This is a genomic window from Aliiglaciecola sp. NS0011-25, from assembly GCF_040370605.1.
Lineage (GTDB): Bacteria > Pseudomonadota > Gammaproteobacteria > Enterobacterales > Alteromonadaceae > Aliiglaciecola > Aliiglaciecola lipolytica_A.
Genome location: NZ_BAABWR010000007.1, coordinates 115,343 through 173,013, shown reverse-complemented (window position 1 = coordinate 173,013; position 57,671 = coordinate 115,343). Strand labels below are relative to the sequence as shown.

Below are 57,671 nucleotides of genomic sequence, written 5' to 3'. Positions count from 1 at the left end.
TTGACTTAGCGAATTTTGTACTCTTGCCAAACGCAAATTAGCGACGCTTTTAATTGCTTCATCATCGGCGTTATTTGCCACATATTTCAGATGACTCGCGGCTTTTTCTAAATCGCCCTCTTCAACTGACAATTTAGCCAATTGTAATGCTGTTAGTATAGAGTAGCCGCCTTTGTTACCTGCAACAAATGCTTCCGCTTTTTGCGTGTTTTCAGATGTCAAAGTGGCACTTAACTGCTCATACGAACGCGAAGCTGCTTCTTTTTCAGCAATTTGCGTATCGTTGTAATATCTCCAACCGTACAAACCACCTACACCTAAAATAACGCCAACTGCAATTGCCAAGCCATTCTCACGCCAAAAACGTTTAATCGCTTCTACTTGTTGTTCTTCTGTTGCAAATTCTTCCATTTGATTTTCCTCGTACAACCGATAATACGTTATTGTACTTTATCTTATATTTTAAAATATTGAGCTAAAACTGTGCCCAGTTCATCACTGGAAATGGTTACCTGCGGAATGTCTTCACGGAGGTATTTAACCACAACTTTATTTTCATTCATTTCGTTTTCACCAATCACAATAACGATTGGTGCAGCGCTTTTATCTGCGCGTTTCATCTGCTTTTTTAAGTTTCCGCCGCCACAATGTAACTGAACTCGAAGCTGTGGAGAAGAATCTCTCAATTGCTCAGACAATTTCATGGCGTAAAGTTCCGTAGAATCTCCAAGGGCAGTCACATAAATATCAACGGGGTCAGGTACATCTGAAGTTAATCCTAAAGTTTGTAACATCAGAACGAGTCGTTCAATCCCCATTGCAAAGCCTACAGCTGTGCTAGGTTTACCACCCAATTGTTCTACCAAACCATCGTATCGGCCACCAGCACACACTGTGCCTTGCGAGCCAAGACTTTCAGTTACCCACTCAAAAACCGTACGATTATAATAATCTAAACCACGAACCAAGCGTGGATTAATCCGGTATTGAATGCCCATATCAGTTAATTTCGAACACAAAGATTCAAAATGGGTTTTGGATTCATCATCCAAATAATCTAACAAGGTTGGCGCATCTTTAATAGCTGCCTGCACATCTGGATTTTTACTGTCCAAAACTCGCAGTGGATTGGATTCCAACCGGCGTAAACTATCTTCATCCAGTTGTGATTTTCGTGCGCTTAAATATTCGACCAAGGCATCGCGATAGTTCGCTCGTACTTGGTTCGAGCCTAACGAATTTATTTCCAGGGTTACATGCTCACTGATACCGAACACTTTCCATAAACGCGCGCTGAGCATAATCACTTCAACATCGATATCGGGTCCATTTAGACCGAAGGTCTCTACACCAAATTGATGAAATTGCCGATAACGTCCTTTTTGTGGACGTTCATGGCGAAACATGGGACCCATGTACCAAATACGTTGCTGTTGATTATAAATAAGACCGTGTTGATTGCCTGCACGAACACAACTTGCAGTATTTTCAGGTCTAAGGGTTAAGCTATCACCATTGCGATCTTCAAAGGTGTACATCTCTTTTTCAACGATATCAGTCACTTCACCGATGGAGCGTTTAAATAAGTCAGTACTCTCTACAATAGGGGTACGCAATTCTTGGTAGCCGTAAGAGCCAACCACACTGCGGATCTTATCCTCTACCCATTGCCAAACACCTGAATCAGCGGGTAAGCAATCATTCATCCCGCGAACTGCTTGAATTTGTTTTGTCACTAAATACGTACTCTGAAATTCGTTTCTGTATTGGCTCTCAATTTGCCAATACCCTAATAAAAAAGCCCCGTATTATAGGGGCTTTGATAGTGGTGTTACAAGTGCTAAAAAATTTTATCCCACCTGCTTTACATCAATCTTTCGCTTCACGTCCAGTTGTGATGCTTTGGCTCTAATGCGTTTTTCGAGTTGATCAACTAAATCATCGTTCGACAAACGCTCTTTTTGACGCTTCCCATCTAAATAAAAACCACTCATATTGCGAGCACCGGTAAGTCCTAGGTCTGAAACTTCCGCTTCACCTGGCCCATTCACCACGCAGCCAATAATAGAGACGTCCATAGGCGTTAAAATATCTTCAACCCGTTGTTCTAGCGCATTTACCGTAGCAATCACATCGAATTCTTGACGAGAGCAGCTTGGACAAGCTATAAAGTTTATCCCTCTAGAACGTATCCGTAGCGACTTCAATATATCGAAACCAACTTTTATTTCTTCAATGGGATCAGCTGCCAGTGAAATCCGAATTGTGTCACCAATACCTTCTGCTAATAACATTCCCAAACCAACAGAACTCTTCACCGCACCTGAGCGGAAACCGCCAGCTTCAGTGATACCCAAATGCAAAGGTTGGTCAATTTTTTTAGCTAGTTCACGATAAGCACCAACCGCCAAAAATACATCAGATGCTTTAACACTGACTTTAAATTGGTCAAAATTCAACTTGTCTAAAATATCCACATGACGCATGGCTGATTCGACCAAAGCTTCAGGCGTAGGTTCGCCGTATTTTTCTTGTAGTTCTTTTTCCAAAGAACCACCGTTCACACCAATTCGAATTGGAATATTGTTATCTTTAGCGCAATCAACAACAGAACGTACACGATCCATACTACCGATATTCCCGGGATTGATTCGTAAACAATCAACGCCATATTCAGCTACTTTCAAAGCAATTCGGTAGTCAAAATGGATGTCGGCAATAAGTGGCACTTTCACTTGCTGACGAATGAGTTTAAATGCCTCAGCAGCATCCATTGTTGGGACAGATACCCTCACAATTTCACCACCCACAGCAACGATACGATTAATTTGTGCCACAGTGGCATCAACATCAGTAGTGTGAGTATTTGTCATTGATTGCACAGCAATGGGAGCGCCATCACCAATAGGAACATTTCCAACATTAATACGGGTTGATTTACGACGTTTAATAGGAGATTCAGAAAACATATAAGTACCTTTAACTATGAAGCAAATGGCAGTGAAAATTTAGCTGACTTCCCAGCTTCAAATCGAGACATGTCTACCCGCACGCCGTCATAACTAATCTGCACCACATCTGGAGCCCCTAACGTTACTTCGAAAGGAGCAACACCTGAAACCGTCATTACTCGGCCTTGTTTTTTCACTCCATAGGCGATTGCTTCGCCCGTTGCATCGACAAGGTTCATCCAACAATTGTCTGAAAATTCAAACACCAACTCAATGTTATCAATTGCATTTTGCTGCTGTTCAAAAGTGCTTGGGATCTCAGGCTGTTCAGCATTTAGCGCATTGATAGACTCGTCGACACCAGACTCATTTTGTTCAGGAAGATTGGCACTATCCTGCGCGATTTGCGCGCTAATGATTAAATCATCTGCTGTAGGCTGTTCCGAAATAGCATTATCTTCAGAATCAGTTTGCATATTTAAACTCGCTGTTGAGTCGCTCGCATTTTGCGTTTCGAGCGCTTCAATAACTTGGCTTGTATCTGAGCCAGTGCTGTCAGGAGAGTCTTGCTGTAACCACCAGATGACTACTAATGCTAAAAGTGCCACTACTATGCCGTAAGTTATTAACATTAATCGGTCATCACTGGCTTGTTTAGCCACTCGCTTTGAAAAGCTTTGTAATTTTGCGGGCTCTTTTTCCACTTCAGTTTGAGAAGCAAATGCTTCAAGAATGATATCTTCTTTTACATTAACTTGTTTGGCATATAACTTTAGATACCCTTTGGTGAATGTCATTGAGATTTTAGGATCGTATTCATCCGACTCTATCGCTTCAATAATATTCACTTTGAGATGTAATTTATTAGCAATATCCGCTGATTTTAGCCCAGCTTTTTCTCGCGCCTCTTTTAAAATCGCACCAGGTCCTTTGACGTTTACTGGTTGTTCTAGTTGTTCTTCTGTCATTTCTGTTCTACCGCTTGGGGATCAATCACTATCAACTTTTTTCCTACATGTATAGACGAGGCATCTGCAAGATCATTCCAATCTATCAGGCTCTGTATTTTGACATTATACTTCAACGAAATGCGATATAAATTTTCGCCTTTCTGTACAACATGATATTGCTGCACTGTCTCTTTTTTAGCTTGTGATGCTATTTCTTGTGCTGACTCTAAATCCTTGCCTTGTTGAAGGTTTTCTTGAGCTTGCATATCGTCAACTGGATAATCATCAGCAGTCGATTGTTTATTTAGCTTTTGTTGCTCTTTAGTTTTGCTTGATTGGTTTGTTTGCGCATTTACCACCGGAGTTACGGTTTTATTCACCAGCGCTTCGCTTTGTTTGTCATTATTTGGCTGCAGATTCTGGGGTTGACCATTGTCAGCATTAAGCGGATCTGAAACAGGCGTTTGCGGTACTTGATTTTCTATCTTGTTGGTATTTGGTTTGAGCTTTTTAGAGACTTTTTGAGTGCTTACTAAATTAGCTAGATTTTGTCTATTCTGAATATATTTTAATGTATTAGGATGAGACGGGTACATACCGATTAACATGTCTCCATAGCCTTTTGCTACATCATTATTATTTAAAGCTTGCTCAATGATAATTGACATCCACAAGGTGTCAGGCGTAACTCTGGAGTTTTTCTCCAAACGTCGCAAATTTAGTTTTGCCTCTTCCCACTGTTGCTGTTGCATTTGCAACTCAACGAGTAATTTTAAGGCTTTGGCTCTGGACGGCTGATGATTCAACGAGCTTTGTAGATAAGTCAAAGCGTCCTCTATCTGTCCCTGACTTTGGCTGCATAAGGCTAAATTTTCATAGGTTTCTGCGGTCGAAATATAATTTGCGCTATTAACGGCTTTAAGGAAATACTCTTTTGCTTCAACGTATTGGCCATTTTCACATAAAAAAGCACCATAAGAATTAGCAATGTCGGGGTTTTTCGGATCGAAAGCCAAGGCTTTTTGGTAGGCTTCATCAGCGAGCGCTATTTCATCTACTTGCTGATAGTAATAGGCCATACTAAAGTGCGCATCAGCAAGGCGGGGAGCAAATTTTAGGGCCTTATCTAAATTAAATTTAGCCTGACTAAAATTGCCATTTTTTAAATAAGTTAAGCCCAATGAAATTCTATTTTTAGCCGCTGCTATGGGATCGAAGTCATCACTCGCTTTAAAACCTTCAGGTAAAGGCTCGCTCACACAAGCGGAGAGAAATATCATTGCGATAATCAAAAAACTACGCATATAACTCACTTACGTTAGGGATTATTTAGATTGACCTATGCTAACTGCTTGTTGGGTACTAATCCAATTAGTTGGCAATTTTTACTGAAATTTGTTCGCCTTTCTGCTGTTTTTTCAGCATACGTTTAGTGCGATCCACCACGTCACCAACTAATTGCCCACACGCAGCATCAATATCATCACCGCGCGTTCTTCGCACCACTACTGTTATGCCGTAATCCATAAGCACTTTAGCAAAGCGATCAATTCGAGAATTACTTGAACACGTATAGGGTGATCCAGGATAAGGATTGAAAGGTATCAGGTTAATTTTACAAGGTGTCTCTTTAAGCACTTTAGCTAAAAGGTGCGCCTGATCAGTACTGTCGTTAATGCCGTTTAACATTACATACTCTACAGTTACTTTCCCCTGATTCGCATTAGACTTAGCCAAGTAGCGTCTAACACCAGCTAAAAACTCTTCAATCGGGTATTTTTTGTTAACCGGTACTATTTCATCTCGCAAATCATTGGTCGGAGCGTGCAAAGAAATTGCCAGCGCCACATCAATCATATCGCCAAGTTTATCCAGCGCTGGCACTACACCGGAGGTACTTAATGTCACTCTGCGTTTGGACAAACCAAAACCAAGATCATCCAGCATGATTTCCATCGCTGGCACCACATGTTTCAAATTCAACAATGGTTCGCCCATGCCCATCATAACAACATTGGTAATAGGTCGTTTCGCGGTGTCTTTTGATAAACCAATAGTGATTGCGACTCGCCATACCTGTCCAATAATCTCAGATACAGTCAAATTACGGTTGAAACCTTGTTGCGCGGTAGAGCAAAACGTACATTCTAATGCGCAGCCTACTTGCGAAGATACGCATAGGGTTGCGCGATCGCCATCTGGTATCCAAACAGTTTCTACTTCTTGCCCACCATCTAATTTCAACGCAAACTTGATAGTCCCATCAGTCGCATTTTGTTGATAAGCAATTTCTGGTGCACGAATTTCACAACGCTCAATTAATTTAGCGCGCAATGACTTATTGAAGTTAGTCATTTTTTCGAAGTCTGTTTCACCTTGCTGATAAATCCATTTCATCATTTGATCGGCACGAAATGGTTTTTCGCCCATAGACGCAAAGAACTCTCGCATCCCTTGGCGATTAAAATCTAACAAATTGGTTTTAGCCACTTGATGGACTACAGACATAAAACAAACAACCTCAATTAAAACTAAACGAATTGTACAATTTATAAGCTAACTTTACTACGACAAAAGGGGAGCAAAGCTCCCCTTTTGAATAAAGCTATTTGCTTATCGTGTGCGTGGGCAGATTTCTTCGTCAGAGAAGAAGTAAGCAATCTCACGAGCAGCAGATTCTGTAGCATCAGAACCGTGTACTGCGTTTTCATCAATAGAAGCAGCGTAATCAGCACGAAGAGTACCGGCTAATGCTTCTGCAGGGTTAGTAGCACCCATGATTTCACGATGACGTAAAACAGCGTTCTCGCCTTCTAAAACCTGAACCATAACTGGGCCAGATGTCATGAAAGAAACTAGAGCACCAAAGAAAGGACGCTCACTGTGTTCTGCGTAAAATCCTTCTGCTTGTTCTTTGCTTAAATGCAACATTTTAGAAGCAACGATGCGCAAACCCGCTGACTCGAAACGATTATAGATCGCACCGATAACATTTTTTGCTACGGCGTCTGGTTTGATGATTGAAAAAGTACGTTCTAAGGCCATTGACAGGTCTCCGATTACATAAAAAAGTATTAGATAAAATTTCCGCGCGGATTATATGCAACTTTGCCCTCAATGACTAATTTATCTGACAAATTGGCTAAATATTTTTATTTAAGCTGTAACAAAAGATCAACAGTGCTGAAAGAAACACCAATAATCCCACTCGAATTTGCCATTAAAAGTCAGCTAAACGATTAATCGTCACAATTACTTCATACAAGTGTAGCAAATATTTAATTTCCAACTCTTAATGTAACCGGCTGATTTCAATCACATATCGATAACGGAACAATAATGAAAGATCAGCTAAAAAAATTAAAATTAGGTCTAGTTGCCCTAGCAGTGGTAACTGCATTAGGTGGATGTACTCTTGATGGTGACGATGGTCAAGATGGCGCAACAGGTGCACAAGGTATCGCAGGGACAGATGGCACTGACGGTACAAATGGAGTTGATGGTCAGAGTTTACCTCGCGAGTTAGCGATTGAAGTGGTTGGCAGATTCTCTGCAGGTGGCGTCGAGATATACGGTAAAAGTGCCGCCGAAATTGTCCAGTTCCATGCAACATCACAATCTGCATTTGCGATTAATGCCGCTCTAAACCAAGTAGAGGTTATTTCCTTAAGCAGTATACCAACGGCTGCAGTAGGCAATCCAATAACAGATACTAGCTTGACTTCACAAGCATTCACTTTCCCTAGTAGCGTTAGCGTAAAAGATGCAGACGGCATAGACCAAACCGTGGCACTTGGTGTGGCTAATTCAATTGCTATAAACGGCGATTTGCTGGCCCTTGCTGTAGAGGGAGAAACGAAAACAGATAATGGCGCAGTATTGTTCTATTCATTAGATGCCTTAGGTCAAGGAACCTTCTTAAAAGCAGTTCTAACCGGTGCTCTACCCGACATGGTAACATTCAGTGAAGATGGCAGTTTGGCCCTGATTGCCAATGAAGGTGAGCCTGATAGCGATTACGATGTTGACCCAGAAGGTAGTATTTCCGTTGTATCGATAACAGACATGGTTCCGGCCGATTTAGCTCAAACCATAAACTTGACTACCGACATGGTGTTCTCCAACGATACTTTAGATGACGAAGATTATGATACAGATGAAGAGCGCAGAGCATTGCTCGCATCTACAGGTGTCAAATTTGCAGGACCAGATGGCACTAGCGTAGCGCAAGATTTAGAACCTGAGTATATTGCAATGAGTGCTGATGGTAAGAAAGCCTATGTTTCACTACAAGAAGCCAATGCCATTGGTATTATTGATTTGAATGATATGACTATTGAAGTTAAAGGCTTAGGTTTCAAAGATTGGGGAACGTATGAATTAGATTTCACTAATAAAGATGAAATCCCAAGCTTTAGCAATGTACCTGGCTTATTCGGAATGTATCAACCAGACACGATTGCCACATACCAATGGAATGGCGCGACTTTTATTTTATCGGCTAACGAAGGTGACTCCAAAGATTGGAACGCATATAGCGAAGAAGTTCGAGTCGAAGATATCATTGACCCAGATGAGCTGAATATGCAGCTTTCTGATGAGTTACAAGCAATCTACGACGCTAGTGGTGCTGATGATGGTTTAGGCCGCCTCAAAGTAACCACTGCGTTAGGTGATGCGGACCAAGACGGCGTTTATGAAGCACTTTATGCTTACGGTTCTCGCTCTTTCTCAATTTGGGATCAAAACATTAATCAAGTCTTTGACTCCGGTGATGACTTCGAAAAGATATCCGCTGCAATCTTAGGTAACGATTTCAACAGCGCGCACACCGAAAATAAAGGTGATAACCGTTCTGATGATAAAGGCGGCGAGCCTGAGGCTATTGCAGTTGGCGAAATTAATGGTCGTACCTACGCGTTTATTGGTTTAGAGCGTTCCGGTGATTTGTTCACCTATGACGTTACCAATCCTTTCAATGTCGCTTTTGTTGCACACAATAATAACCGCGACTTCAATACCGACTTTGAATTGGATGACGACCTGGATAACCCTTGTGATGAAGCAGAAGGCATGGATTGTTCCGAGGTGGCAGAGTCTGGTGATCTGGGTCCAGAAAGCATCAAGTTTGTATCAGCAGAACAAAGTCCAAATGGCAATGCATTGCTTATTATTGGTAATGAAGTCAGTGGTACAGTTACTGTGTATCAAGTTACTGAAAAGTAATTAGGTTAAATACACGCCTTATAAAAACTAAAAAACCCGGAATTTCCGGGTTTTTTTATCTAAATGAGCGAACGAAAATTAATGTCCTTCACTTACCTGATTGACTGTATATTTTGGAATTTCAACAACCAAATCTTCGTCTTGAACAACAGCCTGACAACCCAAGCGAGATTCAGGTTCAAGTCCCCAAGCCTTATCTAACATATCTTCTTCCAAATCATCTGCTTCGCCTAAGGACTCTAATCCTTCTCGGATCAGGACATGGCATGTGGTACATGCACATACTTTTTCGCACGCATGTTCAATTCCGATACCATTTTTTAAAGCAACATCCAATACAGAAGTGCCTTTATCGGCTTCCAAAACAGCGCCATCTGGACACAATTCTGCGTGGGGTAAAAATATAATTTGTGGCATTACTGCTCCTTAAATATCGTTAACTGAATGACCAGTCAGTGCTTGATTTATTGACTTGTCCATTCGTCTAGCGGCAAATTCTTGGCTAATGTTGTCGACTTTTTCGATCGCCTGTTTAATGGCATCTATATCTTCGCCTTGAGCCAGCTTTAACATGGTAGACATAGCATCATCAATAGCCGCTTTTTCTTCCGCGCTGAGCAGCTCATCACCGTCTTTTTGAAGTGCACTATTCAACGTCTCTGCTACTCGTGTGGCTTCCACTTGTTGCTCTTTAAGCATTCTAGCTTGCATATCCTCTTTAGCATATTGCATTGAGGCTTTGAGCATGTCGGCCACTTCTTCGTCTTTGAGACCATAAGAAGGTTTAACCTGAATCTCGGCTTTCACACCAGTGGACTTTTCCATAGCGGTGACATTTAGTAGACCATCCGCATCAACCTGAAAAGTGACACGAATATGTGCCGCCCCAGCCGTCATTGGTGGAATACCTGTTAAATTGAATTTAGCTAACGAGCGACAATCTTTAACCAGCTCTCGCTCCCCTTGCAGCACATGCACCATCATCGCGGTTTGACCGTCTTTGAAGGTGGTAAATTCTTGCGCCTTGGCCACAGGGATAGTGGTATTTCGCGCGACAATTTTTTCGGTCAACCCACCCATGGTTTCAATTCCCAAGGATAAGGGCAATACGTCCAGTAGCAACATTTCACTGTCAGGTTTGTTGCCGGCTAATATATCAGCTTGAATGGCCGCACCTATGGCAACCACTTTGTCTGGATCGATGGAGGTTAATGGCGTTTTACCAAAAAATTCTCCCACCTTATGTCGAACCGAAGGCACTCGAGTAGAGCCCCCCACCATCACGACTTGCAGTACTTCATCGATTCCAATTTCTGCATCTTTGACAGCTCGTCTACACGCCCGTAAAGATTTTTTAATTAGTGGTTCAATCAACGACTCGAAAGTCATACAGCTAATCACCACTTGATGTGTTTCGCCGTTGTCATCTTTGAACTCAATGTCCACCGCAGAATCGTTACTGAGTGCTTCTTTAGCTTGTTTAGCGTCATCAAGTAAACGACGTCTTAAACCTTTGGAGATTTTGCCCGTTAAATTTGCTTTTTCACAAATATGTTCAAATAACAACTGGTCAAAATCATCTCCACCTAGCGCGGTATCCCCGCCGGTAGCTAATACTTCAAATACACCTTTTGACAAACGCAAAATGGAAATATCGAAGGTGCCACCACCTAGATCATAAATAGCTATGACACCTTCTTGTCCAGAATCTAAACCGTAAGCTATTGCCGCTGCAGTGGGTTCATTCAACAGACGTAAAACGTGTAATCCGGCCAATTGCGCCGCATCCTTTGTGCCTTGGCGTTGAGCATCATCAAAATAGGCTGGTACAGTAACCACAGCCCCAGTGAGCTCATCTCCTAAGGAGTCTTCAGCACGGGCTTTTAGATTGCTCAAAATCTCAGCTGAAACTTGGATGGGGTTAACCACAGCACCTGGTACTTGAATGGAGATTTGCCCATCATTTGAGACAAATTCATAAGGTAAGTTCGGGTACTGACTCTGGATATCTTCCAGACTTCTTCCCATCAAACGTTTGATTGATACTATCGTGTTGGCCGGATCTAAATTTGCCGATTGTTTTGCCTGCTCACCGACAACAATTCCGTCGTTAGCATACTGAACAACTGAAGGTAAAATATGTTGACCAAGGTGGTCTGGCAATGTTTCGGGAGATCCACTTCGTACTGTGGCGACTAAAGAGTTGGTAGTACCTAGATCAATGCCAACGGCTAGTTTACGTTGATGTGGTGCAGCCGTCTGACCCGGCTCAGCAATTTGCAGTAATGCCATAATTGGTTCTAACTCGCTTTTTAATTTTAGTGAATCGCAGTCGCGCTAATCGTCAAACAATGCATCTTCTTTCAGTTCAATTTCTTTATGTAACTTATTCAAAAACTTCAATTTTCTGACTTCAGCTGCAGCTAGATTATTTGCTTCTTCGGTTTGTTTTTCGAGTAATTCTTGCAACGCTTCAAAGTGTTGTTTTGTATGTATCGCGACATCTTCATCCAGTGTTGTTAGAACCTGCTCAGGTTCCGCAGCACTCTCTATCTCGGATAACTGTTCTCGCCATTCCATTTGCTGCATTAAAAAGACCGGATCTTGCATTGTCTGCGTTTCATGTTGCAGCGAAATACCTCTTAGCTCCAACATATGTTCAGCGCGAGAAAGCGGATTTTTGAGAATTTGATAGCCGTCATTAATCTGTGCGTTTTTTTGCACAGCCATGAGTTTTTCTTGACCACCAGCGTTAGAAAATTTATCTGGATGGGTCACTTTAGCCAGCGATTGATAAACATTGGCCAATTTGGCGTTATCTATCTGATATCTCTCTGGAAGCCCAAAAAGCGCGAAGAAGTTCATAACTTTGTTTTTCTTTCAATCAAATGAATAGTACAACAGTTGCCAACAAAAGCTTTAAACATTAAAGCTTTCGCCGCAACCACACTCGCCGTTCGCATTCGGGTTATTGAATAAAAATCCTTCATTTAACCCTTCTTTAGCGAAGTCTAGTTCTGTACCGTCAAGATAAACCAAGCTTTTCGCGTCAATGATAATTTTTACACCATTGTCTTCAAATACTTCATCATCAGCGTTTAGTTCGTCGACAAACTCCAAAACATAAGCTAAACCGGAACAACCAGTAGTTTTCACGCCAAGGCGTAAACCTACTCCTTTTCCACGGCCTTCTAGAAATGTTCTAGCCCGCTTTGCAGCGGCGTCTGACACTTTAATTCCCAAAACTGGCTCCTATCACTTTCTTTATTAAGCTTTAGAATGCTTAGACTTGTAATCTTCCACAGCGGCTTTGATTGCATCTTCCGCTAAAATTGAACAGTGGATTTTTACAGGTGGCAATGCAAGCTCTTCAGCGATGTCTGTATTTTTAATTGTTACAGCTTCATCTAGCGTCTTACCCTTAACCCACTCTGTTACCAACGAACTTGATGCGATGGCAGATCCGCAACCATATGTTTTAAATTTGGCGTCTTCGATTAAACCGTTTTCACCAACTTTAAGTTGTAGTTTCATCACATCACCACAAGCAGGCGCTCCTACCATTCCAGTGGCGATAGTTGGGTCGTTTTTATCAAATCCACCAACGTTGCGTGGATTTTCGTAATGATCGATTACTTTTTCACTGTAAGCCATGTTACTTACCTCTTAAATTACGATTTCTCGCGTTAATTCCAATTTGATCGATTCACCTATTAGTGGTGAACCCATTCAACTTTAGTCAGATCTACACCGTCTTTAAACATATCCCAAAGCGGTGACATTTCACGTAGTTTGTCGATTGCATTTTGCACCACACTAACAACGTGATCGATTTCTTCTTCAGTGGTAAATCTACCAATACTGAATCGAATCGAGCTGTGAGCTAATTCATCATTTAGTCCTAAAGCTCTGAGCACATAAGACGGCTCCAAACTTGCTGAAGTACAAGCTGAACCTGAAGATACTGCCATGTCTTTGAGTGCCATAATTAATGACTCACCTTCAACATAGGCAAAACTCACATTTAAGTTACCTGTTATACGCTGATCAAGATCGCCATTTAGATAGACTTCTTCGATGTCTTTTAGGCCATTCCAGAGACGGTCGCGAAGTTTTAAAATTCGCGCATTTTCTTCAGCCATTTCTTCTTTAGCAATACGGAACGCTTCACCCATACCAACGATTTGGTGAGTTGCCAACGTGCCTGAACGCATGCCTCTTTCATGTCCGCCACCGTGCATTTGGGCTTCAATTCTTACCCGCGGCTTACGACGAACATACAGGGCACCTATGCCTTTTGGACCATATATTTTGTGCGCAGAGAAAGACATTAAATCGACTTTCAAGGCCTGTAAATCTATTTCAATTTTACCGGCACTTTGCGCCGCATCAACATGAAACAAGGTTTTGTTGTCTCTACAAATTTCACCAATTTGTTGAATATCCTGAATCACACCGATTTCATTATTTACGTGCATGATACTAACGAGCACAGTATCTGGACGTAAATTCGCTTTAAATTCTTCTAAATCCAATAAACCGTTTGGTTTTGGATCCATATAAGTTACTTCAAACCCTTCTCGCTCTAATTGACGACAAGTATCAAGTACCGCTTTATGTTCAGTTTTCAGGGTAATAATGTGCTTACCTTTCTTACTATAAAAGTGAGCAGCCCCCTTAATTGCTAAATTATTGGACTCTGTTGCACCCGAAGTAAACACGATTTCTCGTGGATCAGCATTTACCAAATCAGCAATTTGATTTCTGGCAAGGTCAATGGCTTCTTCAGCGATCCATCCAAATTTATGGGAACGAGAAGCCGGATTACCGAAATTGCCTTCTAGGGTTAAACATTCCATCATTTTTTGGGCTACACGGGGATCAACCGGAGTGGTTGCCGAATAATCCAAATAGATAGGTAAATTAATATTGCTCATTTTAGGCTCCACTTATAGTTGCAAGCTAATTTCAATTTCATTTGCAACAACAGTATTAAGTTGTTTAGTTCTGTCTTGTCTTCCTGCTACAGTTTTTACGTCTTGTTTGGCCATTAGTTCACCTAACGTAATATTGTTCAGGAATTGACTAATTCGTTCACTCAAATCATGCCAGAGGCTATGAGTAAGACATCTCTCTCCACCTTGGCAATCAGAATTGCCTTGGCATCGTGTTGCATCGACTGACTCGTCTACCGCACGTATAACTTCGCCTACTGCGATTTCTTCAGGTACACGGCCTAACTTATAACCGCCACCTGGACCACGAACACTCTGTACAAGATTTTCTTTTCTTAAACGTGAGAACAATTGTTCTAAATAAGACAATGAAATTTCCTGACGCTCCGAAATATCGGCTAACGAGACCGGCCCTCTACGGGAATGTAATGCAACGTCTAGCATTGCAGTTACAGCATATCGGCCTTTGGAAGTAAGTTTCATAGAAAATACCAGTTAACAAGATACCATGAATTCTCACATACCCGACTAATTTAGTCAAGTATTAGACCTAGTAAATTAGTCAAGTATTACCAAGGAGTTGTAATTGTCAGATTGATGGGTCAAACGCGTCTTTGGCTTTTTGATAATCATCAACAAGATCAGAGTCTTGGAAGTTATCCAAATTAATAGAAGGCAAAGAATCTCCGCACACTTTCCCGCCCATTTTATTAATTTCTTTACACATTTCTTCCACTTTAGTGTCAATCAAATGCACATGATCTAACATTACACCAATGGCGTTCGCTACCGGATCGGGATTATCTGGGGCTACTGCATAGGCATCAAAACCGTATTTGCGCGCGATTTTATCACGCCGCTGATGTTTATCCTGATCTTTTTGCTGTTTTTGAACGACTATTCTGCCCGGAATACCAATAACAGTGGCATTTTCGGGTACATCCTTAACCACGACAGAATTTGATCCAACTTTTGCACCTTTATGCATAGTGATAGGACCAAGCACTTTGGCTCCAGCGCCAACGACTACATTGTCTTCTAAAGTAGGATGACGCTTGCCACCGTTCCAACTTGTGCCGCCTAGAGTCACACCGTGATAAAGTGTCACATCGTTACCAATCTCAGCAGTTTCTCCAATCACTACACCCATGCCATGATCGATAAAAAAACGTCGACCTAGTGTTGCACCTGGGTGTATTTCAATACCGGTCATCCAACGTGAAAAGGTGGAAATGCTGCGGGCAAGCCAGAGCCAATTAGATTTCCAAAGTTTATGAGCAACACGATGTAACCAAATAGCATGCAAACCTGGATAATTAGTCAGTACCTCAAAAGTAGTACGAGCAGCAGGATCTCGATGAAATACACTTTGGATATCTTCTTTTATTCGCTCAAACATATTATTACTTTGGAAAATCCTAATCTTTGGCTTTAATCGACTTATCCACTGACGCCAAAATACCTCTTAATATATTCAGTTCTTGGGTTTCAGGACGGGCGCGATTGAATAGACGTCTTAATTTGGTCATCACCATACCGGGATGTTGCGGAATGATGAAATTCGTTTTTGATAGGGTTTGTTCCAAATGACTATAAAAACGCTCTAAATCATCGGCCAATGGGTATTCATTCGGCTCATCTCCGATACGTGATTTGTTTAAATAGGCCATCCTAATTTCGTAACACAAAGTTTGAACCGCGGCTGCTAAATTAAGTGAGCTGTACTCTGGATTCGCTGGTATACACACATGGAAATGACATTGCTGTAATTCTTCATTACTTAAACCATTGTTTTCACGTCCAAAGACCAAGGCTACTGGGTACTTTTCTACCTCACTAATCAATTTTTCTCCACACCCTCTTGGCTCAAGCATCGGCCATGACAATGTCCGTGAGCGGGCACTGGTTCCCACAACTAAACCGCAATCTTTCACCGCCTCTTCTAAGGTTGAGACAATTTTTGCATTTGCTAACACATCTCCCGCCCCCGCGGCGAGTGCGCTCGCTTTGCCATCCGGCTTATCGATAGGGTCTACTAATACTAATTGACTCAAGCCCATGGTTTTCATCGCTCTAGCAGTTGAACCAATGTTGCCTGTATGCGAGGTATTCACTAATACTACACGTACTTTTGCAAGCACAGAGCTGTCGAGATTAGAACCAGTATTTACAGAGTTAGACATAATTATTTTCTTTTGTTAATCACGATTTAATAAACGAACTGATTTAATAAACGCACTAAAGCAAGTTCTATACAGCCTATGATTTTAACACAATGCCAGATTACTTTTTTGATAAGACTAACTCTTCAATAAGGCGAGCAGACCATCTGCCGCGCAAAACCTAAGGGCAGCGTCAGCTTGTTGGCGAACAACGGGTTTAGCATGATAAGCCACTCCCAGTGCCGCTTGCTTCATCATAACCAAATCATTGGCTCCATCTCCTAGAGCAATGGTTTGAGACGCATCGATTTGATAACGCTCAGCCAATAAATTGAGGGTGTCGGCTTTACTTTGTGCACCGATAATGTCACCTAGAACTTTTCCAGTCAGTTTACCCTCTACAATCTCTAGTTGATTGGAAATGGCATAATCTAAGCCTAAGCGTTCAGCAAGATAATCTGCAAAGAAGGTAAAACCGCCTGACGCTATCGCTAATTTCCAGTTCGCTTTTTTTAACTTTGCTAATAAACGACTGATCCCAGGGTTGATCGGAATAGCATCACGAACTTGTTTCAGAATTAACTCATCAGCTCCTTTTAAACACGCCACTCGGCTATTAAGGCTCTGAGCAAAATCAAGCTTACCTTGCATGGCTAATTCGGTTACTTCTGAGACCTGAGTCCCCACACCAGCCAATTTTGCGATTTCATCGATACACTCAATACCAATCACAGTGCTGTCCATATCCATGACTAATAACCCTGGCTTTGCCAACGTAGGCCGCTGTTTTAGAAGACTAATATCTACTTGGAAGCTAACCGCTGTAGATTCAATAACAGCCGCTAAGTCTGATGAAGGTTTAACTTCAACTTCTGCTTCAAACGCGCAACCATTGCTTCCTTCATAACCAGGCTGAAATACCTGAATACTCAGCACATCTGCCAATGCCGTTTGAACCTGAAACAATTTTTCTAAATTCAAGCTTTCTGAAAATAGCACCAATTGCTGAGAACTTGCTTCACTGGTCTCAGCCAATTCAAATTGAAGCTCACCTGGTAATGTGAAATTCACATTTTTATGATGAAGATTGGTCAGATATTTGGAAGATAGCCATTCTTCTTTTGATAATTTGGTCGATAGCACAATTAACCCACCGGAATATTATTTAGGACAGGGATTCTACCGAAATCAATAAGTGACGCAATAAGATATCCCTATGACATAGAACAATTAACAAGGTGCACTTAAATTCGTAAATAAAACAACAACTCATATTGGCAAACGTGACAAATTGTCTTATTGTCTTGGGCATGGATATAACAAAATTCGGATTGGCTGAATCAGCCCAAAAAGTCCCCAGTAATTACTCAATTTTTAAGCGAGTGGCAAATCTCACCTTACTGGTGGTGGCCGCTGCTATTTGCGTGAATATTTGGTTATTAAATACTGATCAATCACAAAATTGGCACAACAATCAATCTACCCAGTTAGGTCGCAGTTTAGCCAAGTTCACAGCGGATTTAATTGCGCCTCATTTGCAACAAAAGCAAAATGAACAAATTCTAAGTTACATAAACCTGCTATCCAAAGACAAACATGTCGCCGGTGTTTCAGTTTATAACCGCAATGGTGAGGTAGTTGAAAGCAACGAGCAAAATGCATCCGTATTGGCGAGCTTTTTACTCGAAGATGAGTTTCCTCTGGTATTTGTCGAAGAAGTTGTTTTAGATGACAACGTGCTGGGTTACGTGCGTTTATTACTCGATAAACAGCAAGTGATGCTGTTTCACCGAGAATATCAAAACCAAATTTATAAACAGCTTTTAGTTTTGATGTTGCTTGCTGGTCTAGTTGGGCTGCTGATTACTAGGGCCTACTACAAATTACGCTTTCGCCATTATGAGAAAGTAGAGAAATCTAACCGAAAATAACAAAATGCTGTAACAGCAAACCCAAAGCTCTAATTCTTTTCGTCATTGAACGCAAAAAGTTCGCAGCTGTTAAGCGATGTTTGTTTGATGACCTGCTCTACCCCTACTCCTTTGATAGTGGCAATGTGCTGGGCTATTTCAGGCAAATACTCAGGACTATTACGTTTCCCCTGCCGGCCGCAAATGGGCATATCAGGGGCATCAGTTTCCAACAAAACAGCGCTTAGCGGAATTTTTTTCAGTACCTCTCTAGTCTTACTCGCCCGAGGATAGGTTATGACGCCGCCAAATCCCAATTTGAATCCCAAGTCCAAGTAGCTTTGAGCTTCCTGATAACTGCCAGAAAACGCATGTATTGCACCACCTTGTTGGAATTTTTGCTGTTTTAAAGTGCGGATGATCGCATTATGAGAACGGCGGTGATGGATAATAGCCGGTAGCTTAAAGTGATTGGCGATATTGAGTTGTTCAGTGAAGAAGCTTTGTTGTTTTGTTTGATTTTGTTGGTCAGAGTCATGAAAATCAAGACCAATTTCCCCGACGGCGCGCACTTCTGGATGCTGTTCGATGAAAAGGTTAAGAGAATCGATATCGGCTTGGGCGCTTTGCTCAATAAAATAAGGATGTACACCCAACGCATACTCTAGCATTGATGTGTTGTTGCATAATTCAATAAGTGACTGCCAACGACTCGCAAGCGTACCTGGGATAAGGATTTTATTTACACCAACTTGTAAACAACGGTTCAGAACCGCCATTCTGTCGACATCAAAGACTTCAAAGTCTAAATGGCAGTGGCTATCAATCATTACCGCCAAAGCTCCTTTAAGGCATTAAACGCTGGATCTGCCAATCTCGACTATCAGTCTCTGAAGTACTGTTAGAGTTGTCTAAGGTATAAACAAACCGATTATGTAAACGGTGTTCTCCGCCCTGCCAGAATTCGATTTCATGAGGAACAACTCGATAACCGCCCCAAAATTTAGGTACTGGAATTTCTCCAGCCGAAAATTTCTTTTTCACTTCATCAAATTTACTCATTAGCATTTGACGAGTAGAGATAGGTTGGCTTTGTTTTGATGCCCAGGCTGCAAGTTGACTTTCTTTTGGTCTAGAGAAAAAGTACTTTGCCACCTCAGCAGTGGAAAGAGGTTGTGCAACGCCGCAAATTTTGACTTGTCGCTCCATAAAATACCAAGGGAAATGCAGCGATATTTTTGAATTGTTGGCCAATTCAGTTGCTTTTCGACTCCCCAGGTTGGTATAAAAAACAAAACCTCTGTCATCCACATCTTTTAGCAACACAATACGTTGCGATGGCTGACCATCTGCGGAAACCGTTGCAACTGTCATTGCCGTTGGATCCGGAGTGCCGGAATCAATTACCAGCTTGAGCCAATGGTTAAACTGAGTTATAGGGTTTGAATCGAGATCTTCTTGACGTAACTCACCAAGATTATAATCTCTTCTGAGACCATGAATATCCGCCATCTCATTCACCTTTTAAAATTAGTTTACCAATCAAAAGACCGCAGTCTTTAGTAATTATTATCCCCGTAACCTAGACTTCTGAGCGCTCGCTCGTCATCCGCCCAGCCAGACTTAACTTTGACCCAAAGCTCTAAAAATACTTTGTTATCGAATAGGTTTTCCATATCTTTTCGCGCTTCAGCTCCAATGGTTTTCAGGCGTTGTCCGCCCTTACCTATCACCATACGCTTTTGCGTTTCACGTTCGACTAGAATCAATCCATTAATACGATAAACACCATTATCGGCCAGCAAAAACTGCTCTATTTCTACGGTCACAGAATAAGGTAATTCGTCACCAGTAAAGCGCATTAATTTTTCACGAACGATTTCTGCGGCCATAAATCGACTCGACCGGTCGGTAATGTAATCCTCAGGAAAATAAAATTCGCTTTCTGGTAAGGTTTCATGAACCATTTCTCGAAGCTCTTCTACATTGCGTCCTAGCTTAGCTGAAACTGGCATAATTTTTTCAAAGTTATGTTGTTCCTGAAGCCATTGCATATGTGTCATCAATTGGGTTTTATCTTTTACGTTGTCACTTTTATTTATTAACAACCAACAAGGTAATCCTGACTGTTTGACCTTACTCAATACCATTTGGTCATCTTCAGTCCACTTCGTACCTTCGACTAAAAACAAAACTAGACCAACTTCAGCCAATGAACTTGATGCTGCACGATTCATCAACCTGTTTATTGCGCGTTTTTCTTCGACATGCAAGCCTGGAGTATCAACAAAAATAGCTTGATGCTGAGCTTCAGTATCTATTCCCATAATGCGGTGGCGTGTTGTTTGCGGCTTACGAGAAGTAATACTGACTTTTTGTCCTAACAGCTTATTCAGCAGCGTAGACTTACCCACATTGGGACGGCCAACAATGGCAACCATGCCACAATATGTTTTTGCTTGTATCACTTTAATTTCTCCAAAACCTGTTTAGCTGCCTGTTGTTCCGCTTTCCTACGAGAACTGCCACGACCGGATACCTTTTCAGATAGACCTTCTACCGTACAGCTAACCACAAAAATTTGGTCATGATCTTTACCTAGTACTTCGGTTACTTCGTATTCCGGCAAGGGCAACTTCCGGCCTTGGAGAAACTCCTGAAGCTGTGTTTTATTGTCTTTGGGATGAGCACTTGGATCTAAATCATTAAAACGAGAGCTGAACCAATTCAAAATTAATCGTTTACAGCAATCTAATCCTGACTCCAAATAAATTGCACCAATGATTGCTTCGACTGCATCGGCGAGTATTGAACTGCGGCGATAACCACCACTTTTTAGCTCTCCAGAACCAAGCAGCAAAATATCTCCTAGCTCAAACTCTCTACCCACTTCAGCTAAAGTTTCACCTTTCACTAAAGTCGCTCTCATTCTGGTGAGTTTGCCCTCCGGTTGAAGAGGGAAACGTTTGAATAGTTCTTCGGCCACGACTAGACCTAACACCGCATCACCTAGGTATTCCAAACGTTCGTTGTGGACATTCTTGTAACTACGATGAGTTAACGCCAAGGTTAGGTTATCAGCATCTAAAAATTGGTAGCCGATACGATCATAGAGTTTTTGATATGAAGGGTTTAGCGACATTTATTCAATGCCACCCACACGCTCAAAACGCACACCGGTAGGAATCCATGTTGGTAAAAAGTCCTCTGGGGCACGTTCAAATTCAAAACTAATCCAAATGGCGACCGCTTTACCAACTAAATGGTCATCTGAAACGAATCCCCAAAAGCGGCCATCTTCGCTGTTGTCGCGGTTATCACCCATAACAAAATAATTTCCTTCAGGGACAACCCACTCACCTATTTTGGTGCCACGTTGCTCATAATATCGACTGATATCATCAAGCCTTCTTGGAAAAATTAAGATCTCATGATTAACATCACCTAGTTGCTCACTTAGCTTATTAATCTGATAACCTTGATAGTTGTACTGCCCTAAAAAGTCTCTTTCCACTTTGTACTCAGGCAAACAATTTTCACCTGTAGGACATGCAGGTTTGATATAAAGATCTTTTGAGGAATAACTGATGGTATCACCAGGTAATCCCACTACTCGCTTAATGTAATCCAATTTAGGGTTTTCTGGATATTTGAAAACAACCACATCACCGCGTTCAGGTTCCCCAGTTTCAATAAATTTAGTACGTGTAACAGGGTCTTTCAATCCGTAGGAAAACTTTTCCACTAAAATGAAATCCCCGACTAATAATGTTGGCATCATTGAACCAGAAGGGATCTGGAAAGGTTCATACAAGAATGAGCGTAAAATGAGTACAAAGGCAATTACCGGAAAAATTTGCTGAGCGGTATCTACGATATAAGGAATCGGTAGCTCAGCCCCTTCAGGCAATGGATTACCATCATTCGCTGCAACCACTTTTTGCCGACGTTTTGGTGCAAATACCTTTGCATCTATCAACCAAATTAAGCCTGATGCAACAGTTAAAAAAACTAGAAAGAGTGAAAAGTAATTTGCCATTTATTTTCCTACCTTGAGTACGGCTAAAAATGCATCCTGCGGTAACTCTACATTACCCACTTGCTTCATACGTTTTTTACCTTCTTTTTGCTTCTGTAAAAGCTTTTTCTTACGACTCACATCACCACCGTAACACTTGGCTATAACGTTTTTACGAAGTTGTTTTATTGTGCTGCGGGCAATCACGTGATTACCTATGGCCGCTTGAATCGCGATATCAAACATTTGTCTGGGGATCAGCTCTTGTAATTTTTCAACTAAATCACGACCTCGACCTTGAGCATTATCTTTATGGGTAATGACCGCTAAAGCGTCAACTCGCTCACCATTAATTAAAATATCTAAACGTACCATATCGGCAGCGCTAAACTTAACAAAGTTATAATCTAGCGATGCAAATCCACGGCTGGTTGATTTCAAACGGTCGAAGAAGTCCATAACGACTTCGGCCATGGGCAATTCGTAAATAACCGCTACCTGTTTGCCGTGGTACGTCATATTGGTTTGCACGCCACGCTTTTCGATACATAGGGTAATAACGTTGCCCAAATAATCTTGCGGCACCAAAATATGCGCTTCAACAATCGGTTCGCGAATTTGTGCAATGTCGTTAAGAGGTGGCAATTTAGAAGGATTATCTACCTTGAGTAACTCGCCTTTGGTGGTTTCAACTTCATACACCACCGTTGGCGCTGTGGTAATCAAGTCTAGATCGTATTCTCTTTCTAAACGTTCTTGAATAATCTCCATGTGCAGCATACCCAAGAATCCAATACGGAATCCAAAGCCCAGTGCAGATGAACTTTCAGGTTCATAAAACAATGACGCATCATTTAAGGTCAGTTTCGCCAAAGCATCGCGAAAATCTTCGTATTCATCTGAGCTAACCGGGAACAAACCAGCATATACTTGTGGTTTAATTTTTTGGAAACCAGGTAGTGCCTTCTCAGCAGGATTTTTAGCTAAGGTAATTGTATCGCCAACAGGTGCACCTTGAATATCTTTAATACCCGCAATGATGTAACCCACTTCACCGGTTTTAAGCTCGCCTGTCTTGGTTTGTTTAGGGGTGAATATGCCCACATTGTCAACTTGATGTACCGCACCATTTGACATGATTTGTATTTTGTCTTTAGCGGTTAGCTTGCCTTCCATTACCCGCACTAAAGACACAACACCTTGATAGTTATCAAACCAAGAATCGACAATAAGCGCTTTTAGTGGTGCGTCAGGGTCACCTTCAGGAGGAGGAACTTGACGAACAATCACCTCCAGAACATCTTCAATCCCAACCCCAGTTTTGGCAGAGCAGCGCACTGCATCGATAGCATCAATTCCTACGATATCTTCTATTTCTTCGGCAACGCGATCAGGCTCAGCTTGAGGAAGATCAATTTTATTTAGAATAGGAACCACTTCCATATCTAAATCGATGGCGGTATAACAGTTTGCTAATGTCTGCGCTTCAACACCTTGCCCCGCATCTACAACTAATAGCGCGCCTTCACATGCTGCTAGTGAACGAGATACTTCATAGGTAAAATCAACATGTCCTGGCGTATCGATGAAATTTAACTGGTAAGTTTCACCATCTTTAGCAGTGTAATTTAAGGTCACACTTTGGGCTTTTATCGTAATACCCCGTTCCCGCTCAATGTCCATAGAATCCAAGACTTGCTCAGACATCTCACGTTGGGTCAAACCGCCACAATGCTGAATAAGTCGATCCGAAAGGGTCGATTTACCATGGTCAATATGGGCTATTATGGAAAAGTTACGAATGTGCTTATGTTGCATAGTTTAAGACTGTTACCTACAGCTAGCGTTCCTACCTCTTAATAAATGAGTAGGAACTAGTAAAAAAATATTTGGCGGGGATTTTACAGTGTTCTGGTGCACATTGCGATAATGTTCTGACGAATACCCGAACAATTGATTTTAATGCATAGCGATAAAGGGATTTTTAGTAAAATATATAGGTCAAGAATGATTCGACGCTAACATCTTTTGCACTGCACATCGGTTTAATTAAGCCGCTCTTTTTTAACCCATTGGATCACTTTGGGTTAGTGATTGTTGGGGTGTCTTGAGCCGGTAAAATAGCCAATAATTTAGGTTGGAACCTATTCGTATTTGGCTGATTTGCATATTGTTTAAGATATTTAAAAGTGATAAATGTGGTAATAAAAGCAGCTCCTACAACCCAAAGCTCATGCTTTAAGTCAATTAATGGCAACAAATATTGAGCGCCAATTGCGGTAGCAATCATCACCACTAGAGGCAATAAATAAATTAATGCAGAAGCGGTCAAAAGTTGATTTTCCGCCACCCCAAGTTTTACTCTTTGCCCTACCTTCGCCGCTTGATGGCACCTGAGGATGAGTTGTTCTTTCTTCGGTGTAAAAACTTTGGCAACAACACCAGTACCGCAGTTATCTTGAGCCTGACAACCGCCACATGTTGACTTTACTTCAGTTTCAACCCAAATATGATCTTTATCTACTGCAGTAATAACGCCAATTTCTTCAATCACTTTATTGCACCTGTGTTACCGAAGTAGCAATAGAATTAGCTGTACTGGCTGGAATTTTGCCAATCACCGTAACCAAAACAGCTCCCTGTTTTCTTGAATAATAAATATCTGAACCAAAGCGTGCAACGATATCACTTTCCGCTGAAGAAGCCGTTGCTTGTTGCATATAAACTGAAATATCAACTAAGCCATCACTTAACATTAAATATTCTAGCAAACCTGAATTATCAGGAAGCTGACGAACAGTATGTTTTATTTGTTGCATACCAACGGGAATAAACTCAACTTGCCAATGTTGCTCTGTATCTTCGACTGGCGCCAGCTCGATTACAGCAGGCATAGTTGCTGTTTCTAATTTGGCGAAATAAGGATCTGGTTGTTCAGTAACGCTTAACGCTGTAACTTGAATTTGTTCAACTTTTTGACCATTCAAATCAACCACGTTGATTTTTAACGGTAAACCGGTTTGTTGATCTAACCAGAGATTATAGCCAAAACGGCTTTTATCTTTGCTTATCATACGAATTTGTTGCGCTGCTTTACCGGAAATTCGACTTTTTCCGATGATCACAAAGTCATAAGAACTTAATAAAGATTTCGGATCTGTTAACAGCACATTCGGCATAGGTCCAATGATATACCCTGAAGCTAAGCTATAAGGTGTGCGGTGAGACTCGAAATAACTGACCTTTTCACCAACCCGAACAACTTCGCGGCCCGGCCCATTCAACTGATCTAACTGCTCCATCTCAATGCCATCTTGGTTAACACCATGACGCCACAGATAAGGTTGCGGATCCGCACCAGGTTTAGACAAAACATAAGAAGCAGTGTAATTAAGATTTGCTTTAGCATCTGCCATTTTATCTAGCCACATTAAAACGTTTGGATCTTGAATTAATCCAACTTGTGCACTAGCCAGTTTGACACAACTAAAAAATAGAAAAGCAGCCCAAAGATAGTTGGGCTGCAGAAAGTATTTATTCAGGAAGTTTCTCACGTTCTTGGTTTACTTCTGGTTGATTAGCTTCAGTTTTAACTTCATCTACCAAAGCACTTTCGTCTTGCAGATAACGTTGGCTATCTTTGAGCAAGACTTGCTCCATGTGGTCGTTGATAAACGCGTTAATACGACGTTGGTGGTCACGAACACTTACCGCTGGTGTAACCTGCGTTTGTTCCAAGCTTACCGGAGATAATCCCCCTTGTATGCCAGGGTATGACGCTGGTGCAGGATTAAAAATCTGTTGATCTTCTTGATTAAGCTGCTGCACACCGACAACCACTGCAACGGCAACAGAAGCTGCTATTGCTAATTGCCCGCCGGAACGAACTAGTGGGACCACATTGCTGATAACCGGTAAATCACGCCAAGTACGTTTAGGCGCTAAAATAGCAGGTTCAGACTCCAACGCAGCGGCAATAGATGCGCTTATGTCAAAATCCGCGCTTATTGGCATTTCTTTACGCATAGATTGACGAATAATGTGATAACGCTGCCATTTGGCACCCATTTCATCATCATTGAGGATATTCGAGACAAAGTTATCATCTTGACTCTCACCGTCAATAAATGCCGACAAATTTTCATGCTTATGCGTCATAAAAGGTTCCTGAATTAACGCTTCATTCTTCAACATTTTTTTACAAATGTCATTTATTTATCTTTCTAAGAGCGGGTTTAAGACTTTATCTATCGCCTCTCGCGCTCTAAAAATTCTTGATCGAACTGTTCCAACTGGGCAGTCCATCACATTGGCTATGTCTTCATAGCTCAACCCTTCCAACTCACGTAATGTTATAGCCATGCGTAAATCTTCGGGCAATTTATCCAGTGTATCAAATAACACTTTTTCAAGTTCTTCTGACATCAGACTGCGTTCAGGGGAGTTTTGTTCCTTTAACGCATCACTTCCGTCGTAATAATCTGCTTCTTCTGCATCCACATCACTGGCAGGGGGTTTTCTTCCCTGCGAAACTAAATAATTCTTTGCACTGTTAACCGCAATTCTGTAAAGCCAAGTGTAAAATGCACTTTCGCCCCGAAAGTTAGGTAAAGCTCTATAAGCTTTAATAAACGCTTCTTGGGTCACATCAGCTACATCACCTGAATTTTTGACATAACGTGAAACCAAATGCGCGACTTTGTGTTGGTACTTAGTGACCAACAAACCAAACGCATTTTTATCTCCGCGCTGCACTTTTTCAACAATCTGTTGATCCGTTATCTGCTCGCTCATTCGAGCCATCACTCCTTATACAAATACTACCACGGCTCCTGCAAGCACAAATATAGACTGTGCGTTTTGCGAAAAGTTCGATTTAAATTAAATTATTACAAACTTTCTATTCAAAGGCTTATTTTCACAAGCTGTCAATTCTGATAGGGTCTGCAAATTAATTCCAATTGGCTATTGTACTATATGAGCTCTACTGTTGAACATCGTTGTGACGTTTTGATTATTGGAAGTGGCGCGGCAGGCCTTTCTTTAGCATTAAAGTTAGCTGACAAATATAATGTAATAGTACTAAGTAAAAGTACATTGTCAGAGGGCTCTACCCGGTATGCACAAGGCGGTATAGCCGCTGTATTTGATGAACAAGACTCTATCGAATCCCATGTAAAAGATACCCTTGAAGCGGGGGCTGGGCTGTGTGAAGAGGACGCTGTTCGCTTTACCGCTAAACAAGCTAAACAGTGTATGCAGTGGTTAATTAATTACGGTGTTCCCTTCGATCAGGAAAAAGATGAACAAGGAAACGCCCGTTATCATTTAACCAGAGAAGGCGGACATAGCCACCGTCGAATTTTACATGCAGCCGATGCAACAGGCTTCGCAGTGCAAACTTCATTGCAAGAAGCCGTTATGCAGCATCCCAACATTCATCTGTTTGAACGTTACAATGCTATCGATTTAGTCCGTCATGAAGGCGCTCCCAATCAATGTTTGGGCGCATATGTATGGAACCGTAAAAAAGAACATGTTGAATTTATCCGCAGTCGTTTTACCGCGCTAGCAACAGGCGGTGCCAGTAAGGTCTACCAATATACATCGAATCCTGATGTTTCCAGCGGTGACGGTATCGCAATGGCTTGGCGTGCAGGTTGTTCTGTGGCAAATATGGAATTCAATCAATTTCATCCAACCTGTTTGTTCCACCCTGAAGCCAAAAACTTCCTCATTACCGAAGCGCTAAGAGGAGAAGGTGCATTTTTATGTCATGCAGATGGCAGCAAATTTATGCATAAATTTGATCCCAGAGGCGATTTAGCACCTCGAGATATTGTCGCACGGGCGATAGATTTCGAAATGAAACGCCTAGGAAAGGACTGCATGTATTTAGACATCAGTCATAAATCCGCAGATTTCATTGTGAAACATTTTCCCAATATTTATCGAAAGTGTCGTTCTTTAGGTATAGACATTACGCGCCACCCTATTCCTGTCGTACCAGCAGCCCATTATAGTTGTGGTGGTGTAAAAACCGATTTTAATGCAAAGACAGATTTAGATAACTTATATGCCATAGGTGAAGTCGCCTACACGGGTTTGCATGGTGCGAACCGCATGGCCAGTAATTCGCTACTGGAATGCGTTGTCTTTGCGCATGCCGCCGCCAATGATATTTTATCCAAAGCAGATATGCCTGTTTTCGAACAATCGATTCCGGCATGGGATGAAAGTCAAGTGGGCAACTCAGATGAGGAAGTAGTGATTCAACATAACTGGCATGAGCTGCGTCTATTTATGTGGGATTACGTTGGTATAGTGCGCACCAATAAACGATTAGAACGAGCGCTTCGTAGAATAGAATTGTTGCAACAAGAAATTCATGATTATTATGCTAACTTCCGAGTGAGCAATAATTTACTGGAGTTGCGAAACCTAGTCACAGTGGCAGAACTCATCGTTCGCTGTGCCATGAGTCGTAAAGAAAGTCGCGGACTGCATTATAACCTTGATTACCCAGATACCTTGGAAAAGGCCGAAGTAACCGTTCTTGCAGGCCGAAGCAGCACACCATCTCGACGACTGGACTCTTAACCGGTCGTACTATTGATTAATAATAGGAAGGTTACTGGCCTATTATTAATCTCTTTGCATTTTCGCTAAAACGTCATTTGTCCTTGCAAATGACACACCTTAGCGTCATCACTGGTCAGCGAGAATTGAATAACAGCAGTGTCGTCGTCTGATTTCCACAAAGATACATCAGATGGCAAAAACAATGGCTTTATAAAGTTAACTGCAACGCTGAACTCATCGCCAATATGTTCTTGAAACTCTGAAATACTCCTCGCCTTGCTCCACATTCCGTGAGCAATGGCCGACTTAAAACCAAATAATTTGGCGCTGGTTTGACTCAAGTGTATTGGATTAAAATCGCCAGAAACTTTACCATACTTGCGGCCAACAGCAGAATCACAATGCCATTGATTAACAAGTAATGAGCCGCTTTGTAGCTGGTAAGGTCGAGAATGGGATTTTCCACTGAAGGATTTTTTATCAACCGCTAATAGCTCACTCTCTGAGTGCCATATTAGTTGCTGTTGCTGATAAAATTTAGATTCTATTTTGAAGCTAATGCCTTTTATATGTCGTTCAAAGCTAACTATGTTACTTTCAAGTTCCACATCCATTGAAAGATCTAGCGCAGTAAGAACGTCGATCTTATTGCTTAAGTGGACAATGCCCAAAAGCGCAAAAGGAAATCGGTCATCAAGCATTAACTGCATATGTTGTTTGAAGGCATACAAATGTAAAAAACAAGGATGTAATGGGGTTGATTGCGTTTCTTGCCAGTGCACGACTTTGTGGTAAGCCTGTATTTTCGATTCATCTACCCTACCGAGCTTCTGACGAACGCCCAGTTCTACATTCGGTAAAAGTGCAGAATCGAACACCAAAGGTTGGCTTCTTTTTAGCCCCGCTTTTAGGAAATCCAACATATTTAATTAATCACTCTTCAAACACATTAACTGTCCAATGATTGTTGCTGGCAGCGCAGAACAATGCGACATAGTCGTCTGAAATCATGCTCAGAAACTTGGTCTTTGGCTAGCCACATAAACATTGGCGGTTTATTAAGTATACTTTTTTGAAAGTGCAAGCAGATAAAAGCACCGCAAATTTTACTTTTTTGGCTGATTCGATAGCATCCTGAGGAAGCGCCTTGCAACCAATTCACTTCGCCAACAGAACTCAGACTCATGACGCTTATCGAAGCATCGCCTTGGGTTTTGAATATCCAGCGAATGCCGAATAACAATGTAACAAGCGTTGCGATAGTTTGTAGCATGATTTGCTCAGGAATCACCGAGGCTTTCCAGAACCAAAAGGTTAACATCAAAAAGCTTATCCAACTGATTTGCAGGCAAATCATTAGACGGCTCTTTGCAATGCTAATTCTATACTTTGACACGACTCAAGATATGTTCAACCATTTGCGCAAGTTCGGGATCTTCGCACTCTTGATGCCCCATGAACCATGCAAATAAATCAGGATCATCACTGGTCAATAAACGTTCAAACACCAATTGTTGAGATTCATCTAAATCGTCAAAGGCTTCCTCAACAAACGGCATAAAAAGGACGTCAAGTTCAAGCATGCCTCGTCGACATGCCCACTTCAATCTAGACACTCTTTTTTTATCAAACATCCTGGCTCCAGGTAATAACATTAAACAAAATGGGATAGCTATTTTACTCAACAGAGTCTTGCATAATTAGCTTACGGCAATTGTATTCTGATTATCGTAAAAAATCTCAGACAAATTAACGATAGACTTGCATCTGAGTCGCAAAACCCCATTATAGTGGACAAGATAGATAGATTAACAAGGTATTAGCAAATATGCAGTCTAGTTTTTCAACACCTGATAGTTTTTGTGGTGAACTAAGTCACTTGGGAATAATTTCCGTTGAAGGTGAAGAGGCAGTGAGTTATCTGCAAGGAAAAGTCACTAACGACATGGAATCGTTAACTGAAGATCAGAGCCAACTTGGTTGTCACTGTGATTTCAAAGGTAAAACGTGGAATATTTTTCATGCCCTAAAAACGACTAATGGAGTCGATTTACTGTGTCACCGCGAAAGTATCCCAGCGTCCTTGGCAGAACTCAAAAAATACGGCGTATTTTCAAAGGTAGAGTTTAGCGACTCATCGAACCAATGGCATTATTTCGGTTTATCAGGTGCCCAGTCAGAACAGGCAATCGAAGCCCACTTTGGGGTGATCCCTGACAAACATTTGCAAGTTGTGTCCACACAACAAGGCAAAGTGATTCGATTTGATACGCCACACACTAGATATTTGGTTCTAGCGCACGATAAACTCGCGCAACAATTGACGCAACAACTGACCACGTCAGAAATGGCAGAAAAGTATTGGGAAGCGGCAGATATACTCAGTGGTTTAGCAAATATTCAGGCTGCCACATCTGAACAATTCGTACCTCAAATGATGAATTTGCAAGCTCTCCAGGCAATTAGTTTTGACAAAGGCTGTTACATGGGCCAAGAAGTCGTTGCGCGAACAAAGTATTTGGGAAAAAACAAACGAGCAGCTTTTATCCTGAAGTCCGAGAATACCACTTCAGTACTTGCAGGCGACATTTTAGAGGCTAAAATGGGTGATAACTGGCGACGAAGTGGTACAGTATTACGCAGTGCTTCATTAGAACATGGAACTTGTGTCTTAGCTATTTTGCCAAATGATACAACTGCAGAGCAAATATTCAGGGCTAAAGACACCCCTGAGCAATTATTTACATTACAGCCTTTACCCTACAATCTTGATTAAATTATCGGGTTTTACCGATCTAACAATATAGAGAATAACGTTATATGCTAATTTCAGAAAACGCCATTGTTACAATGCACTTTACCGTAAAAACCCAAGATGGTACCCAAATTGATTCATCGCGAGACGGAGAACCAATGGTTTATATGCAAGGTAGCCAATATCTTATCAAAGGGTTAGAAGACGCGTTAGAAGGCCGCCAACCAGGCGATAAATTTGCTCTAGATGTTGCCCCAGAGCTAGCATATGGCGAGCGTCATGACGAGCTAGTACAATTAGTACCTAAAACCATGTTTGACGGCATGGAAGTAGAAGTGGGTATGACCTTTAGGGCAACGACTGACGATGGTGAACAGTCTGTGATGGTGATTGATGAGACCGATGACGAAGTTGTTATTGATGGTAATCACCCTCTTGCTGGCGTTTCCCTCAATTTCGATGTGGAAATTTTAGAAGTAAGAGAAGCAACAGATGACGAAATTGCCCATGGACATCCGCACACCGAAGGTGGCTGTGGACATCACCACTAGTCATTTTCTGCGAAGTTAAATTAAGTGAAAATCAACTTTGTGGTTGGTTTTCCTTATCATCTTATTTAAACCGCCTCTTCATTTTCTTCGCCGGTGCGGATGCGAATCGCTCGTTCGATGCTAGACACAAAAATTTTGCCATCTCCAATTTTTCCCGTTCGAGCCTTGTCCATGATGACTTCTATGGCGCGTTCAACCAATTCATCAGGTACTATCATTTCTATTTTATGCTTGGGCAAAAAACCAATGTGATATTCAGCCCCTCGATACAGTTCAGAATGCCCTTTTTGCCTACCAAACCCTTTAACTTCGGTCACTGTCATACCTGAAATCCCAATTCCAGAAAGTGCCTCTCGCACGTCTTCCATTTTAAAAGGTTTAATAATTGCTTCGATTTTTTTCATCAAATGTCCTTAGGATTCTGCAATAAGCAAACATGCTTGAAGGCAGGTGTATTGACAAGATTGCCAACACACCTAAATTTACATTTAATTTACATCAGGTTAATAAAATATGCCAACGGCATTTATGCAGGTCGAAATAAAACACTACCGTTTTTGAAAAACCAGTGCGGTTAAAGCTACACCGAGGAAACTAACATCTGGTGATTAATCATAAATAGTGGGAATAGGTACCCTTTTATGCTGGGTCTTAGTAAATATTTCTATTAGTTTTAGCTCCACATCTTCTGAAACCTCTTTGCCTTCTAAGAAGTCGTCAATTTGATCGTAAGTCATGCCTAAAGCCTGCTCATCTGCTTTTTGCGGTGCTAAGGTTTCAAGATCTGCAGTGGGTGCCTTATGTACAATCTTATCGGGTGCGCCTAGAAACGCAGCGATTTGTCTAACTTGGCGTTTGTTTAAACCAAATAGAGGAACTAAATCACAGGCTCCATCACCATACTTGGTGTAAAAACCAGTAATGTTTTCTGCAGAATGATCAGTGCCAAGCACTAGACCATCCATCATCCCAGCTATCTCATACTGCACGATCATGCGTGAACGCGCTTTAACATTTCCTTTTACAAAATCTTGTTTATGAGGATTATCAGGAAGCAGCCCAGCTTTGGCTAACGAACCACAGGTTTGTTCGTGAAGCGCATCTGCACCAGGTTGAATATTCACACTGACAGCATGGCTTGGCTGAATAAAATCAATACTGATTTGCGCATCTTCTTCGTCGGCTTGAACACTGTATGGGAGGCGCACTGCGACAAACTGATATCCACCATTAGATTGTTTATTCAATCCATCAACAGCTAATTGAGCTAAACGCCCTAACGTACAAGAATCAATCCCTCCACTAATCCCCAACACTAACGTTTTCATTCCAGAAAGCGTGAGTTGGTTCTGAATAAATGCGACTCGCTTCTCAATTTCTTTTTGAGGATCTATTTCAGGAAGTACGTGCATTTCTTCTAAAATGGCTTTTTTGTGCATCTCAGTTCTCGTTTTTAAGGTTATTAGGCTGGATATGACGTTCAATTAGCGAACGCTTAAACATAATGAGGCTATAGATTTTGAATCTAATTTTTAATGCCTTTTTACAAATTAATTTTCTCAGATACTTTGATGTGTAATTGTATACCTAAAATAAGTTTAAATAAGTTATTGTATTCTCCAATAACTAAATTTTTTAATTCAGTAAATAAGCAAATAACATTTGGAGTATCTTTGAAAAGCGCAAACATCTCGTTGATGTCCAATACTTTACAAAAAGGCGTCACGCTTGTCGAATTAATGATAGGTTTGGCCATCGTTGCCATTGTTTTAACTATTGCCGTTCCTGCCGCCCAAGGCATCATTATCAAAAGCCGTATAGTATCAGAAGTCAATGAAATCAGCGGTGTTATTCAATTTGCGCGAGCTAACGCTGTGGATGAACAACTTGCCACTATTATATGCCCCACCTCTGACTTTTCAACCTGCTCAAATAATTGGAATCAGGTAAAAATGGTGTTTGGTGATGAAGATGGCAATGGCTCAAGAGGTGATGACGAAGATATCTTGGTGGCGACTTCGCTGATATCAAACAACAATTATGTAACCGGCCCTGCTCAAGCGATTCTATTCAATCCTAATGGATCCGCGAACGCCTTAGCAACTGTTCTTATTTGTCACAATAGTAAGGAGGCTACCTATGCCAGACAGCTTACAGTTACTCCTCAAGGCAGAGTGAAAATGAGTCAAGATGCAGATAAAAATGGCGTGCATGAAAGCATTAGCGGCGGAGCATTAAGTTGTAGCTAATGATAGTTAGCCAACATAATTAAAACTCAACTCACTATTCGATTTTGCTGATGGCTTTCAGTTTTTTTTCAAATTGCTCTAAATGTTCGGCTTTCTCATAATCAAAGTGATATTGGTTATGAAAACCGAAACGCAAACTGACCAATGCGTCCTCCAGATAAACCGTGTAACCATCATGGTCAGTGTAGGCTTTGACCCCTTGAAAAAGGTAGCCATCTTTTACAACTTCGCCTTTGTCACGAATTTTTTCGAACACATTTAAAATAAAACGGCTGTCTAATTCATTTTTCACATAAGCCTCCACAATCTGCTAGCACGAGTAAATCAGCGTTAAGTCGCAACAACACTATGTTAAATTGAGTTAAGGTTATCTGAAATTGTAACGTAAGCCGATGTAAGCCCCGTTTTGTTCAAAACCTTGTTCTCCACGGATATGTTCAACTTCGGTACGAAGTAACAGATTAACCCCGAGATAGAAATCGAAGCCAATTCCAATCTGTCCGGCCGCTACGCCCTCATCAAATTCACATAAGTTGTAACTTTCGCCTGTACCAATAGTAAATGGGGTTGCCGTACCAAATTCACAACCCTCCCCTTCGGTAAGGATTTGGCCTTCAATATCAACGTTCAATATTCCTAACCGATAAAACAGTTCACCATAATTGCTACTGGCTTTTCCTAAAACTGAAATCCCTAAAGCATCAGCGTTAAGCCCAAAGTCAGCTGCATTTACGCCTTCAACTGTCGTGGGTAATTGTTCAATCATTGATTGTTTGGAAAGCTGATGATAGCCAAATTCTGCATACCATTTTTCAGCGAATTGGTAGCCCACCGCTAATTTATAACTAGTAGTGTTAGCGCTAGTTGATGCTAAATTGGCTTTGGCGTAGCCCAGAGTCGTTACACCATACATATTGTCTGTAGCAACAGCATGACCGCTCATAATTAATGAAGTGGCAATAAAAAGACAACGAGAGTGTTTCACACATAATCCTTCAAATTGAGCTAAAAACACAGCAATATTGTATGTCTATATTTAGCTGAAGTGGGAAAAAATCTAAACTAATTTTAAACCTCATATTAACCCAATTTTTCGAGGATGTGCTTATTTTTTCAAGCAAAATTAAAATCAATCAGAGTTTTAAAGCGACAAATAAATAAAGTAAAATTGGTATTTACTTACTGTATATTCTTATTCGGCAGATGTTTAACTGCTGCAAATATTAAGTGAAACTAAACAATCATTTGTAATTTCACTCAAGTAATTAAACTAAATCTTGTTTGGTAAATTAACAGCGCATTTGCGCTTACACCGCAAGCATAGTTTAATTGGATGTTAATTGACTGGTCCATTCTATTGAAAATACACATAAATCCAATAAAAGGCTTGGTTATTATTGTTTGTATTTATTTATCGGGCTGTGCTTCAAATAAAGATTCTCAGTTGCACATTCGACATGTATTTGACAAACAAATAACCCCTTCGAGTGCAGGATTCGAATTTGTTATGACTTGGTTCTTGCCGCCAGCGGAGCTTTTTGGCAGCCAACAAAATAGCGTGTTTGCGAATATGGGTTTGCGATCGCGGAATTCACAAGTACCGCGACTTTCCCTAGATAACGAAACGCGACTAAGATTAGAAGACATTGCAATCCAGCGATTGGAAAACGAACTTGAATCTAATCGAATGTGCCCACATGGATATAAAATTGACCAAATCAAATGGCTCGAACGCTCTATTGGGTTTATTGGTAAGTGCCAATAACTCAATATCAAATCAATAGCTGTTACAGAGGAAACAAATATGGAAACCATTAAGACACGCGCTGCCGTAGCTTGGGAAGCTGGAAAACCACTTAGTATCGAAGAAGTCGATTTAATGCCGCCTCAAAAAGGTGAAGTGTTAGTCAAGATAGTGGCAACGGGCGTTTGTCATACCGATGCGTATACGCTATCTGGAGATGATCCTGAAGGGCTTTTCCCAGCGATTTTAGGCCACGAAGGGGCAGGAATTGTTGAAGCAGTAGGTGAAGGTGTGACTTTAGTCGAAGTGGGTGACCACGTGATTCCTTTGTATACAGCGGAGTGTGGAAAATGCAAATATTGTTTATCGGGTAAAACCAACTTATGCCAGGCTATTCGAGCCACTCAAGGCCAAGGTTTAATGCCTGATGGCAGCACCCGTTTTTCTAAAAATGGAAAGCCTATATACCACTATATGGGCACATCCACTTTTGCCGAACATACTGTTGTACCAGAAATAGCCCTTGCGAAAATTCCCAAGGAAGCTCCTTTGGAAAAAGTGTGTTTGTTGGGATGCGGGGTCACCACAGGAATGGGCGCAGTTAGCAATGCAGCCAAAGTCCAAGAAGGCGACACTGTTGCAGTATTTGGCTTAGGCGGAATTGGCTTGTCAGTGCTAATAGGTGCCAGAATGGCCAAAGCAGGTCGCATTATCGCCATTGATATTAATGAAGACAAATTTGAAATCGCTAAACAACTGGGCGCGACCGATGTCATTAACCCAAAAGATTACGACAAGCCGATTCAAGAAGTGATTGTGGATATGACCGAAGGTGGTGTTGACTATTCATTTGAATGTATTGGTAATGTGAATGTTATGCGCTCCGCACTGGAATGCTGCCATAAAGGTTGGGGAGAGTCAGTGATTATTGGTGTCGCTGGTGCTGGCCAAGAAATTTCCACCCGCCCTTTCCAACTTGTGACTGGCCGAGTTTGGCGTGGAACGGCCTTTGGCGGTGTGAAAGGTCGCAGCCAATTACCCGATTATGTGCAACGGTATATGGATGGTGAATTCGAACTCGATACATTCATCACCCATACAATGGGTTTGGAAGACATTAATAAAGCCTTCGACTTAATGCACGAAGGTAAGTCTATTAGATCGGTGGTACATTTCTAATGTCAGTTTTGGAACTAACCTCTTCAATTAAATCATTCGGTGGTCAACAGCAGCGTTTTAAGCACCAATCGAGCGTGCTGGATTGCGAAATGAACTTGAGTGTTTATGTGCCCCCACAAGCTGAACAAAACAAGCCCTTACCGGTAATTTATTGGTTAAGTGGGCTTACCTGTACCGACGAGAACTTCGTAACTAAAGCTGGTGCGGCGCGAGTAGCGGCTGAACTGGGGTTGATTATTGTATCTCCCGATACTAGCCCTAGAGGCGATGAGGTTGCGGATGATGAAGGCTATGATTTAGGTAAAGGGGCTGGTTTTTATTTAAACGCTACCCAGGCACCGTGGAATGCTCATTATCATATGTATGATTACATTGTGGATGAGTTGCCCAAATTAATTAATCAAACCTTTAATTGCATGCCAAAAGTAGCATTAGCAGGACACTCTATGGGTGGCCACGGTGCACTCACTTTGGGTCTATCTAACATGCAAAAATACACCTCTATTTCTGCATTTGCGCCAATTGTAAATCCATTGAATTGCCCTTGGGGTGAAAAAGCGTTCCGCGCTTATTTAGGGGATGATATTAGTGCATGGGAACAGTACGACGCGTGTACATTGCTGCAGCAACAAGGTCAATTTTTGCAGCTGCCAATATTAATTGATCAGGGTTTAGATGATAACTTTTATGAGAGTCAGAAATTAACCAAGCCGTTTGACGAACTAGCTAAAAAAATGCACTACCCAGCCACGGTCAATTACCATCCAGGTTATGACCACAGCTACTTTTTCATCGCTAGTTTTATTGAAGATCATCTGCGTTTCCATCACAAATTTTTGACCGCAGTAGAGTAGCGAAAACGAATTATGTTGAACATCAACACACCCACTTAATAAATCAAAAAGCCTCTGTTTAACAGGGGCTTTTTATTCTCGCTTATGCCCATACTATGACGGGTCAATGGCACTTAATGTTGATGGTGCTGATCAGGTAAAGACTCTAAGTAGGTCACCAAATGATCGATTTCTTTAGGCTTCAAAAATCCGCCCCAAGGTGGCATTAATGGACTTTTTCCTACCGCAGCGCCGCCTTCCACAATTATCGATTTTATAGCTGTAGTATCCGTATTGTGGTGATATAAAGGCGAAGTGAAATCGGGCATTGGAACACCTAACAAGGCTGCATCAGGCCCTTTACCATCGCCTTTTACACCGTGACAGCGAGCACAGTTAACCGCAAACAATCCGGCGGTCGCATTTTGATCATATCCTTCTGGCGTATTATCAACTTCTTCTCTAAAAACGTTGGCTTGATCTGCGTGAACCAGTTGCAATACTTCACCACTTGGCTCGGATGCGGCTCCTAATGTTGTGACTAAAATCTCTCCGCCACTTAGCTGCACCACCGAGCTTATTCCGCGTTGCGCATATTGATTTGCCCTAGCAATCAATTCAACACTTTCTACTTGCGGTTTATCTGAATCCATCACAAATACTTTCGCCGAATAATTATCCGCAAAAACATATTTGTCTTTCAATTTTGGGTACATATCAGAACGATTTACAATTCCGCCAATAACGGCTCTGTCATAAGCGTTGTGCTCGTATGTATAAACTGGGCCTTGTTGTGGGATATCGAGGGTTTCCCAAGCTTTGACGCCACTTTCACTGCGCCCTTCAATTACCGGGAATTGATAATGTTTACCGGCTTCAATTTTGTTTACTTCTTCCCAAATAGTTGAACCTACATCACCTAGCCAAAGGTCATTTGTCAGCGGGTCGAACTTGAACCGAAACGGATTACGTAGGCCTAACGCATAATATTCGTTACGTATGTTGTCATTATCCCAAAACGGATTATCTTTAGGAATATAGTAATTCTGAACTGTCCCATATTGCATAGGTGCATCAATTGGATTGCTCTTTTCAGGATCCATGTCAACATCAATACGTAAAATACCAGAGCGCAGCACTTCAGAGGATGTGGTCGCTTCGGGCGGATGTACACCTTCACCTAAACCAATATACAGAAATCCATCTGCGCCAAATTCCATAGCGCCACCATTGTGGAAGCCTGAATCGTTTCGAATCAAATCGAATAAAATAGTTTCCGAAGCAGTATTCATCTTGGCATCTTGCGAGGTGATTTCGAAACGAGAAATACGATTATGTTGTATATTCTCCTCCCGAGTGTCGGTGTAATAAAGATAAATGAATGGTTTAGGCGCAGTTGAATCGGCAAATTTTGGGTGAAAATCAAAGCCAATCGCACCATTTTCCATTTCTACTTCACCCATGAACTCTGAAACATCAACAACTATCTGCGCGTCATCTCCATCGGCATTGGCTATTTTTTTGATTTTTCCGCCTCTTTCTAACACGTAAACAGTACCGTCATTTTCCGGACCTTCACGTACCAACACAGGTTGTGCAAATTTGAGCTTAGGTAAGTAATTTTTGAATCCCCAATCAGATGTCTCCACTGGGTTAAACCAAATACGGACTTGAGTAATAGCATTGGCAATATCGCGATCGGATGTAAACGCTTTGCCCATTCCCAGTGGAACGAGGAAGTAAATCAATGCCAATATACCAGTTACGCTAAAAACACGCCTAAATGTGGCCGCAATACCACTTCCTAAGCTGCCTAAAATTGAACCACTAAACAACAAGCTCTGCATCACTACGAATGCCAGTAGATAAAACAGCGTTGCGAACAAGCCAATAGCTGCGATTAACTGCGGATCATAATTGATTGTTGTCGCGAGGAACAAATACAGCGACGCTGTTGTGTAAGCATATAAAAACCAGATGTACTCATTTGCGAAACGTTTAGCGCTTGAAAAAGCACTACTACCATTACGCCAAAATGCTAGACCAATTTGGATTGCATAGGTAATCACAAAAATCTTTACAATTTGCAGCATATCAGCGTGACTCACGTATACATCGGGGAGATGTAATATGCTATCTGGAATAATCTCAAAAGTTTTGGTAAAGCTAAAACTTAGAGATACTGTGAGAGCAATTAAAATAAGCTGTATAAGTGTGCTTAAAATAAAATATTGACGACTAGTGTTTGACACATTCAATCCTATAAAATTTATAAACCTAACAGTTTTTAGAAGTAAGTTCTAACTGCGCACCTTTCATTTAACTATATTAAAAGCGCCCTTCGACTAAACACAAGAAAATTCGTTTTTTTCAACAAATTCAACGGTGTAATTTTCGACTTGTTGTTTAAACTCTTTACTTGAAAAAGTATGATCGGCTTTTGAGATACGATGAACAGTGGTATCACTGCCGTTTAATTTTTTCCATGGCTTATTATTAAGCGTTTGTTGTTCAAACTCTTTTGCTGTCAAATCAACCCCACTCAATACTAAACAAACTTTACCTGTAAATGTTTGTAGGCCCTTTTGCATTTGAGCTTGATAACTTTGTTGTTGATTATCTTGACTCGAAACACTGTCGCTAACAAAACCTTTTGCATCTCCAAGACTGCTTGCCACATTCACTTTTCCACGTATCAGTTTCAACCAAAACTCTTTTGAAAGTAACCTTTGTACATAATAATATTTCAACATTGTTTTGCCCATTGCAGCGTCACTTCTTAACCATGGGTTTAGCAAAAACAAGCCTTTAATACGGCTGTCTTGTGGCGCATAAATCATGGCAGCCGATGCTGCATCACAGAGTCCCCAAATCACAATAGATTCTATACCAAGCTGAGCACACATATGATCACATGCAGCTTTAATATCTTCGTTAATCTCATCAAAAGACTTTTTATCACCTTCACTGTCGCCCATTCCAGTGTAGTCAAATCTCAACGAAGCAATGTTTGCTTTGGCTAACGCCCGGGAAAGTTGCACAAATTGTCGATGACTGCCAACACGATACTGAGGGCCTCCGACGACTATAAGTACTGCGGTTTTCAAAGGGGTAGAAGGCTTATGCAAAATCCCCATTAATTGAACTTCACCACTATTAATAACCACAGCTGACTCGATACTATCAGGCGTCATCATAATTCTCCCTGTAACGCATTTAGTGTGGGTTGATGCAATTGACTCTGCTCGAATATTTCTGGAATTTGCCAAAAAGCTGAGCCTTCAAAACAAACAATTTTAAGAAATTGTTGATCCCACTCTTTAGTCTGAATAGCAACCGCAGGGGTAATTGAGGCACTTGCCAACTCAAACCATGTGACTGGGCAGGGTAAATTTAACGATTTAGATACTTCAAGGTTGTCGATAGAAGCAAGTAGGTCTGAGCTAATTTCATAACCTGCCACCTCAACATTAACACCCGACATTATGCGCTCACGCCAATTGACTTTTTGCTCTCCCTGCATCATTGAGTTTGCTTGTTTTAAACGTAAGAATTGCGTCATAAACTGCTTACCTTTAGTAACAGGTTTCCACAATAGGACATCTTTCACTGGCAAAATTTGGTTAATGGTCTGCAGCTCTCTTAATGCCAACAATCCACCGAAACGCAGCCCCCAAAGAGTAATATTTTCAATACCTAAGGATTTCAACCACTGCGCGACACAAATGATATTTTCTCGCCAAATAGCAGCATTGACTTGCTCGATTTCTTTTTCACTGTCACCCGTTCCAAGATAGTCCAGCGCAAAAACGCTGTAGCCTTGTTTGGCTAAAAACAAAGCTTGCTTTGCAACTATTGCTCTACTTAGATTTAGCTCTTCGAAAATAGATGGAAGCAGTAAAATTGTCTTTTGCGGATTTGTTTGCCCATATTGGCTGACAAACAAGTTACCTTCGGCACTAGGTAGGAAATAACCTTTAATCACATTTGCTTCCTATAGGTACATGTTTTTTAAGGAAGATAATAATATCTCATTAGATTTGAAAAGACATCGGCGATGCTAAAACAGTATTAAACTGTTTTAGCATCGCTCTGATAATTCTACTTTATTATCACTTTTTAGTTAACTGAAGCAACAATATAGCAATTTAGCCAAACATACCTTAGCATAAGCCTAGGAATTCTCAGTTTTTCATGAAGAAAAACTATATCAGGCACAGTTTAGCGGAATCACATGGCAGTAAAATTTTTAAAACCCCTTGCCGATGCAAGTCAATTTCCGGCCCCCAGCGTTACAGCCACTCCTAAATTTAGATTGAGCGATTTAGATTTGGCGCAACACACTCAAGGGGATGTAAGGGAAACCACATTTACCCGAAATGGCCGCGGCGCAATAGGTATAGCAGGAACTGCGTTAAGAAAGGAAAATGTAAATAATGTCATTCTCATTCCTGCTTATCACTGCCCTGCGTTAGTTGAACCTTTCATCTGGTTAGGCTACGAAATCCGATTTTATCCAGTACAGGCTGATTTATCTGTCGATATCGCCGTTTTAGAGCAAGCAATGGCAAAAGGAGATATTACCCACTGTGTGGTAGTGAGATATTTTGGATTTGGTCAGAATAACGATGAAGTAATTCAATTTTTACATACTCAGTCGGTAGAAATAATAGAAGATTGTGCCCATTCCTTATTTAGATTTGTCGACCATTTCGCAGATTCAGGTAAACGAGTGCCGGATGTTAGCGCTAGTATCTGCAGCATCAACAAAATATTGCCCACAATAGATGGTGGAGCTTTATATCTAAAAGATAAATATGAAGCAAAATTAACTCATGTCGGCTGGTCAGAAGAAGCTAAAGCTTGCGCATTCATTGTCGGGATCCCGCAAATGCTTGCCAAAGTAAAAAGCCTAGTTAACCAATCTAAACCAGAACAAGTCCCTCAAATCTCGGATCCAGCCGAAGAGGATGCTCACTTACGTTATTTTCAACCAATTGACTTAGCATCTGCGAGTTACCGTCACACTAAAACCATATTCTGTCACAGTAATTTAAAGCATATACGCAAGCAAAGACGTGAAAATTTCGAATTCATTGTAAAAAACATTGATAATCCCGAGGTAGGCAATGCGTTATTCAAGCAATTGAATGATGAAGATATTCCTTACGTTATTCCTTTTTTGCTGCAAGATGAAAAGTACTTTTTTGATTTACGTAAAAAAGGCATACAAATACTTAGGTGGGAAGAAGTTGCGATTAGTGATTGTAATATAAGTCAAGATTACCGCTCGAGACTTATACAAGTACCATGTCATCAGCAACTTTCCAACCGACAGCTAAATTTCATTGTCGACACTTTCAATCAATTGCGCCCCTAGGATAGTTATGAATTGGTCAGTTTTAAGTTGTTCTGAATTTTCTACCCATCAACAAGCTTGGGAAGATCTAAATCGTAAAACCATGAATCTAGCGTTTTTTGAACCTGACTTCGTCAATGGGCTAATTACCCACTTTTTTGATGGAAGCGAAAAACTAGTAGTTGCTTACCAAAACGATGAATTGCAACTCGCCGGATTTTTTAAAGCCTTAGGCAAAGGACGATGGGCTACAGCCATGCCCTCGCAATGCCCATTAGGGTTGTTTTTACATCGTGAACAGCACGTTAGTAGTGATCTGATGAAATCATTATGCTCTGCCCTACCAGGTAAAGTAGCAATGTTAGATATGCTACAGATGGATTCCAAATACACCCAGTTCACACCTGCAGATGATTTTGAACTCATGCCTTATATCACTTCGGGTAATCGCCCCATTCCTGAAGATTTTGACACGTATTTTCAATCACTTGGAAAAAATATGCGGCAGAACTACAACAAAGTGATTAATCGCGCAGCCCGTGCCGAAGATACATTATCTTGGCAGAAAGTAACTAAGCCAGCGGAGGTTAAGCAAGCTATAATCAAGTATGGTGAGCTGGAAAGTAACGGCTGGAAAGGCGAAGAAGGTACAGCTATATCGCCTGACAATACGCAAGGAAAATTCTATCAACAAGCATTAAGTAATTTGGCAGAGCAAGGTAAAGCATGTTGTTGGTATTATTTAATTAATGAAGAAATAGTCGCTGTGGATTTATGTATTCAGCAAGATGACTGTTTAATTATTTTAAAAACCACCTATAACGAACAATTTAATAAACAATCTCCCGCGCTGATGCTTAAAATTGAAATGATAAAGCATTATTCTCAACAAAGAGAACTCGAAGGAATCAATAACATAGAGTTTTACGGTAAAGCGATGGAATGGCATAAGCGACTAGATTCAACGTTAAGGGAAATAGAACACATAACCTATTTCCCCAACAAATTGGTTAAAACGGCCATAAAACTATTAAAACAAGTGAAAAAGTAATTATAAGATTATGAAAAACTCAGTTTCCGTAATTATTCCATTTTATCAACGAAGCATGGGCCTACTTAAGAAAGCATTGCTTAGCGTTGCGCAGCAAAGTGCATTTTCGCAAATTGATAAAGTTATTGTTGTAGATGATGGTTCCCCCATCGGTGCGCGAGAGGAAATTGAGCAACTAAACAACAATCAACCATTGCTCGAAAAAATTCAGTTGATTGAAAAGCCAAACGGTGGCGTTGCGTCAGCTCGAAACGCAGGTATCGATGCGGTATCGGCTGAAGTAAAGTATGTTGCTTTGCTTGACCCCGATGATGTTTGGTTACCAGATCATCTAGAACTTGCTTTGGAGGCTTTAAGATCTGGAAGTGATTTCCACTTTAATAACTTCACACATATTGGCCAAACCGTTGGCGCTTTTGAGCGCGCAGGATACATAACACCAAGTGAACATCCTCCGTTAGACAATGAATACAATCATACTTATAAAGGTGATATTGTTCGCCAGATAACCACTGCCAACGTAATTGGCGCTTCATCAGTGATTTATGACATCAAGAAACACAAAGATTGTCGTTTTAAAACAGATTTTCAATTTGCTGGTGAAGATTATCTAATGTGGCTTGATATTACACGCAATACCGATGGTATTAGTTTTACAAATAAAATAACCACTCACTGTGGTGAAGGGATCAATTTGTTTTCTGGTGCAGCTTGGTGCAGTGCCCATTTAAGCAAACGGTTATTCGATGAAATTAATTATCGCTATTTTTTACTGCAGAATATTGCGATGACAGAGTCTAATCGCCGAAGAGTTGTAGAAATGCTTTTCGACAATCGAAATGCGTATATTGGCAACTTACAATCTATGCTGAAAAGGCTTAAACTCTCCGGAATTGTTTTGCTTTTGAAACACTTTACGTACAATAAACCTTTTCGCGACACGTTTTTAAAACGAATTAAATAGCTGACGTTTAAATGCAACTCACCTGTGGTGACATTTACACTTAGTATTAGGAATATACGTTGAAACTAATAGTACAAATTCCCTGCTACAACGAAGAACATACATTGCCTGCGACATTCAATGATATTCCCAAAACGATTGAGGGAATTGATCAGGTAGAAATTATGATTATTGATGATGGTTCCAAAGATCGAACCATCGAAGTTGCCAAAGAACTTGGCGTAGATCATATCGTTATTAATAAGAATAACAGAGGATTAGCCCGCACCTTTCGTAAAGGTATCGATGAATGTCTTAAATTGGGAGCCGATATTATTGTTAATACCGACGGCGACAACCAATATGCGGGATGGGACATACCTAAACTGATCCAGCCGATACTCGATCATAAAGCAGATGTTGTAGTGGGAGATCGTCGCACTGGACAAATTGACCACTTTTCCGGATTAAAGAAATTTTTACAGCGACTTGGCAGTTTTGTAGTGCGTCAACTTTCTGGAGTAGATGTACCCGATGCAGTAAGTGGGTTCCGAGCCTATAGCCGAGAAGCCGCTCTGCAGTTAAATATTGTATCGCCTTTCAGCTACACCATTGAAGCCTTAATCCAAGCTGGCAAAAAACACATGGCAGTGACATCCGTACCTGTTGACACAAACGAAAAAACGCGGGAATCAAGACTCTTTACCAGCATACCTAAATTTATTGAACGTCAACTAACAACTATTGTGCGCATGTACACCATGTACCAGCCACTAAAAGTGTTCTTTTTTATAGCGTTAACCCTATCCATTCTGGGTTTTATTCCTATCGTACGATTTTTATATTTTTACTTTACCGGTGATGGCAGTGGACATATACAATCACTCATTCTTGGCGGTACCTTGTCAATTTTAGGTATTATTACTTTTTTGATTGCATTGTTAGCTGACCTTATTAATTTTAATCGTCAATTGATAGAACAAAGCCTAGAGAAAATTAGAAGGTTGGAATTGAAATTGATGGAACAAGATAAAGCGAACAAAAAGTAACCATCAGAAAATTTAAAATGGATTAAAATCTCAATCATGGCCATTAAAATCCTTATTTGTGCCTCAACGTTCCCTCGGTTCAAAGAAGATGGGATGGTTGATTTTGTATGGCAACAAGCACGCTATTTAAAAAAGCATTATTCGCATTTTGAAGTTCATGTATTAGTGCCTCATGCGCCTGAATCTTTAAAGCATGAAGTATGGGAAGGTGTGCATATACATAGATATACGTATTTTAAACCTGAGTCAGCGCAGAGCTTAGTCTATCCTGCAATTTGGCCAAATATAAAAGAGAACCCATTTCGCCTTTTACAGGTCCCTTTTTTACTATTGTCATGTTATTTAGCTACAAAAAGATTAGTTAAAACCTATAATTTTGATTTGATTTACTCCCATTGGTTTACTCCTCAAGGTTTGATGTGCAACAAGGTAGCTCGAGACAACAACATTCCCCATACTCTCACGTCCCATGCAGCAGACATTATTATACTTAAAAAAATCCCTTGGTTAGGTCCATTCCTGGTTAAACGTATAATCCCGCAATTCAAAGCCATTTCTTTCGCTGGTAGTCGCGGTAGAGATCAAGCTTTGGCTTTTTTTAACGATGAACAACAAACCGCGATCGCTGACAATAGTCAAGTTCTACCGATGGGCGTTGATTTACAACTTCCGGAACAACAAATTCCAAAGCCGGAGACTACAATTGGTGAAAGTTTAAAATTACTTTTTGTTGGCCGATTAGCTGAAAAAAAAGGGATTACATTCTTATTAAATGCCATGGCCCAAGTAAAGGCCAAAGGTCTGTCGGTGCACTTAGACTTATTAGGTGATGGACCACTGCTCGATACCATACAAAAACAAGTGAAAGCACTTAACTTAGATAACGATGTTAACTTTCAAGGTTTCGTAAACGGTCAAGAAAAGTTTCGGTTTATTCAAAATACTGATTTATTTGTTTTACCTTCAATCGTGACTGCTGACGGAGATGCAGAAGGGCTTCCCGTGAGCTTGTTAGAAGCCATGTCCGCCGGTGCGTTATGCTGTGCATCTGATGAGTCAGGAGCTCCAGATATTATTGATGATGGGGAAACAGCACTGTTATTCAAAGCCAAAAGTAGTGATGCTCTCGCCGCTATTTTTCAACAAGTTGCTAAGATGCCTGAAGTTCAACGGCAACAAATCGCCAAGCAAGCAAAGGCGGCTGGGGAGTCATTCTTATGGGATAACATGATCCATCAACATGCCGAATTTTTGATTTTGCCTTTTATTAATGGAGGCACTGGTGTCAAGTAATCCGAATGACACTCCCCTAGTTTCGGTGGTAATGGCCTGTTATCGGGAGCCTGTCGAATGGTTAGGTCTCGCAATTGACTCAATTTTACAACAAACTTTTATCAACATTGAATTGATAGTCGTCATTGACGACCCTAGCAACATTAAAATTTGTGATTTTTTAGCACAAAAACAGACAAATGACTCTCGATTAAAAGTACTCAAAAATCAAAAAAACATAGGCTTACCAGCCTCATTGAATAAAGCTGTAGAGCAGTCAAAATCGCAGATCATTGCTCGCATGGATGCAGATGACATATCATTACGTGAACGACTGCAAATGCAATTTGAATATATGCAAGCCAATCCTGATGTGAGTCTTATTGGCTCAGCAATTGAGAACATTGATGAATGCGGGACGTCTCTAGGTATTAGCCACTTTCAGTCCTCATCAGAGGTTATACAAAAAATTATTCCCTATTGTTCAGTAGCTTGCCACCCAACTTGGATGTTTAAAAAATCGATGTTTGATTCAATAGGCGGTTATCGCATGTTGCAGGGTGCGGAAGATTATGATTTTTTATATCGCATTTTAGATGCAGGTGGCAAAATCACTAACTTGCAACAGCCCCTACTGCAATACCGATTACATGGCGCTAGCATAACCAGTGGTATGAATCTAAAACGCTATAAAGTTAGGCATTATATAAAGGCATTGCATCAACAAAGAGTTACTCTTGGTAAAGATAACTACTCTACCGATGGGCTCGAACTATTGTTATCGCAACAACAAGATTCTCCCTTAGTCGCCAGTTTAATAACCAAGCTGCGAAAAGCTGAAGCAAGACATTCGATTACTAGAATTCCATATTTGTTAGCGCTATTTTTCTGTTCCGTGGACGTTAGAGAGCGCATCTTGGATCATTTAAAAATACGTATGATTATAAGTACAACAAGAACATGAGCAGTATATCTAAATCACAAAACCAAAGTATTCAAAAGTCGAAACGACTGTGTTTTGTTAGCAGCACATTATCAAATGGTGGAGCAGAAAGAGCACTGAGTAACTTGTTATGTAATATGGATTTAACTCATTTAGAGGTCACAGTTTTACTCCTAAATGGTGTCGTTACCTACCCTGTACCATCATCAGTTAAAATAGTTGATTTGCGCAAACGATCACCTTTTCATATTCCATTGTGTTTTATTTTATTGATGTACCATTTGCTCAAACTTAAGCCTAAAATAGTGATCAGTGTTTGGTCTTTTCCGAGTTTACTAACCGGTCTGGCGATGTTTTTTACAAGAAGTAAAAGCATTTGGATCCCAAGAATAGCGAATAATCCAGCTGATGAAGAGTTTGGGTGGAAAAAATGGGTCTTCAATTGGTTGTACAAAAAAGCGGATCGCTTTATTGTTTTATGCAATGAGTTACGTGATAATTTTGTTGATCACTACCCCTTTTCATCGGGCAAAACAAATTTGATCCGCAACGGTTTTAATCTTCGTGAATTGAACGAAAAAGCCAGCCAACTATCTCCCGACATAAGCATACCAAATGAACCTTTCATGATTTCAGTTGGTTCATTGACAGATCAGAAAAGGCATGACGTACTTTTAAAAGCGTATGCACAATTGCCAGAAAGTGACCAAATACCTTTGTTGATTTTAGGTGGAGGTCCCTTACACGACAATTTAACAGCATTGGCCAATGAACTAGGTATTAATAATAAAGTTCATTTTAAAGGGTTTGTTACCAACCCTTACCCCTATGTAAAACATGCAAAACTTTTTGTTTTGGCCAGTGATTTTGAAGGATTATGTAACGCAGCAATTGAAGCCCAATGTTTAGGGACACCTGCCGTAATAACAAGTTGCCCAACAGGAAATAGAGAAATTGTAGTAGAAGGACAGACCGGATTCTTGGTGCCTATTGGCGATCCACAAAAAATGGCACAATCCATATCAAAAGCATTAAATCAAAAAACCATTTCGAGTCAAATGAGAATAGACTCAGAACGTTTAGTAAGTGAAAAATATAAAATTCAACGATCGGTAGCGGATATGCATTCGTTAATTGAGGAAATCTGTTAATGCGAGAACGAAAAACTTCATATCCTAATTTATTTATTGTCGGAGCCCCAAAGTCTGGTACTACGTCAATGGCTAAATATTTGTCTACTCACTCTCACATTTATACTCCACTTCAAAAAGAGTTTACCTATTTTGGTTCAGATTTAGTCCGTTATGCAACCTTGATTGAAAAAGATCAATATTTGAAATGGTTCGAACCTTGGAAAGAGGAAAAATATGCTCTCGACGCTTCCCCTTTCTATTTGTATTCTAAAACCGCACCAACAGAAATATTAGAAAAATCCCCCGATGCTAAATTTATAATAATGCTAAGAAAACCCAGTCAAGTAGCGTATTCAATGTATTATCAAGCTAGGTTTGGCGGTGGTGAAGACCAAATTAGTTTTGAAAGGGCTTGGGAATTAGAAAGCGATAGAATTGCCGGACGAAACATCCCTCCCCTTGCCAGACTTGAATTTACCACTCGTTATCAGACGATTGGTAAATACAGTGAATACGTAGAAAACTACCTTAACATCTGCGGAAAAGATCGTGTCCACATAATATTTTTTGAGGATTTAAAAAGTCAACCAGTAGAAACGTATCAAAAATTATTATCATTTCTACAGCTCGATTCCCAACTTCCCGAGGAATTCAGCATTGCTAATCCGAGTAAAAAAGCACTGTTTCCCAAATTAACTAGATTTATAAGCTCCCCACCAAAATGGATGGGTGATGTTACAGGCATTATTTTTCCAAAAGAAATCAGATGGAAAGTACGCAACTACATCATGCAAAAAAACACCGTAAAAGCTGATAAACCGAAGATTAGCGAGAAAAGTAGCATTATGCTGCAAGAACATTTTCGTTCAGACATTAAGGCTTTAGAGAAGCTACTAAGTATTGATTTATCTCACTGGTACTGACAACAAATCCTTATGCACACAAATACCCCAAAAAAACTCCGCAATGTTCTAATTATTTCCTATCAATACCCACCAGATGTCGGGGGAGCAGGCTCAGTTGCCAAAGACATTGCGAATCTAATTCAGAATGAATGCAATCTAACCCTGGTAACCTTGGACACCGGGCATGACATTGAAGAAACATTTCAGGTAATTCGGGCAAAAACTAAATGGCCAGTTAGGTTTATAGGCTTTTGGAATACCTTAAAAAAACTAGAATTGTCACAATATGACGATATTATCGTCAATGATACTGGCGCCAGTTTAGTTGCCTCTCTTTATTTTCCTGCCGAATTAAAATCCAAATGCTGGGTATATTTACATGGTAGTGAGCCTGAGAATATATATATTCACCCAGAACTTATGTATAAATTACTGGGTTTTAAATACAAATACACAAATCTTATTAAAGAAAGTAAATACGTTATAGCGGTCAGTGAATTTATGAAGCAAAAGTTTATTTCAATGACCCAGCTTCCTCAATTAACTGACAAGATTTCCGTTATTACGAACGGCATAGATGAGAAATTATTTAAACCCCACGATACAGACTTACGTACAAGTTTGGGTATTAGTAATGATACAAAAATCATGTTGTCAGTTAGCCGTTTAACCCCTAAGAAAGGGTATATACGTAAACTTAGACTTTTTAAGACCCTATCTGAAACTCAATCGTTATTTTGGATAATTATTGGTAATGGCCCTTTTGCTGAAGAATTAAGGTCATTGGTTGAACAAGCCAATTTACAACATTCAATTCTCATACTTGAGGGCATTAAAAGGGACCAGCTTATAGAATATTATTCTGCTGCAGATCTCTTTTGGTTACTGTCGGAATATGATGAATCATTTGGCTTAGTCTATTTAGAAGCAAACTTTTGCGGCTGCCCAGCAATAGGCAATAAAAAAGGAGGGATACCCTTCATAATCGACGAAGGAATTAACGGTTTTACTGTTGATCAAACTAATGACCAAACTGCATTATCAACAATCACTCAGGCGCTTGATAGCAAAAGATTTAATCGAGGCGAAATAATTGAGTATGTTAAAAAGTACTCAATCAATAAAACAAAAAACAGCCTGTTACACTTTCTTAGTCAATAAAGCGACACCACCATCGCTCTTTCCAATTTAAAAATTAGACTTAAATAGCTTAAGTTTTACGATTTTTCTTTCTTTTACGTTGATCCCAACAAACCATAAAACGATAAGCGAAATTAAAAAACCAAGCGACATAGCAATATTCTCATGATTTATGCTTTCTCCAACCATATTGAATAATGCGAATCCCCCCAATAACAAAGCAGGCATGATGAAAGCGTCTTTAATGCTAATTATAAATTCCCTAGTTAAAAAGGTTATACCGATAATCGCAGAAACCGAAAATGCAGCCAATAAGCTGTATAACGCTCCAGAAAATTCAAATTCAGAGACAAACCAAGGTAAACTGAAAATCAATGTCGCCACACCAAACAAATTTGTGATCAGTACTTTAACATTGTGCTCTAACGAAATTTGTACACTATTTAACAAATTGGTTGCTGTTGCAGGTATTAAAACCAGCATCATGAGAGCTAGATATTCTCCCGCAACTAAGAATTTTTGACCAAAAATCATAACCAATAAATTTGAACCGAATATGGATGAAGCAACATACAATAATAAGCCGCACATACATGCCGAATAGATCGCGATGCGACAAAATAAACTTAAATTACTTCGATTATTCGAAGCAGAACGACTTAAAGCGGGAAGTGCTGCGTTAGTTACCGAAGAAAAAACCGCAATAACAACAATAAAAAGCTGGATTAAAACCGAAAAATTGCCAAGCGAAACAGCAGAGCTAAACGATTCTTTTGCTAACACGACCGGACCGTAGAACAAAAACTGCCCAGCAGCCACCGCAATGGCTAATGGAAATAATCTCGTCACTGTCGATATCATTTTTTGCGGTAGAAATACTAATTCAACTTTGCATAAGCCTTTATTAACAAAATAAATACTTACAGCACCTTGGATCATTTGCCCAATCGCATGGACAATAGCAATTAATAATATATTTTGAGTAATTATTGCAACTGCAATACTAATCAGTATTTCACTTGGTTTGAAAACACGCTCAATTTTAAAAATAATATGTGTTGATTCAAATGCTTGAAACATCTGATTAGACCAAAGCACCATTGCTTTACCTAACAGCGCTACAGAAAAAATAACCAGTAGTGTGGCAAAAAACTCATTTTCAGCATAGTAAATACCTGAAGCCACAGAAATACAAGCAATTACACCAACCGCAATGATTCGAATAGAGGCTACCAAATCGACTATTGATTTCGCATTTTGCCTATCTTTCCCAACTTCTCTTGAGAGCATAGCCCCCAACCCCAACCCAGTGAGCGGTAAAAACATCAAATACCAAGACTGGCCATAAGTAAGTACGCCATATAATTCAGCACCGAGTAAACGCGCCAAGATGAGCATATAAACAAATCGTAAGCCTTGTGACATGAGCAAAGCCATGTACAAATACTTCGCGTTTTTAAGTATTTTCAATGCCCCTTTATGTGACACTTTGTTCCTCTTGTCATTGTTCAAAAATGGCTAAAATAGTGGGTAAAGTTAACACTTTATTCTGTTAAAGTGTAACAAACAGAGCTTCGATATGAATTTACTCTTTAAGATGTATAAAAGTGTATTAAATAGGTAAAAGCATATTATTATATATGTGATTTGAGGGATATATATTTTCAATCAACCTATTTGAAATGTCGTTTCAAGGAAAGATGATGTTGCTAATGATACAACTTAACCCGAAAGTTGAAATCTCAGTACAAAGTTAGTTTTCTGTATGTTGGTAATTAATTAGGATGGCAAAGTGATAGAAAAATTATCATTTATACAAAAAATACTACTTACAATTTTGAGTGCCTATTTGCTTTGGACCATCCCTAGTGCGTGGTTGCAATACCCAGATTCAGGTTATTATCTCGGTACTGCTACAACCATGCTCGACACTTTTCGCTATTGGTTTAACTTTCAGCCTAATCTCCAATATTATCCGGGCACCTCCATTGTCATAAGTGTTCCATTGTTTTTAGCCGGTGAAAATTTTTGGGTACTCCAAGGGTTTATGGGCGTTATTTCACTTTTAGGAATTTGGGGAGTAGCTCGTTATTTCTCAGTTGCTAAGTATGGTGTCGTTGGTTTCTTTGCGCCATTTTTTGTGATCTGTAGTGGTATTGTGATGATTCACTTTTATGCCTTAATTTCAGACACATTATTTTTATCCATCACCATAGCGGCTTTGCTCTGTTGGCGTCATTATGATCAAAGTGGACACAAAGGTTTTTTACTAGCATGCTGTGCTTTAGTGGCGTTTTCGTCGTTAGTTCGCCTTCAAGGATTGTTTTTTTGCGGTGCCTTAGGCTTAGCGTTACTCATCCATGTGTATCAATATAATAAAGACACATTAACGCTATCAGTGTTCAAAATGCTGGTAATAGGAGGTGCTGTTTGTTTACCTTTTGTATTATGGACATTACGCAACTATTTGGCTCATACACCAGATACATTTAATATGGCCAATGGCTACTTTTTTGGTTTAAAAGGACTAAGCATCTACGCCAAAGGATTACCTGGCAATGCCTCGTCAGAAGTCGTTGAAGCCGCCTGGCAGTTCCCCTTGTATCGAACGAGTATGTTTGTTGGGGGTTTATTTGAATCTTGGTACGGTGGTGTGAGCACTCTGAATAGGCATATCATTACAGTCACCATGTTACTACTAATAGGCGTTGGTGTTAGACCTTGGGCCAAACGAGCTAATAAACTTGAACTTCTATACGTTGGGTTTTCATTAGTCTTTATTAGTAAAGATATATTATTGAATAAAAATTTACACATTGTGTATCGATATTGGATTCCAATGCTGCCATTCATAGTGATTATGCTTGGTTTTGGTATTAAAACAATTGCCTCAATGAAGGCTTTAAAGGGGCTAAAAAAGCCTGCTCAATATAGTGCGATTACAATTGTGTGCGTGCTAATGCTTTTATCACTACCGAATCTAGCCAAAATACATGGTCAAAAAGACAAACTTCAAAATGAGCAAGATCTAATTACGAGACTATCAGAATTTGCGCACCAAGAATTACCATTAGATGCAGTTATAGCTACGGTAGACTGGGGTGTACTGCCCTATGTTCTGCAAAGACGGTCAATACCTCTGCTTAACGACCCTGACAACAAGCAAAGCATTGCACGAATGTTAAAATATCGAACTGAGTATTTAGTTACCTATGACAAATTTGGAAGGATGAGTGAGCCTGCTGAATATATGGTAGAACAAAACCCTCAGGCATTTACACAATTGTTTCAAGCTACGAGTTCAAGTTCCGAGAACAACCTAATAATTAGGTTGTATAAAGTTGACCTTAACGCTTTGAATCAAAATTAGAAGTTACATACCGAGTTAACTCAAAGGCGATTTATAACCAAACTTTTCAATTATGAATTTTTCTCTATTTAGAATTATTCGGTTGGCTTCTTCATCAAAAAACTGCGCGGTATTTCGATCATGTTGAGAAACATTGGTTTTATTGCTCGAAAAAATGATTTCTCGATGTTGTTCAGTAATACTGATACCTGCTTTTTCAAGGCCAACTAAAAAATCACTTTCTAAGTTTTCATTGCGTATAAAGCTATCAATAAAACAGTTTTCTTTATCATACTGAACAAGTTCGCTTAGGCTTGTTTGCTTTGAAAATGGCTTAATATCTGACGCAATACTGCAAAATAAATTAAAATAACGATATGTCAGCAACCCTGCAAAATTATGCATTGGAGCCGCACCATAACCTTCCCCAAAATCAAAGCTACGGCGAGGATCATGTAAAAGCTTAAGCCAGCGTTTAAAACAAGCGGGATCGTTCACATCTTTATAAGATGCTTCCCACTCACTCGTTTTTTTGGTTAATTTACCTAATAACGATAAACCAAAAGCGTTGACCCCATCTTTAATACTGATACCCGTCAAATTTATTGACCTATCAGTTACATGTTTGTACAAACCGCCCTTTTTTTCACACCCAAATGCCCATAAAGAAACATACCAATCCCAAGGATTACGAATAGAGCCGATAAACTGACGCTTTCCATTAAACAGCTCGGAATAGGCTTTATTATGCTTCCCTTCAAGTTTACCGTGCAAGATTTTACACATAAGATTATCTATATGAGTACAGGCTGTTTTGTGAAGCTCTACGAAAACGACTTCATCTGATATGAACATAATTTACAACTTTTACGTATCAAAAAGCCACATTATAAGACTAGGAGAGCTTATGCAAAAGAAAAAATTGTTTTAAATGCGTGACTTCACTAAACGTGCGTGAAATTTAAACGGTGATGTATCCCAAGGTGTGAAGCGTTTAAGCCTTAGCAGGTCGTCACCATGGCTGGAAGTGCCCCAGTCAGTTACTACAGCAGTTTCATAACCCGCCTGTTTAACAAGAGCAACGGTTTCATCGGTTAAATCTTTGCCATATGAACCATTAGGGTAGGCAAAGTGTTTTACAGGTTTGCCTGTCCAATCTTCCAATTGCTTTTTGCATTGGTTAATTTCTTCAAACTGTTGTTCTCTAGAAAGTACTTTAAGAATAGGATGGTTAACCGTATGCCCGCCAATTTCAACACCGCATTGTGCTAGTTGTTTGACTTGCGACGCATTCATCATTCGCGGTTCAGGATCTGACAAATTATTATCATCATACAACTTTTGTACACCAGCTAAACGCGCTTCAATGGGCATATATTTAAGCCGCATCAATTGGGCTTCTGCTAGTTTATTACGGTTCGCCCAATCACCTAAGGCTACCATTTCATCTTCGATTAGCAAGCTCTCCAATGCAACGTCCTTGAATAAATCCAATACCCTGTCATTCCACATATCAGCGCCCTCAGTAAAGGCCGTGGCTACATAGACAGTCGCAGGAATTTTGTACTTCGCCAGAATTGGTTGGGCAACGGTTAGATTATTCAAATAACCGTCATCGAAAGTGACACATATGGCACGCTTAGGCAGTGTATTGTTTTGTATGTGTTTTGCAGCTTCTGAAAGACTAATAGGTGAAAAATGTTGGTTAATCAGCTTCATATGCCAATTAAAAACATCGGCAGTGACTTCATAGGGGCGCATTGGATCAAATTCTTCTAATACCTGATGGTAAATTAAAATACTGAGCTTGTTACCACCAATTATTTTGTTTATCGCCCCTAAAATACTATGCACGGAAATCCTCGGCTTCTTTTTGCAACCACAACTCTAACACCACCATGATCCAAATAAGCTCGCCGTAATAGCCAGCGTGAACACTGCCATGAGACTCTAGGGCCTTTTCAACTAAACTTTGCTTAACGATATTACGCTTTTTAAAGCTGTTTAATGCTTGTATCGTTAAATCTTTTAATGTTTGGTTTTCATTCATCCAAACACCAAATGGCAGGCCAAAACCATGTTTGCTTTTATTGAGGGTCTCATCAGGTAAGAATCCTTTGCAGGTTTTCTTATAAAAATCGCGTAAGGTTTTACCAGGTAATTTAACATCGGCAGGAATGGTGCAACTGAAATCAACAATATTTTTATCGATTAAAGGATAACGTACCTCAACACCGGCCAACTCGCACATTTTATTCACTTTAACCAAATCATTATCGGCCAATGTGAACTTCCAATCCAGATATAACATGCCATCTACAGGATGCTCGCTTTTACAATCCTTAAAACGACTTTTCAGCTGTTCAGCTGGCTGATTAACATCTACTTGCTCAAGTATTGCCGCAGTAAAAATAGCGTCATTCCCTAGCTGATTAACAAAATTATGAGTTTGCAGTCGACCA

At 40.4% G+C, this 57,671-nt stretch carries 60 protein-coding genes (2 of these 60 running past the window's edge); 19 read left to right on the top strand and 41 right to left on the bottom strand.

Translation table 11 applies throughout. From position 1 onward, the window contains the following. The 7 genes from ABWV72_RS08235 to ndk all read right to left on the bottom strand — a co-directional run. Nucleotides 1-411, bottom strand: the 5' portion of a protein-coding gene (locus ABWV72_RS08235) for a YfgM family protein (RefSeq protein WP_216048159.1). 204 nt of this gene lie to the left of the window's left edge; 411 of the gene's 615 nt are visible here — the first part of the coding sequence; its start codon is at nt 409-411; its stop codon lies beyond the left edge, outside the window. Nucleotides 412-455: 44 nt separating this feature from the next. Next, entirely contained in the window at nt 456-1,736 is a 1,281-nt protein-coding gene (hisS, locus tag ABWV72_RS08230) for a histidine--tRNA ligase (protein ID WP_353369882.1), read from the bottom strand. A gap of 114 nt (nt 1,737-1,850) precedes the next feature. After that, complete coding sequence (gene ispG, locus ABWV72_RS08225; protein WP_216048157.1) at nt 1,851-2,969, bottom strand: flavodoxin-dependent (E)-4-hydroxy-3-methylbut-2-enyl-diphosphate synthase; 1,119 nt, start codon at nt 2,967-2,969, stop codon at nt 1,851-1,853. A 14-nt stretch (nt 2,970-2,983) separates the two neighbouring features. Beyond that, nucleotides 2,984-3,919 (bottom strand): RodZ domain-containing protein, encoded by a 936-nt coding sequence (locus ABWV72_RS08220; protein WP_216048156.1) that lies wholly within the window; start codon nt 3,917-3,919, stop codon nt 2,984-2,986. Then, a complete protein-coding gene (gene pilW / locus ABWV72_RS08215; RefSeq protein WP_216048155.1) occupies nt 3,916-5,205 on the bottom strand; it encodes a type IV pilus biogenesis/stability protein PilW in 1,290 nt (429 codons plus the stop codon). The genes ABWV72_RS08220 and pilW overlap by 4 nt, the downstream gene beginning before the upstream one ends. Nucleotides 5,206-5,272: 67 nt before the next feature. Further along, nucleotides 5,273-6,409 carry a dual-specificity RNA methyltransferase RlmN gene (gene rlmN, locus ABWV72_RS08210; protein WP_216048154.1) on the bottom strand — a complete coding sequence of 379 codons (1,137 nt, stop codon included), beginning with the start codon at nt 6,407-6,409 and terminating at the stop codon, nt 5,273-5,275. 105 nt (nt 6,410-6,514) lie between these two features. Then, entirely contained in the window at nt 6,515-6,946 is a 432-nt protein-coding gene (ndk, locus tag ABWV72_RS08205) for a nucleoside-diphosphate kinase (RefSeq protein ID WP_216048153.1), read from the bottom strand. A gap of 294 nt (nt 6,947-7,240) precedes the next feature. On the opposite strand from ndk, the gene ABWV72_RS08200 reads away from it, so the two are divergent. After that, entirely contained in the window at nt 7,241-9,127 is a 1,887-nt protein-coding gene (locus ABWV72_RS08200; RefSeq protein WP_353369878.1) for a choice-of-anchor I family protein, read from the top strand. Nucleotides 9,128-9,205: 78 nt separating this feature from the next. On the opposite strand, the gene fdx is transcribed toward ABWV72_RS08200, so the two are convergent. From fdx to serB, 10 genes are all read right to left on the bottom strand, one after another. Next, nucleotides 9,206-9,544: an ISC system 2Fe-2S type ferredoxin gene (fdx, locus tag ABWV72_RS08195; RefSeq protein ID WP_342804767.1), complete on the bottom strand. Its 339-nt coding sequence runs from the start codon at nt 9,542-9,544 to the stop codon at nt 9,206-9,208. A 9-nt stretch (nt 9,545-9,553) separates the two neighbouring features. Beyond that, entirely contained in the window at nt 9,554-11,419 is a 1,866-nt protein-coding gene (hscA, locus tag ABWV72_RS08190; RefSeq protein ID WP_342804768.1) for a Fe-S protein assembly chaperone HscA, read from the bottom strand. Nucleotides 11,420-11,464: 45 nt separating this feature from the next. Beyond that, nucleotides 11,465-11,992: a co-chaperone HscB gene (hscB, locus tag ABWV72_RS08185; RefSeq protein WP_353369875.1), complete on the bottom strand. Its 528-nt coding sequence runs from the start codon at nt 11,990-11,992 to the stop codon at nt 11,465-11,467. 54 nt (nt 11,993-12,046) lie between these two features. Further along, nucleotides 12,047-12,370: an iron-sulfur cluster assembly protein IscA gene (gene iscA / locus ABWV72_RS08180; protein ID WP_216048148.1), complete on the bottom strand. Its 324-nt coding sequence runs from the start codon at nt 12,368-12,370 to the stop codon at nt 12,047-12,049. A gap of 24 nt (nt 12,371-12,394) precedes the next feature. Further along, nucleotides 12,395-12,781, bottom strand: a complete 387-nt coding sequence (iscU, locus tag ABWV72_RS08175; RefSeq protein WP_216048147.1) for a Fe-S cluster assembly scaffold IscU — start codon at nt 12,779-12,781, stop codon at nt 12,395-12,397. Between the two features lie 59 nt (nt 12,782-12,840). Further along, nucleotides 12,841-14,064, bottom strand: coding sequence for an IscS subfamily cysteine desulfurase (locus tag ABWV72_RS08170; RefSeq protein WP_303498968.1), 1,224 nt, complete (start codon nt 14,062-14,064; stop codon nt 12,841-12,843). A 12-nt stretch (nt 14,065-14,076) separates the two neighbouring features. Next, nucleotides 14,077-14,565: a Fe-S cluster assembly transcriptional regulator IscR gene (gene iscR, locus ABWV72_RS08165; RefSeq protein WP_216048146.1), complete on the bottom strand. Its 489-nt coding sequence runs from the start codon at nt 14,563-14,565 to the stop codon at nt 14,077-14,079. A gap of 106 nt (nt 14,566-14,671) precedes the next feature. Next, nucleotides 14,672-15,481, bottom strand: coding sequence for a serine O-acetyltransferase (gene cysE / locus ABWV72_RS08160; protein ID WP_216048145.1), 810 nt, complete (start codon nt 15,479-15,481; stop codon nt 14,672-14,674). Nucleotides 15,482-15,500: 19 nt separating this feature from the next. Next, the gene (gene trmJ, locus ABWV72_RS08155) at nt 15,501-16,265 is read right to left on the bottom strand and encodes a tRNA (cytosine(32)/uridine(32)-2'-O)-methyltransferase TrmJ (RefSeq protein ID WP_502902131.1); all 765 of its coding nucleotides are present in this window, start codon (nt 16,263-16,265) and stop codon (nt 15,501-15,503) included. Between the two features lie 117 nt (nt 16,266-16,382). Then, complete coding sequence (gene serB / locus ABWV72_RS08150) at nt 16,383-17,387, bottom strand: phosphoserine phosphatase SerB (RefSeq protein ID WP_353369871.1); 1,005 nt, start codon at nt 17,385-17,387, stop codon at nt 16,383-16,385. A gap of 167 nt (nt 17,388-17,554) precedes the next feature. Here serB and ABWV72_RS08145 point away from each other — a divergent pair, with 167 nt between their 5' ends. After that, nucleotides 17,555-18,175, top strand: a complete 621-nt coding sequence (locus ABWV72_RS08145) for an AhpA/YtjB family protein (RefSeq protein ID WP_216048143.1) — start codon at nt 17,555-17,557, stop codon at nt 18,173-18,175. Nucleotides 18,176-18,204: 29 nt separating this feature from the next. Here ABWV72_RS08145 and ABWV72_RS08140 read toward each other — a convergent pair whose 3' ends face one another. From ABWV72_RS08140 to rpoE, 10 genes are all read right to left on the bottom strand, one after another. Beyond that, nucleotides 18,205-18,984 carry a TatD family hydrolase gene (locus tag ABWV72_RS08140; protein ID WP_353369869.1) on the bottom strand — a complete coding sequence of 260 codons (780 nt, stop codon included), beginning with the start codon at nt 18,982-18,984 and terminating at the stop codon, nt 18,205-18,207. A gap of 16 nt (nt 18,985-19,000) precedes the next feature. Continuing rightward, complete coding sequence (gene pdxH / locus ABWV72_RS08135) at nt 19,001-19,666, bottom strand: pyridoxamine 5'-phosphate oxidase (RefSeq protein ID WP_216048141.1); 666 nt, start codon at nt 19,664-19,666, stop codon at nt 19,001-19,003. A 47-nt stretch (nt 19,667-19,713) separates the two neighbouring features. Next, on the bottom strand, nt 19,714-20,595 hold the full coding sequence (gene era, locus ABWV72_RS08130) for a GTPase Era (protein ID WP_216048568.1): 882 nt from the start codon (nt 20,593-20,595) through the stop codon (nt 19,714-19,716). Between the two features lie 23 nt (nt 20,596-20,618). After that, nucleotides 20,619-21,296, bottom strand: a complete 678-nt coding sequence (rnc, locus tag ABWV72_RS08125) for a ribonuclease III (protein WP_216048140.1) — start codon at nt 21,294-21,296, stop codon at nt 20,619-20,621. Next, on the bottom strand, nt 21,297-22,193 hold the full coding sequence (lepB, locus tag ABWV72_RS08120) for a signal peptidase I (RefSeq protein ID WP_216048139.1): 897 nt from the start codon (nt 22,191-22,193) through the stop codon (nt 21,297-21,299). After that, nucleotides 22,194-23,990, bottom strand: coding sequence for a translation elongation factor 4 (lepA, locus tag ABWV72_RS08115; protein ID WP_216048138.1), 1,797 nt, complete (start codon nt 23,988-23,990; stop codon nt 22,194-22,196). Nucleotides 23,991-24,249: 259 nt separating this feature from the next. Beyond that, a complete protein-coding gene (locus ABWV72_RS08110; RefSeq protein WP_216048137.1) occupies nt 24,250-24,726 on the bottom strand; it encodes a SoxR reducing system RseC family protein in 477 nt (158 codons plus the stop codon). A gap of 1 nt (nt 24,727) precedes the next feature. Continuing rightward, nucleotides 24,728-25,603 carry a MucB/RseB C-terminal domain-containing protein gene (locus ABWV72_RS08105; RefSeq protein WP_353369918.1) on the bottom strand — a complete coding sequence of 292 codons (876 nt, stop codon included), beginning with the start codon at nt 25,601-25,603 and terminating at the stop codon, nt 24,728-24,730. 103 nt (nt 25,604-25,706) lie between these two features. Continuing rightward, nucleotides 25,707-26,330, bottom strand: a complete 624-nt coding sequence (locus ABWV72_RS08100) for a sigma-E factor negative regulatory protein (RefSeq protein WP_216048136.1) — start codon at nt 26,328-26,330, stop codon at nt 25,707-25,709. A gap of 57 nt (nt 26,331-26,387) precedes the next feature. After that, the gene (gene rpoE / locus ABWV72_RS08095) at nt 26,388-26,966 is read right to left on the bottom strand and encodes an RNA polymerase sigma factor RpoE (RefSeq protein ID WP_216048135.1); all 579 of its coding nucleotides are present in this window, start codon (nt 26,964-26,966) and stop codon (nt 26,388-26,390) included. 183 nt (nt 26,967-27,149) lie between these two features. Here rpoE and nadB point away from each other — a divergent pair, with 183 nt between their 5' ends. Further along, nucleotides 27,150-28,772: an L-aspartate oxidase gene (gene nadB, locus ABWV72_RS08090; protein ID WP_216048134.1), complete on the top strand. Its 1,623-nt coding sequence runs from the start codon at nt 27,150-27,152 to the stop codon at nt 28,770-28,772. Between the two features lie 65 nt (nt 28,773-28,837). On the opposite strand, the gene ABWV72_RS08085 is transcribed toward nadB, so the two are convergent. Genes ABWV72_RS08085 through ABWV72_RS08075 form a run of 3 tightly spaced genes read right to left on the bottom strand, consistent with a single transcriptional unit; the run spans nt 28,838 to nt 30,388 of the window. Further along, nucleotides 28,838-29,677: a MaoC/PaaZ C-terminal domain-containing protein gene (locus ABWV72_RS08085; RefSeq protein ID WP_353369864.1), complete on the bottom strand. Its 840-nt coding sequence runs from the start codon at nt 29,675-29,677 to the stop codon at nt 28,838-28,840. A gap of 26 nt (nt 29,678-29,703) precedes the next feature. Next, entirely contained in the window at nt 29,704-30,111 is a 408-nt protein-coding gene (locus ABWV72_RS08080; protein ID WP_353369862.1) for a protein YgfX, read from the bottom strand. A 25-nt stretch (nt 30,112-30,136) separates the two neighbouring features. Then, complete coding sequence (locus ABWV72_RS08075; RefSeq protein WP_216048131.1) at nt 30,137-30,388, bottom strand: FAD assembly factor SdhE; 252 nt, start codon at nt 30,386-30,388, stop codon at nt 30,137-30,139. Nucleotides 30,389-30,582: 194 nt separating this feature from the next. Here ABWV72_RS08075 and ygfZ point away from each other — a divergent pair, with 194 nt between their 5' ends. After that, nucleotides 30,583-31,530 (top strand): tRNA-modifying protein YgfZ, encoded by a 948-nt coding sequence (gene ygfZ / locus ABWV72_RS08070; protein ID WP_353369859.1) that lies wholly within the window; start codon nt 30,583-30,585, stop codon nt 31,528-31,530. 44 nt (nt 31,531-31,574) lie between these two features. Then, complete coding sequence (locus ABWV72_RS08065) at nt 31,575-32,060, top strand: FKBP-type peptidyl-prolyl cis-trans isomerase (protein ID WP_216048129.1); 486 nt, start codon at nt 31,575-31,577, stop codon at nt 32,058-32,060. 65 nt (nt 32,061-32,125) lie between these two features. Here the strand turns inward: ABWV72_RS08065 and ABWV72_RS08060 are convergent, their stop codons facing one another. Together ABWV72_RS08060 and nadE are read right to left on the bottom strand one after the other, a co-directional pair. After that, nucleotides 32,126-32,464, bottom strand: coding sequence for a P-II family nitrogen regulator (locus tag ABWV72_RS08060; RefSeq protein WP_216048128.1), 339 nt, complete (start codon nt 32,462-32,464; stop codon nt 32,126-32,128). A gap of 204 nt (nt 32,465-32,668) precedes the next feature. Beyond that, entirely contained in the window at nt 32,669-33,499 is an 831-nt protein-coding gene (nadE, locus tag ABWV72_RS08055) for an NAD(+) synthase (RefSeq protein WP_216048127.1), read from the bottom strand. Between the two features lie 234 nt (nt 33,500-33,733). Here nadE and ABWV72_RS08050 point away from each other — a divergent pair, with 234 nt between their 5' ends. Further along, entirely contained in the window at nt 33,734-34,309 is a 576-nt protein-coding gene (locus ABWV72_RS08050; protein ID WP_353369856.1) for a GspH/FimT family pseudopilin, read from the top strand. A gap of 34 nt (nt 34,310-34,343) precedes the next feature. Here ABWV72_RS08050 and ABWV72_RS08045 read toward each other — a convergent pair whose 3' ends face one another. Continuing rightward, nucleotides 34,344-34,601: a DUF3081 domain-containing protein gene (locus tag ABWV72_RS08045; protein WP_353369854.1), complete on the bottom strand. Its 258-nt coding sequence runs from the start codon at nt 34,599-34,601 to the stop codon at nt 34,344-34,346. 75 nt (nt 34,602-34,676) lie between these two features. Then, the gene (locus ABWV72_RS08040; protein ID WP_353369852.1) at nt 34,677-35,294 is read right to left on the bottom strand and encodes a hypothetical protein; all 618 of its coding nucleotides are present in this window, start codon (nt 35,292-35,294) and stop codon (nt 34,677-34,679) included. 372 nt (nt 35,295-35,666) lie between these two features. Between ABWV72_RS08040 and ABWV72_RS08035 the strand changes: the two genes are divergently transcribed. From ABWV72_RS08035 to fghA, 3 genes are read left to right on the top strand one after another with little or no spacing between them, the layout of a single operon-like run. Beyond that, entirely contained in the window at nt 35,667-36,074 is a 408-nt protein-coding gene (locus tag ABWV72_RS08035; RefSeq protein WP_216048124.1) for a hypothetical protein, read from the top strand. A gap of 39 nt (nt 36,075-36,113) precedes the next feature. Beyond that, entirely contained in the window at nt 36,114-37,232 is a 1,119-nt protein-coding gene (locus ABWV72_RS08030) for an S-(hydroxymethyl)glutathione dehydrogenase/class III alcohol dehydrogenase (RefSeq protein WP_353369850.1), read from the top strand. Next, nucleotides 37,232-38,086 carry an S-formylglutathione hydrolase gene (gene fghA / locus ABWV72_RS08025; protein WP_216048123.1) on the top strand — a complete coding sequence of 285 codons (855 nt, stop codon included), beginning with the start codon at nt 37,232-37,234 and terminating at the stop codon, nt 38,084-38,086. The genes ABWV72_RS08030 and fghA overlap by 1 nt, the downstream gene beginning before the upstream one ends. Nucleotides 38,087-38,199: 113 nt before the next feature. Here fghA and ABWV72_RS08020 read toward each other — a convergent pair whose 3' ends face one another. From ABWV72_RS08020 to ABWV72_RS08010, 3 genes are all read right to left on the bottom strand, one after another. Then, nucleotides 38,200-40,317: a PQQ-dependent sugar dehydrogenase gene (locus tag ABWV72_RS08020; RefSeq protein ID WP_353369847.1), complete on the bottom strand. Its 2,118-nt coding sequence runs from the start codon at nt 40,315-40,317 to the stop codon at nt 38,200-38,202. A gap of 93 nt (nt 40,318-40,410) precedes the next feature. Beyond that, nucleotides 40,411-41,262 carry a hydrolase 1, exosortase A system-associated gene (locus ABWV72_RS08015; protein ID WP_353369845.1) on the bottom strand — a complete coding sequence of 284 codons (852 nt, stop codon included), beginning with the start codon at nt 41,260-41,262 and terminating at the stop codon, nt 40,411-40,413. Continuing rightward, a complete protein-coding gene (locus ABWV72_RS08010; protein WP_353369843.1) occupies nt 41,259-42,050 on the bottom strand; it encodes an alpha/beta hydrolase family protein in 792 nt (263 codons plus the stop codon). Before ABWV72_RS08010 ends, ABWV72_RS08015 begins: the two co-directional genes overlap by 4 nt. A gap of 249 nt (nt 42,051-42,299) precedes the next feature. Between ABWV72_RS08010 and ABWV72_RS08005 the strand changes: the two genes are divergently transcribed. From ABWV72_RS08005 to ABWV72_RS07965, 9 genes are read left to right on the top strand one after another with little or no spacing between them, the layout of a single operon-like run. Further along, entirely contained in the window at nt 42,300-43,445 is a 1,146-nt protein-coding gene (locus ABWV72_RS08005; protein ID WP_353369841.1) for a DegT/DnrJ/EryC1/StrS family aminotransferase, read from the top strand. Between the two features lie 7 nt (nt 43,446-43,452). Further along, entirely contained in the window at nt 43,453-44,475 is a 1,023-nt protein-coding gene (locus ABWV72_RS08000; protein WP_353369839.1) for a GNAT family N-acetyltransferase, read from the top strand. Between the two features lie 10 nt (nt 44,476-44,485). Then, nucleotides 44,486-45,439: a glycosyltransferase family 2 protein gene (locus tag ABWV72_RS07995; protein WP_353369837.1), complete on the top strand. Its 954-nt coding sequence runs from the start codon at nt 44,486-44,488 to the stop codon at nt 45,437-45,439. A 59-nt stretch (nt 45,440-45,498) separates the two neighbouring features. Beyond that, nucleotides 45,499-46,467 carry a glycosyltransferase family 2 protein gene (locus ABWV72_RS07990; protein ID WP_216048117.1) on the top strand — a complete coding sequence of 323 codons (969 nt, stop codon included), beginning with the start codon at nt 45,499-45,501 and terminating at the stop codon, nt 46,465-46,467. Between the two features lie 36 nt (nt 46,468-46,503). Then, nucleotides 46,504-47,760 carry a glycosyltransferase gene (locus tag ABWV72_RS07985; protein ID WP_353369835.1) on the top strand — a complete coding sequence of 419 codons (1,257 nt, stop codon included), beginning with the start codon at nt 46,504-46,506 and terminating at the stop codon, nt 47,758-47,760. Further along, nucleotides 47,750-48,703, top strand: a complete 954-nt coding sequence (locus ABWV72_RS07980) for a glycosyltransferase (protein ID WP_342804788.1) — start codon at nt 47,750-47,752, stop codon at nt 48,701-48,703. The genes ABWV72_RS07985 and ABWV72_RS07980 overlap by 11 nt, the downstream gene beginning before the upstream one ends. Further along, complete coding sequence (locus ABWV72_RS07975) at nt 48,700-49,833, top strand: glycosyltransferase (protein ID WP_342804789.1); 1,134 nt, start codon at nt 48,700-48,702, stop codon at nt 49,831-49,833. Before ABWV72_RS07980 ends, ABWV72_RS07975 begins: the two co-directional genes overlap by 4 nt. Further along, entirely contained in the window at nt 49,833-50,738 is a 906-nt protein-coding gene (locus ABWV72_RS07970) for a sulfotransferase family protein (protein WP_353369832.1), read from the top strand. Before ABWV72_RS07975 ends, ABWV72_RS07970 begins: the two co-directional genes overlap by 1 nt. A 12-nt stretch (nt 50,739-50,750) precedes the next feature. Beyond that, complete coding sequence (locus ABWV72_RS07965; protein ID WP_353369830.1) at nt 50,751-51,881, top strand: glycosyltransferase family 4 protein; 1,131 nt, start codon at nt 50,751-50,753, stop codon at nt 51,879-51,881. 27 nt (nt 51,882-51,908) lie between these two features. Here ABWV72_RS07965 and ABWV72_RS07960 read toward each other — a convergent pair whose 3' ends face one another. Beyond that, the gene (locus ABWV72_RS07960; RefSeq protein ID WP_353369828.1) at nt 51,909-53,348 is read right to left on the bottom strand and encodes an oligosaccharide flippase family protein; all 1,440 of its coding nucleotides are present in this window, start codon (nt 53,346-53,348) and stop codon (nt 51,909-51,911) included. A 304-nt stretch (nt 53,349-53,652) separates the two neighbouring features. Between ABWV72_RS07960 and ABWV72_RS07955 the strand changes: the two genes are divergently transcribed. Continuing rightward, nucleotides 53,653-55,230, top strand: coding sequence for an ArnT family glycosyltransferase (locus tag ABWV72_RS07955; protein ID WP_353369826.1), 1,578 nt, complete (start codon nt 53,653-53,655; stop codon nt 55,228-55,230). Nucleotides 55,231-55,245: 15 nt separating this feature from the next. Here the strand turns inward: ABWV72_RS07955 and ABWV72_RS07950 are convergent, their stop codons facing one another. The 3 genes from ABWV72_RS07950 to ABWV72_RS07940 all read right to left on the bottom strand — a co-directional run. Further along, entirely contained in the window at nt 55,246-56,064 is an 819-nt protein-coding gene (locus ABWV72_RS07950) for a sulfotransferase family 2 domain-containing protein (protein WP_353369824.1), read from the bottom strand. A 72-nt stretch (nt 56,065-56,136) separates the two neighbouring features. Continuing rightward, nucleotides 56,137-57,063: a polysaccharide deacetylase family protein gene (locus ABWV72_RS07945; protein ID WP_353369822.1), complete on the bottom strand. Its 927-nt coding sequence runs from the start codon at nt 57,061-57,063 to the stop codon at nt 56,137-56,139. Next, nucleotides 57,056-57,671: the final stretch of an asparagine synthetase B family protein gene (locus ABWV72_RS07940; protein WP_353369820.1), read on the bottom strand. The gene runs 1,136 nt beyond the window's last position; the window shows 616 of its 1,752 coding nt (coding positions 1,137-1,752); the start codon falls outside the window, past its right edge; the stop codon is at nt 57,056-57,058. The genes ABWV72_RS07945 and ABWV72_RS07940 overlap by 8 nt, the downstream gene beginning before the upstream one ends.

What these genes read in the sequence shown, in the direction of transcription:
- ABWV72_RS08075 (WP_216048131.1), bottom strand. Translation starts at nt 30,388, where the DNA reads ATGTTTGATAAAAAAAGAGTGTCTAGATTGAAGTGGGCATGTCGACGA.
- ABWV72_RS08220 (WP_216048156.1), bottom strand. Translation starts at nt 3,919, where the DNA reads ATGACAGAAGAACAACTAGAACAACCAGTAAACGTCAAAGGACCTGGT.
- lepB (WP_216048139.1), bottom strand. Translation starts at nt 22,193, where the DNA reads ATGGCAAATTACTTTTCACTCTTTCTAGTTTTTTTAACTGTTGCATCA.
- ABWV72_RS08015 (WP_353369845.1), bottom strand. Translation starts at nt 41,262, where the DNA reads ATGATGACGCCTGATAGTATCGAGTCAGCTGTGGTTATTAATAGTGGT.
- rlmN (WP_216048154.1), bottom strand. Translation starts at nt 6,409, where the DNA reads ATGTCTGTAGTCCATCAAGTGGCTAAAACCAATTTGTTAGATTTTAAT.
- ABWV72_RS08140 (WP_353369869.1), bottom strand. Translation starts at nt 18,984, where the DNA reads ATGATTGATAGCCACTGCCATTTAGACTTTGAAGTCTTTGATGTCGAC.
- nadB (WP_216048134.1), top strand. Translation starts at nt 27,150, where the DNA reads ATGAGCTCTACTGTTGAACATCGTTGTGACGTTTTGATTATTGGAAGT.
- cysE (WP_216048145.1), bottom strand. Translation starts at nt 15,481, where the DNA reads ATGTTTGAGCGAATAAAAGAAGATATCCAAAGTGTATTTCATCGAGAT.
- lepA (WP_216048138.1), bottom strand. Translation starts at nt 23,990, where the DNA reads ATGCAACATAAGCACATTCGTAACTTTTCCATAATAGCCCATATTGAC.
- iscU (WP_216048147.1), bottom strand. Translation starts at nt 12,781, where the DNA reads ATGGCTTACAGTGAAAAAGTAATCGATCATTACGAAAATCCACGCAAC.
- ndk (WP_216048153.1), bottom strand. Translation starts at nt 6,946, where the DNA reads ATGGCCTTAGAACGTACTTTTTCAATCATCAAACCAGACGCCGTAGCA.
- era (WP_216048568.1), bottom strand. Translation starts at nt 20,595, where the DNA reads ATGGTTGCCATTGTTGGCCGTCCCAATGTGGGTAAGTCTACGCTGCTG.
- ABWV72_RS08065 (WP_216048129.1), top strand. Translation starts at nt 31,575, where the DNA reads ATGCTAATTTCAGAAAACGCCATTGTTACAATGCACTTTACCGTAAAA.
- ABWV72_RS07950 (WP_353369824.1), bottom strand. Translation starts at nt 56,064, where the DNA reads ATGTTCATATCAGATGAAGTCGTTTTCGTAGAGCTTCACAAAACAGCC.
- ABWV72_RS08105 (WP_353369918.1), bottom strand. Translation starts at nt 25,603, where the DNA reads ATGTGGCTAGATAAAATGGCAGATGCTAAAGCAAATCTTAATTACACT.
- hscB (WP_353369875.1), bottom strand. Translation starts at nt 11,992, where the DNA reads ATGAACTTCTTCGCGCTTTTTGGGCTTCCAGAGAGATATCAGATAGAT.
- ABWV72_RS08005 (WP_353369841.1), top strand. Translation starts at nt 42,300, where the DNA reads ATGGCAGTAAAATTTTTAAAACCCCTTGCCGATGCAAGTCAATTTCCG.
- ABWV72_RS07975 (WP_342804789.1), top strand. Translation starts at nt 48,700, where the DNA reads ATGAGCAGTATATCTAAATCACAAAACCAAAGTATTCAAAAGTCGAAA.
- ygfZ (WP_353369859.1), top strand. Translation starts at nt 30,583, where the DNA reads ATGCAGTCTAGTTTTTCAACACCTGATAGTTTTTGTGGTGAACTAAGT.
- ABWV72_RS08145 (WP_216048143.1), top strand. Translation starts at nt 17,555, where the DNA reads ATGGATATAACAAAATTCGGATTGGCTGAATCAGCCCAAAAAGTCCCC.
- rpoE (WP_216048135.1), bottom strand. Translation starts at nt 26,966, where the DNA reads ATGAGCGAGCAGATAACGGATCAACAGATTGTTGAAAAAGTGCAGCGC.
- ABWV72_RS07985 (WP_353369835.1), top strand. Translation starts at nt 46,504, where the DNA reads ATGGCCATTAAAATCCTTATTTGTGCCTCAACGTTCCCTCGGTTCAAA.
- ABWV72_RS08100 (WP_216048136.1), bottom strand. Translation starts at nt 26,330, where the DNA reads ATGACGCATAAGCATGAAAATTTGTCGGCATTTATTGACGGTGAGAGT.
- ABWV72_RS08080 (WP_353369862.1), bottom strand. Translation starts at nt 30,111, where the DNA reads ATGATTTGCCTGCAAATCAGTTGGATAAGCTTTTTGATGTTAACCTTT.
- ABWV72_RS08060 (WP_216048128.1), bottom strand. Translation starts at nt 32,464, where the DNA reads ATGAAAAAAATCGAAGCAATTATTAAACCTTTTAAAATGGAAGACGTG.
- ABWV72_RS08200 (WP_353369878.1), top strand. Translation starts at nt 7,241, where the DNA reads ATGAAAGATCAGCTAAAAAAATTAAAATTAGGTCTAGTTGCCCTAGCA.
- ispG (WP_216048157.1), bottom strand. Translation starts at nt 2,969, where the DNA reads ATGTTTTCTGAATCTCCTATTAAACGTCGTAAATCAACCCGTATTAAT.
- ABWV72_RS08030 (WP_353369850.1), top strand. Translation starts at nt 36,114, where the DNA reads ATGGAAACCATTAAGACACGCGCTGCCGTAGCTTGGGAAGCTGGAAAA.
- ABWV72_RS07970 (WP_353369832.1), top strand. Translation starts at nt 49,833, where the DNA reads ATGCGAGAACGAAAAACTTCATATCCTAATTTATTTATTGTCGGAGCC.
- trmJ (WP_502902131.1), bottom strand. Translation starts at nt 16,265, where the DNA reads ATGTCTAACTCTGTAAATACTGGTTCTAATCTCGACAGCTCTGTGCTT.
- rnc (WP_216048140.1), bottom strand. Translation starts at nt 21,296, where the DNA reads ATGTCGCTAAACCCTTCATATCAAAAACTCTATGATCGTATCGGCTAC.
- ABWV72_RS08085 (WP_353369864.1), bottom strand. Translation starts at nt 29,677, where the DNA reads ATGTTGGATTTCCTAAAAGCGGGGCTAAAAAGAAGCCAACCTTTGGTG.
- fdx (WP_342804767.1), bottom strand. Translation starts at nt 9,544, where the DNA reads ATGCCACAAATTATATTTTTACCCCACGCAGAATTGTGTCCAGATGGC.
- fghA (WP_216048123.1), top strand. Translation starts at nt 37,232, where the DNA reads ATGTCAGTTTTGGAACTAACCTCTTCAATTAAATCATTCGGTGGTCAA.
- hscA (WP_342804768.1), bottom strand. Translation starts at nt 11,419, where the DNA reads ATGGCATTACTGCAAATTGCTGAGCCGGGTCAGACGGCTGCACCACAT.
- pilW (WP_216048155.1), bottom strand. Translation starts at nt 5,205, where the DNA reads ATGCGTAGTTTTTTGATTATCGCAATGATATTTCTCTCCGCTTGTGTG.
- pdxH (WP_216048141.1), bottom strand. Translation starts at nt 19,666, where the DNA reads ATGGCGGATATTCATGGTCTCAGAAGAGATTATAATCTTGGTGAGTTA.
- ABWV72_RS08170 (WP_303498968.1), bottom strand. Translation starts at nt 14,064, where the DNA reads ATGAGCAATATTAATTTACCTATCTATTTGGATTATTCGGCAACCACT.
- iscR (WP_216048146.1), bottom strand. Translation starts at nt 14,565, where the DNA reads ATGAAACTTACTTCCAAAGGCCGATATGCTGTAACTGCAATGCTAGAC.
- nadE (WP_216048127.1), bottom strand. Translation starts at nt 33,499, where the DNA reads ATGCACAAAAAAGCCATTTTAGAAGAAATGCACGTACTTCCTGAAATA.
- ABWV72_RS08000 (WP_353369839.1), top strand. Translation starts at nt 43,453, where the DNA reads ATGAATTGGTCAGTTTTAAGTTGTTCTGAATTTTCTACCCATCAACAA.
- ABWV72_RS07995 (WP_353369837.1), top strand. Translation starts at nt 44,486, where the DNA reads ATGAAAAACTCAGTTTCCGTAATTATTCCATTTTATCAACGAAGCATG.
- ABWV72_RS07965 (WP_353369830.1), top strand. Translation starts at nt 50,751, where the DNA reads ATGCACACAAATACCCCAAAAAAACTCCGCAATGTTCTAATTATTTCC.